46 protein-coding genes and 2 pseudogenes are annotated in these 48,609 nt (G+C 70.9%); 30 read left to right on the top strand and 18 right to left on the bottom strand.

The features are described 5' to 3' along the window. The first annotated feature begins 175 nt into the window (after positions 1–175). From ABT063_RS44880 to ABT063_RS44870, 3 genes and pseudogenes are all read left to right on the top strand, one after another. The gene (locus tag ABT063_RS44880; RefSeq protein WP_351066831.1) at positions 176–1,603 is read left to right on the top strand and encodes an FGGY family carbohydrate kinase; all 1,428 of its coding nucleotides are present in this window, start codon (positions 176–178) and stop codon (positions 1,601–1,603) included. A gap of 36 nt (positions 1,604–1,639) precedes the next feature. Next, positions 1,640–1,765: pseudogene (locus ABT063_RS44875) on the top strand (glycerophosphodiester phosphodiesterase); the annotation flags it as partial. Continuing rightward, the gene (locus ABT063_RS44870; protein WP_351066830.1) at positions 1,765–2,001 is read left to right on the top strand and encodes a hypothetical protein; all 237 of its coding nucleotides are present in this window, start codon (positions 1,765–1,767) and stop codon (positions 1,999–2,001) included. The pseudogene ABT063_RS44875 and the gene ABT063_RS44870, both read left to right, overlap by 1 nt. A gap of 17 nt (positions 2,002–2,018) precedes the next feature. Here ABT063_RS44870 and ABT063_RS44865 read toward each other — a convergent pair whose 3' ends face one another. Continuing rightward, positions 2,019–2,681 carry a mycothiol-dependent nitroreductase Rv2466c family protein gene (locus ABT063_RS44865; RefSeq protein ID WP_351066829.1) on the bottom strand — a complete coding sequence of 221 codons (663 nt, stop codon included), beginning with the start codon at positions 2,679–2,681 and terminating at the stop codon, positions 2,019–2,021. 136 nt (positions 2,682–2,817) lie between these two features. Between ABT063_RS44865 and pepN (ABT063_RS44860) the strand changes: the two genes are divergently transcribed. From pepN (ABT063_RS44860) to ABT063_RS44845, 4 genes are all read left to right on the top strand, one after another. Further along, positions 2,818–5,409 (top strand): aminopeptidase N, encoded by a 2,592-nt coding sequence (gene pepN, locus ABT063_RS44860; protein WP_351066828.1) that lies wholly within the window; start codon positions 2,818–2,820, stop codon positions 5,407–5,409. Between the two features lie 233 nt (positions 5,410–5,642). After that, positions 5,643–6,701: a hypothetical protein gene (locus ABT063_RS44855; RefSeq protein ID WP_351066827.1), complete on the top strand. Its 1,059-nt coding sequence runs from the start codon at positions 5,643–5,645 to the stop codon at positions 6,699–6,701. 194 nt (positions 6,702–6,895) lie between these two features. Next, positions 6,896–7,480 (top strand): ArsR/SmtB family transcription factor, encoded by a 585-nt coding sequence (locus ABT063_RS44850; RefSeq protein ID WP_351066826.1) that lies wholly within the window; start codon positions 6,896–6,898, stop codon positions 7,478–7,480. 11 nt (positions 7,481–7,491) lie between these two features. Continuing rightward, positions 7,492–7,680, top strand: a complete 189-nt coding sequence (locus ABT063_RS44845) for a hypothetical protein (RefSeq protein WP_351066824.1) — start codon at positions 7,492–7,494, stop codon at positions 7,678–7,680. 688 nt (positions 7,681–8,368) lie between these two features. On the opposite strand, the gene ABT063_RS44840 is transcribed toward ABT063_RS44845, so the two are convergent. After that, positions 8,369–8,740 carry an ATP-binding protein gene (locus tag ABT063_RS44840; protein WP_351066823.1) on the bottom strand — a complete coding sequence of 124 codons (372 nt, stop codon included), beginning with the start codon at positions 8,738–8,740 and terminating at the stop codon, positions 8,369–8,371. 325 nt (positions 8,741–9,065) lie between these two features. On the opposite strand from ABT063_RS44840, the gene ABT063_RS44835 reads away from it, so the two are divergent. The 3 genes and pseudogenes from ABT063_RS44835 to ABT063_RS52465 all read left to right on the top strand — a co-directional run bounded on the left by ABT063_RS44835 (position 9,066) and on the right by ABT063_RS52465 (position 10,113). Beyond that, complete coding sequence (locus ABT063_RS44835) at positions 9,066–9,887, top strand: helix-turn-helix domain-containing protein (RefSeq protein ID WP_351066822.1); 822 nt, start codon at positions 9,066–9,068, stop codon at positions 9,885–9,887. Between the two features lie 3 nt (positions 9,888–9,890). Continuing rightward, a pseudogene (locus tag ABT063_RS52470) lies at positions 9,891–9,998 on the top strand (DUF397 domain-containing protein); the annotation flags it as partial. Positions 9,999–10,008: 10 nt separating this feature from the next. After that, entirely contained in the window at positions 10,009–10,113 is a 105-nt protein-coding gene (locus ABT063_RS52465) for a DUF397 domain-containing protein (RefSeq protein WP_502991012.1), read from the top strand. Positions 10,114–10,206: 93 nt separating this feature from the next. Here ABT063_RS52465 and ABT063_RS44825 read toward each other — a convergent pair whose 3' ends face one another. Then, the gene (locus tag ABT063_RS44825) at positions 10,207–11,097 is read right to left on the bottom strand and encodes a serine hydrolase domain-containing protein (protein WP_502991011.1); all 891 of its coding nucleotides are present in this window, start codon (positions 11,095–11,097) and stop codon (positions 10,207–10,209) included. 427 nt (positions 11,098–11,524) lie between these two features. Between ABT063_RS44825 and ABT063_RS44820 the strand changes: the two genes are divergently transcribed. Further along, the gene (locus ABT063_RS44820) at positions 11,525–13,222 is read left to right on the top strand and encodes a hypothetical protein (RefSeq protein WP_351066821.1); all 1,698 of its coding nucleotides are present in this window, start codon (positions 11,525–11,527) and stop codon (positions 13,220–13,222) included. An 8-nt stretch (positions 13,223–13,230) separates the two neighbouring features. On the opposite strand, the gene ABT063_RS44815 is transcribed toward ABT063_RS44820, so the two are convergent. The 4 genes from ABT063_RS44815 to ABT063_RS44800 all read right to left on the bottom strand — a co-directional run bounded on the left by ABT063_RS44815 (position 13,231) and on the right by ABT063_RS44800 (position 17,055). Continuing rightward, positions 13,231–14,994, bottom strand: coding sequence for a TIGR03767 family metallophosphoesterase (locus tag ABT063_RS44815; protein WP_351066820.1), 1,764 nt, complete (start codon positions 14,992–14,994; stop codon positions 13,231–13,233). Positions 14,995–15,250: 256 nt separating this feature from the next. Next, positions 15,251–15,712, bottom strand: a complete 462-nt coding sequence (locus ABT063_RS44810; RefSeq protein ID WP_351066818.1) for an NUDIX hydrolase — start codon at positions 15,710–15,712, stop codon at positions 15,251–15,253. Between the two features lie 9 nt (positions 15,713–15,721). After that, complete coding sequence (locus ABT063_RS44805) at positions 15,722–16,609, bottom strand: pyridoxamine 5'-phosphate oxidase family protein (RefSeq protein ID WP_351066817.1); 888 nt, start codon at positions 16,607–16,609, stop codon at positions 15,722–15,724. 2 nt (positions 16,610–16,611) lie between these two features. Next, positions 16,612–17,055 carry a VOC family protein gene (locus ABT063_RS44800; protein ID WP_351066816.1) on the bottom strand — a complete coding sequence of 148 codons (444 nt, stop codon included), beginning with the start codon at positions 17,053–17,055 and terminating at the stop codon, positions 16,612–16,614. Between the two features lie 104 nt (positions 17,056–17,159). Here ABT063_RS44800 and ABT063_RS44795 point away from each other — a divergent pair, with 104 nt between their 5' ends. Continuing rightward, entirely contained in the window at positions 17,160–17,702 is a 543-nt protein-coding gene (locus ABT063_RS44795) for a CGNR zinc finger domain-containing protein (RefSeq protein ID WP_351066815.1), read from the top strand. Positions 17,703–17,939: 237 nt separating this feature from the next. Continuing rightward, positions 17,940–21,251, top strand: coding sequence for a S8 family serine peptidase (locus tag ABT063_RS44790; protein WP_351066813.1), 3,312 nt, complete (start codon positions 17,940–17,942; stop codon positions 21,249–21,251). 81 nt (positions 21,252–21,332) lie between these two features. Here the strand turns inward: ABT063_RS44790 and ABT063_RS44785 are convergent, their stop codons facing one another. After that, positions 21,333–22,058 (bottom strand): hypothetical protein, encoded by a 726-nt coding sequence (locus ABT063_RS44785; protein WP_351066812.1) that lies wholly within the window; start codon positions 22,056–22,058, stop codon positions 21,333–21,335. Between the two features lies 1 nt (position 22,059). Further along, positions 22,060–22,611: an RNA polymerase sigma factor gene (locus ABT063_RS44780; protein WP_351066811.1), complete on the bottom strand. Its 552-nt coding sequence runs from the start codon at positions 22,609–22,611 to the stop codon at positions 22,060–22,062. 341 nt (positions 22,612–22,952) lie between these two features. On the opposite strand from ABT063_RS44780, the gene ABT063_RS44775 reads away from it, so the two are divergent. Next, positions 22,953–23,969, top strand: a complete 1,017-nt coding sequence (locus ABT063_RS44775; protein WP_351066810.1) for an aspartate-semialdehyde dehydrogenase — start codon at positions 22,953–22,955, stop codon at positions 23,967–23,969. Positions 23,970–23,972: 3 nt separating this feature from the next. On the opposite strand, the gene ABT063_RS44770 is transcribed toward ABT063_RS44775, so the two are convergent. Next, a complete protein-coding gene (locus ABT063_RS44770) occupies positions 23,973–24,449 on the bottom strand; it encodes a DUF1203 domain-containing protein (RefSeq protein WP_351066809.1) in 477 nt (158 codons plus the stop codon). A 112-nt stretch (positions 24,450–24,561) separates the two neighbouring features. Between ABT063_RS44770 and pepN (ABT063_RS44765) the strand changes: the two genes are divergently transcribed. Further along, positions 24,562–27,150: an aminopeptidase N gene (gene pepN, locus ABT063_RS44765; RefSeq protein WP_351066807.1), complete on the top strand. Its 2,589-nt coding sequence runs from the start codon at positions 24,562–24,564 to the stop codon at positions 27,148–27,150. Positions 27,151–27,166: 16 nt separating this feature from the next. Here the strand turns inward: pepN (ABT063_RS44765) and ABT063_RS44760 are convergent, their stop codons facing one another. Further along, complete coding sequence (locus ABT063_RS44760; protein WP_351066806.1) at positions 27,167–28,081, bottom strand: EamA family transporter; 915 nt, start codon at positions 28,079–28,081, stop codon at positions 27,167–27,169. A 108-nt stretch (positions 28,082–28,189) separates the two neighbouring features. Between ABT063_RS44760 and ABT063_RS44755 the strand changes: the two genes are divergently transcribed. Next, a complete protein-coding gene (locus ABT063_RS44755) occupies positions 28,190–28,690 on the top strand; it encodes a MarR family winged helix-turn-helix transcriptional regulator (RefSeq protein ID WP_351066804.1) in 501 nt (166 codons plus the stop codon). A gap of 117 nt (positions 28,691–28,807) precedes the next feature. On the opposite strand, the gene ABT063_RS44750 is transcribed toward ABT063_RS44755, so the two are convergent. The 3 genes from ABT063_RS44750 to ABT063_RS44740 form a co-directional block, all read right to left on the bottom strand. Then, positions 28,808–29,089, bottom strand: a complete 282-nt coding sequence (locus tag ABT063_RS44750; RefSeq protein WP_351066803.1) for a hypothetical protein — start codon at positions 29,087–29,089, stop codon at positions 28,808–28,810. An 89-nt stretch (positions 29,090–29,178) separates the two neighbouring features. Next, entirely contained in the window at positions 29,179–31,260 is a 2,082-nt protein-coding gene (gene malQ / locus ABT063_RS44745; RefSeq protein ID WP_351066802.1) for a 4-alpha-glucanotransferase, read from the bottom strand. Continuing rightward, positions 31,261–31,527 carry a hypothetical protein gene (locus ABT063_RS44740; protein ID WP_351066800.1) on the bottom strand — a complete coding sequence of 89 codons (267 nt, stop codon included), beginning with the start codon at positions 31,525–31,527 and terminating at the stop codon, positions 31,261–31,263. It abuts the gene before it with no gap. 215 nt (positions 31,528–31,742) lie between these two features. Here ABT063_RS44740 and ABT063_RS44735 point away from each other — a divergent pair, with 215 nt between their 5' ends. The 5 genes from ABT063_RS44735 (at position 31,743) to ABT063_RS44715 (ending at position 36,079) form a co-directional block, all read left to right on the top strand. Then, positions 31,743–32,360 (top strand): RNA polymerase sigma factor, encoded by a 618-nt coding sequence (locus ABT063_RS44735; RefSeq protein WP_351066798.1) that lies wholly within the window; start codon positions 31,743–31,745, stop codon positions 32,358–32,360. Next, a complete protein-coding gene (locus ABT063_RS44730; protein WP_351066797.1) occupies positions 32,357–33,244 on the top strand; it encodes a zf-HC2 domain-containing protein in 888 nt (295 codons plus the stop codon). Before ABT063_RS44735 ends, ABT063_RS44730 begins: the two co-directional genes overlap by 4 nt. 56 nt (positions 33,245–33,300) lie before the next feature. Continuing rightward, positions 33,301–34,068, top strand: a complete 768-nt coding sequence (locus ABT063_RS44725) for an ABC transporter ATP-binding protein (protein ID WP_351066795.1) — start codon at positions 33,301–33,303, stop codon at positions 34,066–34,068. After that, positions 34,065–35,405, top strand: coding sequence for a hypothetical protein (locus ABT063_RS44720; protein ID WP_351066794.1), 1,341 nt, complete (start codon positions 34,065–34,067; stop codon positions 35,403–35,405). Before ABT063_RS44725 ends, ABT063_RS44720 begins: the two co-directional genes overlap by 4 nt. A gap of 80 nt (positions 35,406–35,485) precedes the next feature. Beyond that, positions 35,486–36,079: a hypothetical protein gene (locus ABT063_RS44715; protein ID WP_351066834.1), complete on the top strand. Its 594-nt coding sequence runs from the start codon at positions 35,486–35,488 to the stop codon at positions 36,077–36,079. A 153-nt stretch (positions 36,080–36,232) separates the two neighbouring features. On the opposite strand, the gene ABT063_RS44710 is transcribed toward ABT063_RS44715, so the two are convergent. After that, on the bottom strand, positions 36,233–36,769 hold the full coding sequence (locus ABT063_RS44710; RefSeq protein WP_095751270.1) for an HNH endonuclease: 537 nt from the start codon (positions 36,767–36,769) through the stop codon (positions 36,233–36,235). Between the two features lie 339 nt (positions 36,770–37,108). On the opposite strand from ABT063_RS44710, the gene ABT063_RS44705 reads away from it, so the two are divergent. After that, positions 37,109–38,206: a mechanosensitive ion channel family protein gene (locus ABT063_RS44705; protein WP_351066793.1), complete on the top strand. Its 1,098-nt coding sequence runs from the start codon at positions 37,109–37,111 to the stop codon at positions 38,204–38,206. Positions 38,207–38,326: 120 nt separating this feature from the next. Continuing rightward, on the top strand, positions 38,327–38,656 hold the full coding sequence (locus ABT063_RS44700; protein ID WP_351066792.1) for a hypothetical protein: 330 nt from the start codon (positions 38,327–38,329) through the stop codon (positions 38,654–38,656). On the opposite strand, the gene ABT063_RS44695 is transcribed toward ABT063_RS44700, so the two are convergent. Together ABT063_RS44695 and ABT063_RS44690 are read right to left on the bottom strand one after the other, a co-directional pair. Further along, positions 38,657–38,860, bottom strand: a complete 204-nt coding sequence (locus tag ABT063_RS44695; RefSeq protein WP_351066791.1) for a DUF397 domain-containing protein — start codon at positions 38,858–38,860, stop codon at positions 38,657–38,659. Further along, positions 38,857–39,690: a helix-turn-helix domain-containing protein gene (locus ABT063_RS44690; protein ID WP_351066789.1), complete on the bottom strand. Its 834-nt coding sequence runs from the start codon at positions 39,688–39,690 to the stop codon at positions 38,857–38,859. The genes ABT063_RS44695 and ABT063_RS44690 overlap by 4 nt, the downstream gene beginning before the upstream one ends. A gap of 318 nt (positions 39,691–40,008) precedes the next feature. Between ABT063_RS44690 and ABT063_RS44685 the strand changes: the two genes are divergently transcribed. Next, a complete protein-coding gene (locus tag ABT063_RS44685) occupies positions 40,009–40,320 on the top strand; it encodes a hypothetical protein (protein ID WP_351066788.1) in 312 nt (103 codons plus the stop codon). 354 nt (positions 40,321–40,674) lie between these two features. Here the strand turns inward: ABT063_RS44685 and ABT063_RS44680 are convergent, their stop codons facing one another. Continuing rightward, a complete protein-coding gene (locus tag ABT063_RS44680; protein WP_351066786.1) occupies positions 40,675–41,082 on the bottom strand; it encodes a PPOX class F420-dependent oxidoreductase in 408 nt (135 codons plus the stop codon). A gap of 341 nt (positions 41,083–41,423) precedes the next feature. Between ABT063_RS44680 and ABT063_RS44675 the strand changes: the two genes are divergently transcribed. The 6 genes from ABT063_RS44675 (at position 41,424) to ABT063_RS44650 (ending at position 48,232) form a co-directional block, all read left to right on the top strand. Continuing rightward, on the top strand, positions 41,424–42,641 hold the full coding sequence (locus tag ABT063_RS44675; protein WP_351066784.1) for an ROK family transcriptional regulator: 1,218 nt from the start codon (positions 41,424–41,426) through the stop codon (positions 42,639–42,641). A gap of 157 nt (positions 42,642–42,798) precedes the next feature. Beyond that, the gene (locus ABT063_RS44670; RefSeq protein ID WP_351066783.1) at positions 42,799–44,136 is read left to right on the top strand and encodes an ABC transporter substrate-binding protein; all 1,338 of its coding nucleotides are present in this window, start codon (positions 42,799–42,801) and stop codon (positions 44,134–44,136) included. A 27-nt stretch (positions 44,137–44,163) separates the two neighbouring features. Beyond that, positions 44,164–45,105 carry a carbohydrate ABC transporter permease gene (locus ABT063_RS44665; RefSeq protein WP_351066832.1) on the top strand — a complete coding sequence of 314 codons (942 nt, stop codon included), beginning with the start codon at positions 44,164–44,166 and terminating at the stop codon, positions 45,103–45,105. Between the two features lie 2 nt (positions 45,106–45,107). Continuing rightward, positions 45,108–45,998: a carbohydrate ABC transporter permease gene (locus tag ABT063_RS44660; RefSeq protein WP_351066781.1), complete on the top strand. Its 891-nt coding sequence runs from the start codon at positions 45,108–45,110 to the stop codon at positions 45,996–45,998. Positions 45,999–46,004: 6 nt separating this feature from the next. Beyond that, positions 46,005–47,270, top strand: a complete 1,266-nt coding sequence (locus ABT063_RS44655; RefSeq protein WP_351066780.1) for a 6-phospho-beta-glucosidase — start codon at positions 46,005–46,007, stop codon at positions 47,268–47,270. Further along, positions 47,261–48,232, top strand: a complete 972-nt coding sequence (locus ABT063_RS44650) for an N-acetylglucosamine kinase (RefSeq protein ID WP_351066779.1) — start codon at positions 47,261–47,263, stop codon at positions 48,230–48,232. The genes ABT063_RS44655 and ABT063_RS44650 overlap by 10 nt, the downstream gene beginning before the upstream one ends. Positions 48,233–48,609: the final 377 nt, after the last annotated feature.

Raw genomic sequence — 48,609 nt, 5'->3', positions numbered from 1 at the left:
GGGGGCCCCCCCCACCCCCCCCTCCCCCCCGGGCGGGCCCGCGGGGCCCCGGCGGGGCCCCCCGGGTGCCCCGCCGCCCCCGGCGGGGCGGCCCGAAGGGCTGAGCACGATCGCCGTCTCGACACCGGCATAGAGCGCCCCGTAGGCGACCGAGCCATCAAAGGAAGAGAGCCGCATGTACATCGGTATTGATGTGGGCACGTCCATGGTGAAGGCCGCCGCCTTCGACGGCACCGGTCGTGAACGGGCCGTCGAGGCCCGCCCGGTGGGCCTCGCCCTGCACGGCGGGGTCGTCGAGCAGGACATGGAGGAGGTGTACGGGGCGGTCGTCGCCGTACTCGAGGAGCTGACGGCTCGCGTGCCGGAACCGGTCGAGCTGGCCGGGCTCACCGGGCAGGGCGACGGGGTGTGGCTGGTCGACGCGGAGGGCCGTCCGGTGCGGGCCGCTGCCTCCTGGATGGACGGCCGGGCGCACGAGCTGCTCGACCAGTGGCTGGCCGACGGCACCTTCGAGGCGGTGTTCCGGCGCACGGGCGGCGCCATGTTCCCGGGCTGCCCGGGCCCGCTGCTGGCCTGGCTGGACCGTCACGAACCCGAGTCCCTGGACGCCGCGCGGGCCGCCGTCTACTGCAAGGACATGGTCTTCCAGCGGCTGACGGGGGCGGCGCGGGCGACGACGGACGTGTCGGACGCCTCGATGCCGTTCCTCGACCCGCGCTCGAGGACGTACGACAACGGGGTCGTGGAGCTGCTGGGCCTGGCCCACCGGCGCGGACTGCTCGCCCCGGTCGCCGACCCGATCACGACGGCCGAGACGCGGGGCGAGGGTCTGCCGTCCGGCACCCGGATCGCGAACGGCCCGTACGACCTCCCCGCCTGCGCGCTCGGCGCCGGTGTCACCGCCCCCGGCGACGGCCTGCTCATCGTCGGCACCTGCCTGGCCGCCCTGGTCGCGACCACCGACCTGGACCTGACCGGGGAACCGGCCGGCCTGTACATCTCCACCGACCGCCCCGGCCACCGGCTGCGCGCCATGCCCGCGATGGTCGGCACGGCCGCGCTGGACTGGGTGCTGTCGACGACGGGCGTGCGCCACGAGGAGGTGGACGGGCTGCTGGCGTCGACCCCGCCCGGCGCGCACGGGGTGCGGGTCCTGCCGTACTTCGCGCCCTCCGGCGAGCGCGCCCCCTTCGTCGAGCCGCGTCTGCGCGCCGAGCTCACCGGTGTCTCCCTGGAGTCGACCCGTGCCGATCTGGTGCGGGCGGTGTGCGAGGGCATCGGCTACGCGGCCCGCCACTGCCTGGAGGCGGCCGGCCTGACGGGCTCGCTGGCCGTCTGCGGCGGCGGCACCCGCAGCCCCGCCTGGATGCGGCTGCTGGCCGACGTTCTGGGCCGGCCCCTGCGGGTCGTCGAGGGCGAGGTGGGCGCGCGGGGTGCCGTACTGGCGGCGGCCGAGCGGTACGGCGTCGCGCTGGACACGGCCGCGTGGACCCGTCCGACGGCGATCGTCGAGCCGGACCCGGGCCGGGCCGCGTACTACGCGAAGGGATACCAGGAGTACCTGGCCCGGCTGACGGAGGCCCGGAGCCGGGCGCGTAAGTGAACAGCCGTATGACGAAAGAGGGTCCTGCCGACCTGACGACACGGCAGCGGAGCGAACGATTTCGGGGGCGGGTTCGCGCAGTACGCGCTGTACTACCGCTGGGGAGTCGACGCGGTGGTGAGCGACTTCCCGGACCTGGCGGTGACTGCGAGGAGGGCTTGATGGCGACGACGCGCACACTGGACTGCCCGAACTGCCGTGGCATGCAGGAGTTCCGGCTTCTCAACGACGAGGAGAAGGCCGCGATCCGTGCGCAGAAGGGGGACCGCCACCGCGTGGACAACCTCTGGCGCTGTACCGCCATGGGCTGCCTGACGTACTACCGGCACCTGAACAAGGGCGACCGCGACCTCCTCCCCGAGAGGTTCCGCGAGGAGGAGGGCGCCGCCGCCGAGTGAGACCTGCCGAGTGAGACCTACAGGTTGCTGAAGTCCGGCTCCTTGGTCCGCGTGCGCTTGATCTCGTAGAAGCCGGGGACCGAGGCCACGGCGAGGGTGCCGTCCCAGAGGCGGGCGGCTTCCTCGCCCTTGGGGGCGGGAGTGACGACCGGTCCGAAGAAGGCGATCTGCTCGCCGTCGGAGCCGGGCACGGCGATGACCGGGGTGCCGACGTCCTGGCCGACCTTGCCGATGCCCTCCTTGTGGGAGGCGCGCAGCTCGGCGTCGAACTCGAAGTCCTCCTGGTCGGCGTACTTGATCAGCTCGGCGGGCAGGCCGGCGTCGTCGAGCGCGGCGGCTATGGCCTCGACGGTCGGGCCCTCGCCGCGGTTGTGGAAGCGGGTGCCGAGGGCGGTGTAGAGGGGGCCGAGGACGTCGGCGCCGTGCTTCTGCCAGGCGGCGGTCGCCACCCGCACCGGCTTCCAGGCGTGGGTCTTGAGCATCTCCCGGTACTCCTCGGGGAGCTCGTCGATCTTGTCCTCGTTCAGCACGGCGAGGCTCATGATGTGCCAGCGCACCTCGATGTCGCGGACCTTCTCCACCTCCAGAACCCACCGGGAAGTCATCCAGGCCCAGGGGCACAGCGGGTCGAACCAGAAGTCGACGGGGGTCTTGCCGGAGGGGGTCGTGGTCTCGGACATGAGTCTCCTCGAAAAAGTGAGTTCCACGAGCTAACACCAACGCCCGCACGATCCATTCCCGACTGCCCGGTGTCAGGGGCGCATGGGAGGATCGGGCCTGTCCACATGCTGAACACCATCCGAGGGAGTACCGCCCGTGCCCGGTGAGAACCTGTCCCGCGACGAGGCCCGGGAGCGGGCCGCCCTGCTGTCCGTCGACGGCTACGACGTGTCCCTGGACCTGCGCTCGGCGGTCGGGGACGGAGCCGGGGACGGGGCGCGGACCTTCCGGTCCGTGACCACGATCCGCTTCCGCTGCGCCGAGCCGGGCGCGACGAGCTTCGCGGACCTGATCGCACCGAGCGTCACCGCCGTCTCCCTCAACGGCAGGGACCTCGACCCGGGCGAGGTCTTCGACGGCTCCCGGATCGTCCTGGAGGACCTCGCCGCGGACAACGAGCTGGTCGTCGACGCCCAGTGCGCCTACTCCCGCACGGGTGAGGGCCTGCACCGCTTCGTCGACCCCGAGGACGGCGAGGTGTACCTGTACACGCAGTACGAGCCGGCCGACTCCCGGCGTGTGTTCGCGAACTTCGAGCAGCCGGACCTGAAGGCGCCGTTCCGCTTCGAGGTGCGGGCGCCGGAGGGCTGGACGGTGTGGAGCAACGGCGTCGGTGAACTGACCGACGGGGTCTGGCGGTTCGCGGAGACGAAGCCGATCTCGACGTACATCACGTGCGTGGTGGCGGGGCCGTACCACTACGTGACGGACACGTACTCCCGCGATCTGGGTGACGGTACGACGCTGGAGATCCCCCTCGGTGCCCTGTGCCGCAAGGGCCTCGCGCCCTACTTCGACTCCGATGACGTGTTCCTGGTGACCAAGCAGGGCCTGGACTTCTTCCACGAGCACTTCGACTGTCCGTACCCCTTCGGGAAGTACGACCAGGCGTTCGTGCCCGAGTACAACCTCGGCGCGATGGAGAATCCGGGTCTGGTGACCTTCCGGGAGGAGTTCATCTTCCGGGGGAAGGTCACGCAGGCGTCGTACGAGGGCCGGGCGAACGTCATCCTGCACGAGATGGCGCACATGTGGTTCGGCGACCTGGTCACCATGGAGTGGTGGGACGACCTGTGGCTGAAGGAGTCCTTCGCCGACTTCATGGGCGCCTTCGCCCTGGTCGGCGCGACCCGCTTCAAGGACGGCTGGATCACCTTCGCCAACCGCCGCAAGGCCTGGGCGTACCGCGCCGACCAGCTGCCCTCCACCCACCCGATCACGGCGGACATCCGTGACCTCCAGGACGCCAAGCTGAACTTCGACGGCATCACGTACGCCAAGGGCGCCAGTGTGCTGAAGCAGCTGGTGGCGTACGTCGGTCAGGACGCGTTCCTGGAGGGCGCGCGACGCTACTTCAAGCGGCACGCCTACGGCAACACGCGCCTCGGCGACCTGCTGTCGGTGCTGGAGGAGACCAGCGGGCGGGACATGGGCGTGTGGGCGCGTTCCTGGCTCCAGACAGCCGGCGTGAACGCGTTGACCCCGCAGGTGCTGTTGAGCCCGGAGGGCCGGGTGGACGAGCTGGCGCTGGTGCAGGAGGCGGCCGAGTCGCATCCCGAGTTGCGGCCGCACCGGGTGGCGGTGGGGCTGTACCGGCGAGCTGACGGCGGTGCCCTGGAGCGGTACGCGCGAGCCGAGGTGGACGTCGAAGGCCCGCGGACCGTCGTGGCGGAGTCGGCCGGTGCGGAGGCTCCCGATCTGGTGCTGGTCAACGACGACGACCTGACGTACTGCAAGATCCGCTTCGACGCGACCTCGCTGGAGACGCTGAAGGGCGGGCTGGGTGACATCACCGACCCGCTGGCGCGTGCCCTGTGCTGGTCGGCGCTGTGGAACATGACGCGGGACGCGCTGCTGCCCGCGCGGGATTTCGTGGACCTGGTGCTGCGGTTCGCGGGGCGCGAGTCGCAGATCGGCGTGCTGCAGATGCTGCACGCGTGGGCCGAGTCGGCGCTGGTGAACTACGCGGCGCCGGAGTGGCGCGAGCGGGGCGGTGCACTGCTCTCCGAATGCGCCGAGCGCGAGCTGTTCCGCGCCGAGCCGGGCAGCGAGCACCAGCTGGCGTGGGCGCGGTTCTACGCCCGGACGGCCGAGGCCCCGGGCGACTTCGAGACGCTGCGGGGCCTGCTGGACGGCACGTCGGCCATCGAGGGGCTGGAGGTCGACCAGGAGCTGCGGTGGGCGTTCCTGGAGCCGCTGGTCGTGCACGGGTTCGCCGACGAGAAGGCGCTGGACGCGGAACTGGCCCGGGACGACACCGCGTCCGGCAAGCGGCACCAGGTCCGCTGCCTCGCCGCCCGCCCGTCGGCCGCGGTCAAGGCGCAGGCCTGGGCGCAGGTGGTGGAGTCGGACGCGCTGTCCAACGCCCTGGTCGAGGCGACCATCGCGGGCTTCGACCGGCCCTCGCAGCGGGAGCTGCTCGCGCCGTACGCGGAGAAGTACTTCGCCGTGATCGAGCGAGTGTGGTCGGAGCGGTCGATCCAGATCGCGATGCACATCGTCTCGGGCCTGTTCCCGTCGCTCCAGCAGTCGCAGGAGACGCTGGACGCGACGGACGCGTGGCTCGCGGCGCACGAGGACGCGGCCCCGGCGCTGCGGAGGCTGGTGCTGGAGGCGCGGGACGATCTGGCGCGGGGCCTGCGCGGGCAGGCGTGTGACGCGAGGGCGGCCGGTGAGGCCTCGCTGTGACCTGATGCCGATTGACCTGATGCCGAGCTTTGGCCTGAGATTCGGCGTCCGGTAGCCGTTACGGAATTCAGGCAATCAGTGCCGTAACCCCTGGTCCCCACCCGAACGGACCAGGGGTTTTCCGTGCCCTTTCGGCACCCGAACATCCGTCCTTTAGTGCCTGCTTGTCCGCATTTGTCGACAGACATGTAACAGCGGTTCAGAGCCGGATCAACCGCGGGAACCTCCGGGGCATGAACCACAACTCCCCGCTCCCCCCGCTCTCCCCCCGCCCCCTCCGGCACCTCTCCGAGGGGCACCGCGGCGTCATCACGGCCGCACAGCTGCGCGCGCACGGCGTCACGGCCGCCGACACCAACGAGCAGTGCCGCCCCGGCGGCCCCTGGCAGCAGATCCTCCCCGGCGTGTTCCTCCTCCACCCCGGCCCGCCGACCAGCGAGGAACGACTGCACGCGGTGCTGATGTACGCGGCACGGCAGCAGACCACCTCGGTCCCGGCCCAGCCCGGCGGCGAGGAGCCGCACCGGCCGGTGTACACGGAGGCGGTGATCACGGGCCTGACGGCGCTCACGCTGCACGGCTTCTCCTCGGCTCCCCCGCTGACGTCCCTGGACACGATCGACGTCCTGGTCCCCCGCCTGCGCCGGCTGCGCTCGACGGGCTGCGCCCGCATCATCCGTACGGCCGCCCTGCCGGCCCCGCGGCAGGTCACCGGCGTCCCGGTCGCCCCGGTGCCGCGCGCCCTGGCCGACGCGGTGGCCGAACTGGCGGACGCGGGCGCCGTACGCCGCCTGCTGACGGAGGCGGTGCGTGGCGGCCACTGCGAACCGTCGGCCGTCGTACGGGAGTTGAACCGGGCGAAACTGCTGAGCCGGCCGCATGTGGTGGACGCGGTGGACTCCCTGCTGGCCGAGGGCCGGGCGATCGCGGAGGACGGTCTGTACCGGATGGTCCGGGAGTACGGCCTGCCGGACCCGGTCTGGAACGTCGACCTGAGGCTCCCGGGCGGACCCCACCTCGGCGGCCTGGACGCGTACTGGCCGGAGCAGGCGGTCGCGGTGGAGCTGGACACCCGCGCGCCCCGCCACGGCCACCGGCAGGAGGACGACGCCCTCTGGTCCGAATACGCCCGCAAGCGCGAGCACTTGGAGCGACTGGGCATCACGGTCGTCCACATCACACCGAAGAAGCTGCGGGAGGCGCTGGAGCAGCAGGCGACGGTGGTCCGTACGGCACTGATGGCGTCCGGCGACCGCGAACCGGCCGCGTATGTCGTGGTGCTGCCCCGGTAGCGACGGACCGGAGCAGGACCAAGAGGGGAGGGGAGAGGAGGGGCCGCCGGGGTCGCCCGGCGGCCCCTCCTCGGGCGTGCGGGGTTGGCCAGGAGAACGCCCAGAAGGCGGAGCGGCCAGGCACGGCTTCCCGCAAAGGACCCGTTGCAAAGGAACCGTTGCAACGGGTCCTTTGCAACGCTATGTTTGTACGCATGAACGAGCCACAGGACCCGCAGGTCCACAGTCTCGACGCCCGCTCGCTGCGCGGACTCGCACATCCGCTGCGTATGCAGCTTCTGAACGCGCTGCGACGCGGCGGACCGGCCACCGCGTCGCAACTGGCCGCGAAACTGGGCGAGTCCAGCGGTGCCACCAGCTACCACCTGCGTCAGCTCGCCGCACACGGCTTCGTCGAGGACGCGCCGGAGCACGGCAAGGGGCGGGAGCGGTGGTGGAAGGCGGTGCACATGGGTGTGCGCTTCGACGAGACGCTGCTCAAGGACCGTGACCCCGATGTGCGCGGGGCCGCCGACCTGTTCATGCACGAGGTCGCCAACCAGCACACCCGGGAGCTGGCGACCTGGCTCGGCACCCGCGACGACTGGTCCGAGGCGTGGCAGCGCGCCTCGGACATGAGCGACTGGACACTGAGCCTCACGCCCGAGCTCGCCCTCGAACTCACCCACAAGATGCACGAGCTCGTGGAGAGCTACCGCGCGCCGGCCCTCGACGACAGCACCCCGGACACCGAGCAGGTCCGCGTCCACACCCACATCATCCCCATCCACACGGACTGAAAGGCCGCCCGATGCACCCCGAGACCCACCTCGCCCTGCACCACACCCGCGCCGCCGAACTCCGTGCCGAAGCCGACGCGTACCGCCTCGCCGCCGTAGCCAGACGCCCACGGGAGCTCCGCACTCGTCTTGGCTGGACCCTCGTGGAGGTGGGCCTGCGACTGGCCACCGCCCCCAGGACAGCACCCGCAGTTCCCTAGCGCGGCGGCCGGTGGGTGAGGGATGGCGCGGCGAGTGGCCGCTGACGGCAGATCGCGGCGTCGAACAAATCGGGCACTCACCCCGTGATTGGCAGATCTGTTCCACCGACGCAGCTAGGTGACCTGGTGTTTTTCCTTCACCAGGGTGGAACAGATCTGCCAATTACCGCTCCAGGGCCATCCTTCTCCGGCCGCCGTGGTTCGCCCCCCACTCCCTTTGCTGCCCGTCCGCCGTCCTGCCACGTATCCGCCGCTCTCCCCACTCCGCACCGTCAAGCCGCCGAACCGGCACGGCGTGCCACCACCCAACCGATGCGCGCCGCCACCGCCGCAAGCCGCTTAGCCAGCCCGGCCTGTCCCCACCTGGCCGGTGCGACCCCAGCCACGCACTCACCGACAGCCGCTAAGTCGCCCCGGCGTGCCGGCGTGCCGACGTGCCGGCGTGCCAGCGAGGCGCGACCGCGCCCCGAACCCCGGCCCACCCCTCAACCAACCCCGTGAGCACCCACCTGGCCCCCACTCTTCCGGGCCGCTCGCTCGCTTCTCACCCGTGCTGGAGTGAGCCGAGTCAAGGGTCGGCCGCAGGCCGATCGCCGAAGGCGACGCGGAACGCAGCGCAGCGGAGTGGAGCGCCCTTTACTCGGGTCGCGGAAGCACGACACTGGCAAAGAAGCGAGTGGCCCCACGGTCACCTCGTTACTGGCGGTGACACAACAAGGCATGCCCGTACCGTCTTGCCGACGTCCGCTCGTAGGAACCAGTCCAACTCGGCACCGAGTTGAGTGACGACCAGGAGTCCTCGCCCGCTCTCACCCTCCGGTTCCGTTCTGACCTCAGGGAACACCCGTACCGGATCCGACACGTCGATGTTCAGTGCGCGATCCTTTAGCTCCGTGACCCGCAGCCACAGTTCATGCCCCGGCAGTCGGCCGTGTCGTACGGCATTGGCGACCAGCTCGGACGTGACGAGCAGAGCGTCGTCGATGTCGCCGGGCCACAGCCACATGGTGAGCCGGCGGCGGATGTGGAGGCGGGCGAGGCGGACACTGCGGGGTGTCATCGGGTAGCCCATGGACCAGCCGTGGGTGAGGAGGGTGGGGGGCTGGGGGGGACATGGAGAGGGTCCCCTTTCGTGCGCTCAGACTGTCCAACCACGGTGACGAGAGCTCATATCGAGCTGCAACCGAAACTCCCCTGAAATTTCTGAGAAGTTGGGATTGGACTATGCCCGTATCTGCACAAGCAGCCGCACGGACCGTACACGCCGTGTCACACTCGGCACGCGGGATCAAGTGACACGTACAGCGGCACACGGACGGTTCACATGGCGGCAAAACGCGGGCGGGACCGGCCAGCGACTCGAACTCGGACTCCAGCTACGACAGTTGCGCGAGGGATGCGGCCTCGGCGATCGCGGTGGCGGGCTCACCCGGAAGCAGGCAGTGCAGGGGCTGCGGATCTCCGAGGCGACGCTGCTCAGGATCGAGACCGGAGCCCTGAACTTCCGCAATGTCGGCGATCTGCGCAAGCTGCTGGACAAGTACGGCGTCACCGATGAGCACGTGATCGAGTCGATGATCAACCTCAACCGGGAGTCTGGCCACCAGGACTGGCTGACTCAGTTCCGGGGCCTCGTTCCGACCGGGATGCCGGCGTTCGTGGGACTCGAACCGGAGGCTCGCAGCATGCGGGCATACCACCCGACTCTGGTGTACGGCCTGCTTCAGACTGAGCGCTATGCCAGCGCTCTCCTCGAAGCGCACAAGCCGGTCGAGGAGCACACCTCCGAGTTCGTCCGCAGTAGCGTGGAGCTACGGATGAAACGCCAGGAAGTGCTCACCAGGAAGGACCCCGTCAAGCTCCGCGTGATCCTGGGCGAGGCGGCGCTCCGGTACCCGGTCGGAGGCGCCGAGGTGATGCACAAGCAGTTCGAGAAACTCGTGATGATGTCGTCCTGGGACCACATCACCATCCAGGTGCTGCCCTTCCGATCCGGCTACCGCTCCACCAACGACTTCGCGATCCTCGATCTCGGCGACGATCTCCCGCCGCGAGTCCAGATCGACAGCGCCTGGGGAGCGACCCACACCTCTGACAAGCGCCGCGAAGTCGACCGGTTCATCCGCCGGTTCGACACCATGACAGCATCAGCGCTGCCCCCTGAGGACACGCCCGGCTTTCTTCACCGACTACAACGAGAGCTGTAGCCCATGCCTACGCACTCCACCGCATCCGAACTCGCTCAGGACTACGCCTGGTTCAAGTCGTCGTACAGCGACGGCACCGGCCAGAACTGCCTAGAAGCCGCAACCCTCCCCCCCGGCCGCCATAGCCATCCGCGACTCCAAGACTCCCACCGGCCCCGCCCTCCTCCTTCCCTCCACGGCGTGGTCCGCCTTCGTCACCCACCTCCGCCGGACGACGACCCCGTGACGCAAGGTCACTTGCCGCAGTACTCCGCCTCGCTGTCCCCCGACCAGTCGCCGTTGAAGTTGAAGGCGAGGGCGTGGCGGCCGTTCGCGGTTGTCACCGCCTCCGACGACGAGCCGTGGATGCCGCCGCCGTGGCCCAGATGTGGACGCCGCAGCTGAGTTCGCGGTGGATCAGGCCGAGGCCATATCCGGCGTTCGGGATGTCGCCGGGGCGGACCGTGGTCTTCATCTCCTTGAGCTGCTTCGCCGGGAGCAGGTCGCCGCGGAGCAGGTCCGTGTAGAAGCGGTTCAGGTCGGAGGAGTTGGAGATCATGTCGCCCGAGCCGAAGGCCAGCGCGGGGTTCAGTGTCGTGACGTCGTACGTCGGGCCCATCGTCGACTCCGCCAGCTTGGAGTAGGCGCGGCTGCTGGGCTGAGGGAGAGTGGCCCCGGTGCCGGGCACCGACGTGGCGTGCAGGTGCAGGGGCTCGACGATGCGGTGGTGGACCTCCGCGCCGTACGGGCGGCCCATGGCCTTCTCGATCACCAGCGGGGCCAGGGTGTAGTTGGTGTTGGAGTAGCTCCAGGACGTGCCCGGCGCGAAGTTCGGCTTGTGTGACATGGCGATCGTGATCAGGTCGCCGGGGGCCAGGCGGTCGTAGCGGTGCTTGAGGAAGCCATCCTTCAGGAAGTACGTCCTGACGAACGTCTCGTCCTCCGTGTAGTCGAAGATGCCGCTGGTGTGGTTGAGCAGCTGACGGATCGTGATCTTGCGGCCGTCGTGTCCGTTGCCACTGACCAGGCCCGGCAGCCACTCGTCCACCGTGTCGTCCAACGACAGGCGCCACTCCTCCTCCAGCTGGAGGAGGACCGTGGCGACGAAGGTCTTGGTGATGCTGCCGACCCGGTAGCGGTCCTCCGCCGAACGCGGCTGCCCCGTCTTGAGGTTGCCCACGCCCGCCGTCGCCGACCACCTGCCGTGCTTGTCCTGCGCCGTGGCCGTCACCCCGGGCACGCCGTCCTCGACCGCCGCCTCGATGGCCTTGCCGGTCGCGTCGTGGTGGCCGGTGTTCCCGGCGGGCGCAGCCGCGATCGCCGGGCCCGCCAGCGCGGCCGTCAGCGCCACGGCCGTCGCCGCCACCAGGGTCGTACGCACCTTCATCATCATGTGTCTCTCCCCGTTGCCGTTCCGCTCGTCGTCTCGTCGTCGAGCGGAGTCGCGGGAACAGACCCGGCGCGGTGCGCGGAGGTTGACGCGCGCCGCGCCGGTTGAGCGGGTGAGTAGCTGTTGATCGGGTTATAGGTCGCGGTTGGCCGTTGCGTCCCTCATTCGGGTGAACGGGCTTGGTTCTTGGGATCGCGTGATCAGGTGGAACGCATGATCGGTGGTGGCAGCTGAGTTCGGCGTGACCGGGGAGAGAGAGGGGTGGCCGGTGGCGCGTAAACGTGGGGACAGGCGGGAACTGCGTGTCCTGGCGGCTCCTTTCACCGTGGCTGCGCCGTCGGGGGCGCGGATCAGGGACCGGCTGCGTCTGGCGTCGGCGGATGAGAAGGTCCTGCGTCTGGTGGGCGAGCATCTGGGACGTCATCAGAGGGCCGATCTGGCCGAGCGGGTCAGGATCGGCCAGGTCGCGGGGAAGGACACGCGGCGGGCGGAGCGGAAGAAGAAGCTGACGGCGGTGTCGTCGTCGCGCTGGGCGGGGGCGATGACCCGTGCCGGCGAGGACCAGTACCAACTGTCGATGCGCTGCCTGTACGACGAGCGCGCGGGCCTGCGCCGGGCCATCCACACGATCGGCCGTCGCCTGGCCGCCCCGTGCGGCAAGCGGTCCAAGGGCGGTGTGCGTGGCTATGCCGATCAGAACGAGCGGGTGCACAAGCAGCGCCGGATGCAGGTACTTGGGGCCCGGCTGGCCGTGGTGGAGCGCAAGATCGCCGCCGGGCGGCCGTCGGTCACGGTAGGCGGGCGGCGCCTGGCACGCGTGCGGCATCATCTCGCCGACGCACAGCTGAGCGACGCCCAGTGGCGTGAGCGGTGGGAGGCGACGCGGCTGTTCCTCACCGCCGACGGTGAGTCCAGTGCCCCGCACGGCAACTACACCATCACCGTCGACCCGGCCGACGGCACAGTGACCCTGGTGCTGCCCGAGCCTTTGCGGCACCTGGCCAACGCACCCCGGGGCCGCTACCGGCTGAGCTGCACCGTACGGTTCTCACACCGCCGAGGCGAGTGGCTTGACCGCATCACCGCCCACCGCGCCGTGCGCTACGACATCGTCTGCGATGCCGCCCGCGGCCGCTGGTACCTGGACGCGTCGTGGGCGGCCGAAAAAACCGTGCCGCCCACCCCAAACGAGGTCAAAGCACGCGGTGCGCGGCTGCTCGGGGTCGACCTCAACGCCGACCACCTGGCCGCCTGCGTGCTCGATACCCACGGCAACCCCATCGGCGAACCCCTCACTATCCCGCTGGACCTGACCGGTCCCACGGCCACACGGGACGGACGGCTGCGTGCTGCGATCAGCCGACTGATCGCCCTCGCCAAGGAGCATGGCTGTGTGGGAGTCGCCATCGAGGACCTGGGCTTCGCTGAGGCCCGTCAAGCCGGCCGGGAGACCATGGGCCGCGGCAGGCGCGGAAAGAGGTTCCGGCGTACAGTGGCAGGCATTCCCACCGCCCGCTTCCGCGAACGCCTGCGCGGCATGACCCACCACGACTTGGTCGTCATCGCTGTCGACCCGGCGTACACCAGCCGCTGGGGCGGGCAGCACTGGACCAAGCCCCTCAAAGATCAGTCCACGAAGAAGACCAGGGTCACCCGGCACCACGGTGCCTCGGTGGCCATCGCACGGCGCGCCCTCGGGCACGGGATCCGGCGTCGGCCAGGTGTGACCGCCCACCACCGGAGGATGGTGGAGCGGAGAGCTACCGGCCAGACCGCATCCCTCCCACGGGCGTGCGGGACCCCGAGCCCACCCAGGACAGCGGGCACGCCCAACCAGGGCGACGAGACCCGACTGCGCCAAGGTGACCAGCTCATGCTGTTCCCCGACCCTCAAGACCGTTCGGAGGGTCACCGGACCACCTGTCCGGATTACGGCGAGTCGGCCAACACTGGCCAACAACCCTAGGAACGGTTTCAGCCCTTCTTCAGGACCAGCTCCGTGTTGCGGTCCTGGGAGTCGCCCGCCAGGTCCGTCCGCGCGCCCGGCGCGTTGAAGGACAGCTCGCGGTAGAGGGCCGCCAGGCCGGTCTGGGAGAGGTCGGCGAAGTCCGTGCGGTGCGGGGCCGAGGACTCGACGCAGGTGGTGAAGAGCGAGAGCGTGCCGTCCTTGTTGTCCACCAGCTCGATGACGCGGGCGAGTTGGGGGAAGTCGACGTGGGAGGCGGTGGAGATCTCCCAGAAGGAGCGGCCGTCGGGGGCGGAGTGCGGGGTGATGTCGTTGCGGTGGATGTGGCCGTTCACCCAGGCGAGGACATTGGCGTGGCCGGCGAGGAGGGCGATGACCTCCTGGCCGTTGTGGCGGCGCTCGCCGGGGCGGGCCGGGTCGGGGCGGGTGTTCCCCATCGTCTTGCTGGTGTGGTGGCTGAAGACGATCGCGTACGAGTCCTTGTTGTCCCGCAGCGTCTTGTCCAGCCACCTCAACTGCGCCGTCCCGATCGAGCCGTTGTAGTGGCCGCCGGGGTCGGTGGTGTCGAGGCTGATGCCGATGACGTCGTCGGCGATGCGGAAGCTGTAGTACTGGGTGCCCGCGTCGAGGTTCGCGGTGGAGTAGCCGTGGCCGACCGGGCCGGGCCCGCGGTGGGCCGGGTCCAGGTGTGCCTTGAGGTACTCGGCGGCGGTGTAGGGGGCGCGCCGCTCGTCCGGCGTGACCGAGCGCATGTCCCGGGTGTGCGCCTTGAGCAGGTCGCGGAAGGCGGTCCCCTTCGGGTCCTTGTCGTTCTTGATGGTGTCCTGGAGCTTCTTCGCCTCGGACGCGGACAGGCTCATCAGCTTCTTGCCGCCGACCGCGTACTCGGCGAGCCAGGAGTCGCCGAGGCCGTAGCAGCCCAGCGGCATGGAGTCGTGGTTGCCGACCGTGGAGTACCAGGGCAGGTTGAGGCCGGGGCTGTTCAACTCCCGCACGGCGGCGGCCAGGAAGCCCTGAAGATGCGGGAAGCCGAGCTGCTTGTCGGCGTCGCGGACGGTGGTGTCGGGCTGCCAGTACTGCTTGAGGCCGCTGTTCTGGACGCCCTCGTAGCGGCGCGGATCCCCGGTGTTGGGGGTGACGCGGCCACCGCTCATGACCGTCAGGAACCACTCCAGCTCGGACTTGGCGTTGTTGTCCGTGTTGTCGCCGGTGGTCATGGCGAAGTGCAGCGGGGCGCCGGTGACGGGCGCGCCGCGCAGCGCGTTGACGCGCTCGACGAGCGAGATCGCGCCGTGCACGGTCAGCGCCTCGTGCGGCCGCCAGGCGTGCACGTCGGTGGAGCGCAGGTACTCAAGACGCATCGGGTGCTGAGCGTCCATGAGGTGCAGGTCGGTGAGCTGCACGAAGGCGGCGAGCGTGGTGCGGCGGCCGGCCCGGCCGGTCTTCGGCGCGGCCAGCTCGCTGCGGACCCGGCGGTTCCAGCCGGGGCCGTCGCCGAGGCGGCGGTAGCCGGAGCTCGTGCGCGGGGCGGCAACACCGGAGAGCGTGGTGCCGCGGGTGTACGGCGCCAGGGGCGCGGCCGGCGCCTGGCGGGACTGTGCCACGGGTGCCCCGGCCGGGCGGGCGCCCGTGTCCGTGGTGGCGGCCCGGCTGTCGGTGGGCCGCAGGGCGTAGCCGACGCCTGCGGAGACGGACACCGCCGCGGTGGCGGCGAGGACGGTACGGCGGTGGACACCCAGCGCGGAGCTGGCGACAGAGCGTGTGCGCGACATGGCGCGATCTCCCCGAGTGCGAACGCGTCGGCAGTGGTCGCGGGCGATCGCTGTCGCGAACTTCCCGCTCACTCTGGATCGTTGGCACCGGGGATGACCTGCGCGTGAACGAGACGGCAACGCGCAACGCCGATCACCGTACGTGGATCTTGGGCTACCCTGCGCGCCCATGGCCCGCTCCCGGACGGCCGGGAAGCGGTCACTCCGTGTTCATCTTCCCGGGTAGGGGAGCAGTTCCCCGCTCGTTCCGGAGGCGTTACTCGTCCACGAGTGCGACCCGCCCCGAGGCCGGCCGCTCGCGCCACAGCCTGAGTCCGATGTCCACCATCCGGACGTGGTTGAGGCCGGGTACGGCGTCCAGGTCGTGCCAGGCGGCCATGTCCGTGGAGCCGCCGATCTCGTAGCGGAGTTCGCCGCCGGTGACCCGGGCCTCGTAGACGAGCTGTACGCCGTGGTGGTCGACGGCGCGGCCGAAGCGGCGGGGGAAGGTGTGGCGGCGGGAGTTCACGCCGAGCAGACCGGTGACCTCGATGCGGTAACCGGTCTCCTCGGCCACCTCCCGCACGACGGTGTCATGCGGGTCCTCGCCGTGCTCCATGCCGCCGCCGGGCAGGACCCACTCGGGCGGGCCGCCGTCGGGTGCCGGGGAGCGGGAGAGCAGAAGCTGTCCGTCCCGGACACAAATGGCGTAGGCCGCCACCCTCAACTTCCTTCGCACGCGAGGACATTATCCGGCCGGCTCCGGATTGGCAGGCGAGTATTCGGGTGCCGACCAGCGCAACGGCACGGCACCTTCGGTCTCGACAGCCTCAGTGAGCGTGAAGCGCACCCGGCGCTCCCCGTCCGCGTCGAACTCCGTCCGTGCCTCGCCGGTGAGTTGCAGGGCCGTGCCCGCCGTCCAGTCGAGGAAGAGCAGGCCCGCGCGCGGGTCCGTCGCCAGGTTGCCGAGGGTGAGGAACATGGCGTTGCCGGGGTAGTCGGGCCAGCTCAGTGCGCGTGGGGAATCGACGCGTACGAAGCCGGGGTTGCCGCCGCGGTGGCTGGCGTCGGCTCCGTCCGGGTGCACGGTGGCCAGGAAGAAGGTGTCGGCCGCCGCCACCAACGCCCCTTGCCGCGAGGTCAGTTCGCCGCCGTGCCGGGGCGTTCCCGGCCTGCGGTCCTCGACCGTCTGGTACGACTCCCTCTTCTGCAGGTACTTGGGGCAGTTGGCGAACACCTGCTCGGCCTCGACGGCGAATCCCCGTGCCGTGGGCCGCAGTCGGCCGTTGAGGCGCATACGGCGGCGGGTGCGGGGGTCGAGGGCGATGGTGCCGACGGGGGTGCCCGGTGCGGTCAGCGCCGTCGCGAGCGGGTCGGTCGCAGGTGGCCCGCCCGCGACGGAGATCTGGTGCGGCCCTGTCGCCCGCACGAACCCGGGCGGGCCGGTCACCACCGTCGACCACACTCTGCCCGTCTCCGGGGCGGCGGCACCCAGCACCAGGAAGGGCTGGAGTTCCAGGAAGGCCGCGGCCACCGGCTTGACGCCCTGCCCGACGGCCCGGCCGACGTGGTCGGCGAGGTCCCGTACGCCGACCCGGTCCTGCACCGCGCGCGAGCCCGCGTGATACACGCCCATGACTAGAAGAACCCGCAGGTCGGAGCCGCGTCGTGGGGCACGGGCGCCCCTTCCGCGCCCTCCGGCACCGAGATCTCCAGGCGGGTGCCGTCCGGGTCGTGGAAGAAGATGCCACCGGACGCCGCGCCCTCACCGTGGGCGACCACGCCGTCGTGTGCGAAGTCGACGCCGTAGGCGCGCAGCGCCTCCTCGTACCGCCTGACCTGCTCGATCGACTGCGCCTCGAAGGCGAGGTGGTGCAGGCCGGCGCGGCCGGTGTCGTACGGCTGCCCCGCCTGCTGCCAGAGGGTGAGCACGAGGCTCTCGCCGTCGCCGAGGAACGCGTACCGCCGGTCCTCCTCCTTGCCCTCGGCGATCACGGAGAACTCCAGGACGTCCCGGTAGAAGGCGAGTGAGCGGTCGAGGTCGGTGACGTTCAGGCCGAGGTGGCCGGTGTGCAGGGTCATGGCAGTCCCCTTCGTTTAACCGTTGTAATCGAGATTAGCGGTTAGAAGCAACGGTCGTCAACCAGTGACGTACCCTTGACTGGTTAGTACGGAAGGAGCCCTCCATGCCCGCCGCTCGCGACCCGCGCCCGCTCACCGGTGAGCCGCTCGCGCTCGACCTGCTCAACACGCGGTGGATGCGGGAGGGGGAGGTCCAGGACCTCCTCGCCGACCTCGACGGGCTCGCGGTGTGGCTCGACACGAACGGGCTGAGCGGCGGGTACGCCCCCGACGCCAAGGTCCTGCGCCACACCCTTCAGGCCCGCGACGCGCTGCAGGCGGCCATGGACGGATCACTGGAGGAGGGAGCGCGTCTCGTCGACGCCGTTCTCGCGCACGGGCGGATCCGGGCCACGCTCACCACAGAAGGGCCCGGCGAGCTGCCCGAGTTCCCCGACCCCTCGTGGGGCCCCGCCTGGCTCGCCGCCCGCAACTACCTGGAGCTGCTCGCCACGGCGCCCGACCGGATCCGCAGCTGCGCCCACGAGGCGTGCATCCTGCACTTCTTCGACACCTCGCGGAACGGCACGCGCCGCTGGTGCTCGATGGCCGCGTGCGGGAACCGGGCGAAGGCGTCCCGCCACTACGCGCGCACGAAGGGCGCCTGAGACGGGTCCGGCCCAGGTGCGGCACCCCTGGGCGACTTGTCCCCTTCAAGGCTCATCTCCCCACATGGGATAGCGGGTTTTCCCCATACATCTCTTGAGATTCGGCCAACTCTCACCAAACTTTCACCCCTTGAGTAAGGCTGGGCGGTCGTCCGGGAGCACCTTCCGGACGACCGCGGCCAAGGCTGATCGGCCTCGGTCGCTCACCGCTCGTTCCTTTACCTGCAAGGGATGCCGATGACCCTCACCCCCCAGCGGGAACCCATACCGGGCGCCAGACGCGTGGCCCGGATAGCCGTGGCCGCCGGACTGGTGGCCGCACTCTCCGCGGCCGGGCCGATACCCCTGGCCTTCGCCGCCGACGAAACGCCCGTCGCCGCCGACCCGAGCGTGAAGTCCGCCCAGGACAAGCTCGGTTCCGACGACGCCGACGCCCTCGCCGAGGCCAAGGCCGACGGCGACAAGAGCGTCACGATGATGGTCGCGACCGCGCCCGGGCAGACCGAGAAGGTCGCCGACCAGCTCGACTCGGTCAAGGGCGGCCTGGTCGGCCGTACTTACGACAAGCTCGGTTACGTCCGCGCCACCGTTCCCACTTCGAAGGCCGACGCGGCCATCGCCGCCGCCGCGAAGCTCTCCTCCGTGCACGGCATAGACCTGCGGCAGGAGATTCCGCTGGACGACCCGACGCCGAGCGCGGACGCCGCCAAGGGCGCCACGGCCAAGGGCACGGCCACCTACGCGGCGCCGAACAAGAAGACCCCCGCCGAGAACCCGTACAACCCGTCCTTCGAGACGGGCGCCGTCGACTTCGTGGAGGACCACCCGAAGGCGGACGGCCGCGGCATCACCATCGGCGTCCTCGACTCGGGCGTGGATCTCGCCCACCCGGCGCTGCGGAAGACCACCACCGGCGAACGGAAGATCGTCGACTGGGTGACGGCGACCGACCCGGTCTCCGACGGCGACGGCTCATGGCGGCGGATGCTCGCCTCGGTGGCCGGTCCGGCGTTCTCCGCGACCCCTCGGGACACGGGCGTGTCCGAGACGTTCAAGGCCCCGGCCGGCTCGTACAAGTTCAACTACTTCTACGAGGCCGACACCGCCGGCGGCGACCAGCTCGGCGACGTCAACCGCGACGGCGACAAGACCGACGCCTGGGGCGTGCTGTTCGACGCCGCGTCCGGCACCGTGCGCGTCGACCTCGACGACGACCTCGACTTCGGTGACGAAGAGCCGATGAAGCCGTACAAGGACGGCTACCAGATCGGCTACTTCGGCACGGACAACCCGGCGACCGAGGTCGCCGAGCGCATCCCGTTCGTCGTGGAGATCCGCAAGGACGTCGTCTACAACTCCGCCGGAGCCAAGGCCGACTACGTCAACATCGGCATGATCTCCAGCGAGCACGGCACCCACGTCGCCGGTATCACCGCCGCGAACGGCCTGTTCGGCGGCAAGATGAACGGTGCCGCCCCGGGCGCGAAGCTCGTCTCGTCCCGCGCCTGCCTGTTCGGCCCGAGCTGCACCAACGTGGCGCTCACCGAGGGCATGATCGACCTGGTCGTCAACCGTGGCGTCGACATCGTCAACATGTCGATCGGCGGCCTGCCCGCGCTGAACGACGGCAACAACGCGCGCGCCGAGCTGTACACCCGCCTGATCGACACCTACGGCGTCCAGTTGGTGATCTCGGCCGGCAACTCCGGCCCGGGCGCCAACACGATCGGCGACCCGACCCTGGCCGACAAGGTCATCTCCGTCGGCGCGTCCATCTCCAAGAAGACCTGGGCCGCCAACTACGGCTCGGTCGTGGAGAAGAAGTACGCGATGATGCCGTTCTCCTCGCGCGGTCCACGTGAGGACGGTGGCTTCACGCCGACGCTGGTCGCCCCCGGCGCGGCGATCAACACCATCCAGACCTGGCTGCCGGGCGCCCCGGTCGCCGAGGCGGGCTACACGCTGCCGGCCGGTTACGGCATGCTCCAGGGCACGTCGATGGCGTCGCCGCAGGCCGCGGGTGCTTCGGCGCTCCTGCTGTCGGCCGCCAAGGCGAAGGGCATCGACCTCACCCCCGCCACCCTGCGCACCGCGCTGACCTCCACCGCCGACCACATCAAGGGTGTGCAGGCGTACGAGGAGGGCGCGGGCCTCATCAACATCGAGGACGCCTGGGACTCCATCCGGGACGGCGCCACCGCGCACACGTACGCGGTCAAGGCGCCGGTCGACACCGCGCTCGACCAGTTCCTCAAGACGCCGGGCTTCGGTACGGGTCTGTACGACCGTGAGGGCGGCCTGAAGGCCGGTCAGAAGAAGACGTACGAGATCACGCTGACCCGTACGTCCGGCGCCGACAAGGCGATCCGGCACGAGCTGCACTTCGAGAACAACGCCGCGAAGACCTTCAAGATCGTCGGCTCCGACGAGGTCAAGCTGCCGCTGAACCAGCCGGTGACCGTCAAGGTCCAGGCCGCGCCGACGTCCGCGGGCCTCAAGAGCGCGATCCTGGAGGTCGACGACCCGAAGACCGAGGGCATCGACCGGCAGGTCATGACGACGGCCGTGGTCTCGACGCCGCTGAACTACACCTACTCCGCGTCGACTTCGGTGCAGCGCAACAGCACGCAGTCGTACTTCGTGACCGTGCCGGAGGGTGCGAAGACCCTGGAGGTCGCGATCGGCGGGCTGAAGGGCAAGAGCCAGACCCGGTTCATCGCCATCCACCCGTACGGCGTTCCGGTCGACTCGACGTCGACGATCAACTGCTACCCGAACTACGACAATCCGGCCAACACCTGTCGGCCCGACGTGCGTTCGTACGCCAACCCGGTGCCGGGCGTCTGGGAGATCGAGGTCGAGTCGCGCCGTACGTCGCCGCTGCTGGACAACCCCTACAAGCTGGACGTCACCGTCCTCGGCGCGGCCTTCGACCCGGAGACCGTGACCGTGCCCGAGGCCAAGGTCGGCACCCCGGCCACCGCCTCCTGGAAGGTGACGAACAAGCTCGCCGCCATCGACGGCAAGCTGGTGGGCGGCCCGCTCGGCTCCTCCAAGTCGGCCCGGCCGACGATCGCCAAGGGCGAGACCCACACCACCACGGTCGAGGTGCCCGAGGGCGCCAAGTCCCTGGACGTGGCCATCGGCAACGTCTCGGACGCGGCGGCCGACCTGGACCTGTACGTGTACGACGCCAACGGCGAGGAGCTCGACAGCTCCGCCGACGGTGACTCGGAGGAGTCGGTCTCCATCCCGTCGCCCGCCGCCGGCACGTACACCATCAAGGTCGTCGGCTACGCGGTCCCGGCCGGGTCCACCGCGTACGACTACCGGGACGTGTTCTTCTCCTCCGCGCTCGGCACCGTCACGGTCGACGGGTCGGCGCCGGTGAAGCTGGGCACGGGCGACTCGGCGAACGTCTCCGGCAGCGTCACGGCCCTGGCCGCCGCGCCGGAGGGCCGTGCGTTCTTCGGCCAGCTCCAGCTGGTCAACGCGCGCGGCACGGTCGCGGGCGTCGGCAGCGTGAAGATCGAGAAGGTCACGCCGTAATCGACACGCCGTGATCGCGCCGTAGCCGATACGGCCATGAGGGCGGGCGTCCGTACTGGGCGCCCGCCCTTTCTCATGCGCTCATTCGCAGGTCAGCTCGCGCGACTCGGCCAACGAGCCGGTGATCCAGGCCCGTTCGCGGGCGACGTTCTCCGCCCCGACGACCCAGTGGTCGGGCACGGCGGCGTCCTGCGGGATGCCCAGCAGCACCGGGTCGCCCTGCTCGACGCGGGTGACGTCGTACCGGTCGATCACGAAGACCAGTTCCTCCTCGCCCTTGGCCGGCTTGTAGTGGCGGGTCACGTGCACGGCGACGCGCAGGGTGTCGGTGCCGGGGAGCCGTTCGACACCGGTGACCGTGCCCTCGACGACGGTGCGGGCGCAGGCCAGATAGCGGGGGCTGCCGAAGCGGGTGCCGGCCTCCTGCTTGGACGCCGCGCTGTCGCCGCTGTCCGACGTGGCGCCGATGCCGCCCCCGGCCTGTGCCAGCAGCCACCCCATGCCCGCCACCACGGCCGCCGCGGCGGCCACGGCGAGGGTGCCGAAAGCGAGGTTGAGCGCGCGGCGCCGGGACCGGTACGGCCGTACCGGAACGGGCTCGGGGGCCTTCGGCGGCTCGCCGAGGGTCCGGCCGATGATCCCCAACTGCTCCCGCAGGAGCGCCACATCGGCGGTCGCCGACCGGTGCTCGGCCATGAAGGCGGCGTCCGCGCGCGCCTCGTCCGTGAGCGGCTCGTCGGTGATCGCGGCCATCAACGCGTCCGGGCCGGCGTGTCCACCGGCGTGTCCTTCGTGTTCGGCGGTCACGTCACACCACCTCGTCCTCGTGCAGGCGGGCGCGCAGGGCCCGTACCGCCGTGTGCAGCCGACTCTTGACCGTGCCCTCGGGGATGCCGAGCTCCTCGGCGATCCCGCGCACCGGCAGGTCGGCGTAGAAACGCAGGACGAGGACCTGGCGCTGGGCGTCGGGCAGTTCGTCCAGGCCCTGCGCGACGGCGAGGGAAAGCACGCTGGTGTCCTCGCCGGAGGGGTGCTCCGACTGGCGGAGCGCGGCCAGCCGCTCCCCGAGGCGTTCCTGGCGGCGCTTGGCCCGGTGCCAGTCCATGGCGAGGTTCGAGGCGACGACGGCCGCCCACGCCGACACGTCCCGCGGCGCCTCACGGCCGCTCGCGGCCCGCTCCAGCAGCCGCAGGCGGACCTGCTGCACCCCGTCCGGCAGGTCCGCCTGCGGCACGCCACCGAGCGCGAGCACCGCTCGCACCCGGCGTTCCTGAGCCGCGTCCAGCGGGTCGTCCGCGGCGCGGTCCATGGCGCGGTCCACCCCTTGGCCGCGGCGGGCCTTTCTGCGCAGCACAGCCACCCCTCTCCTCGCCGCGTTTCCCCTATGACGCCGGGGGGGGCGGAAACGTTCGAAGACGGTCGGCACCGGTTTTCCGCAGTTCGGCAGAGGCGTACGTCACACCCAGGCGTGGGTCGGAGGCCGAGGGGCAGGCGAGCTTGCGGTGCGGGGTCGTCGTAGGGCGAATTTCTCCAGCTCAGTCGGGGTGGGAGCCGGAGAACCGGATCCGGCCTCGGGGTCCGTCGTGCCCCATGGGTTGAGCGTCCTGTCCAAACGATTGGACAGGTGGACCAGGGCTGACCGCATGATGGAAACGCCTCGGCCATGCAGCAGACACACATTTGCCACGTAAAGGAGTCGCCGTGAGGGTCGGAATCGTCGGAGCCACCGGTCAGGTCGGCACGGTCATGCGCAGGATTCTCACGGAGCGCGACTTCCCTGTGACGGAGCTGCGCCTGTTCGCCTCGGCCCGCTCGGCGGGGACGGTCCTGGACGGCGTGACGGTGGAGGACGCCTCCACGGCCGACTACACCGGCCTGGACATCGTGCTGTTCTCCGCGGGCGGCTCGACCTCGAAGGCGCTGGCCGAGAAGGTCGCCTCACAGGGCGCGGTCGTGATCGACAACTCGTCGGCGTGGCGGCGCGACCCGGACGTACCGCTCGTGGTCTCCGAGGTGAACCCGCACGCGATCGCCAACCGCCCCAAGGGCATCATCGCCAACCCGAACTGCACGACGATGGCCGCGATGCCGGTGCTGAAGCCGCTGCACGCGGAGGCGGGGCTCGAGGCCCTGGTCGTCGCCACCTACCAGGCGGTGTCCGGTTCCGGCCTGGCCGGCGTGGACGAGCTGTTCGAGCAGGTCAAGAAGGTCGGCGAGGACGCGCCGAAGCTGACGCACGACGGCTCGGCTGCGGAGTTCCCCGCGCCGAACAAGTACGTCGCCCCGATCGCGTACAACGTGCTCCCGCTGGCCGGCTCGATCGTCGACGACGGTCTGAACGAGACCGACGAGGAGCAGAAGCTCCGCCACGAGTCCCGCAAGATCCTGGAGATCCCCGAGCTGAAGGTCTCCGGCACCTGCGTCCGCGTCCCCGTCTTCACGGGCCACTCCCTCCAGGTCAACGCCCGGTTCGCCCGTCCGATCAGCGTGGAGCGCGCGAAGGAGCTGCTGGGCGGGGCCCCCGGCGTCGCCGTCACCGACGTCCCGACCCCGCTGCAGGCGGCCGGCCAGGACCCGTCGTACGTCGGCCGCATCCGCAAGGACGAGACCGTCGACAACGGCCTCGCCCTGTTCGTCTCCAACGACAACCTCCGCAAGGGCGCCGCGCTGAACGCGGTGCAGATCGCGGAGCTGGTGGCGGCGGAGCTGAAGGGCTGACCTTCAGGGCCTGCGCACCTCGTAGAGGAAGCATCCGTACTCGACGGCCCGGACGTGGACGAGCGCCACGGCCGGGTCGTCGAACGCTTCCCGGAAGGCGGCGTCGAATCCGCCCGGCTCCTCGACGAGCCGCCCGCCCAGGATGTGCCCCTCGCCCGAGTACCGGCGGACTGTGCGGTGAGCGTTCGCGAAGGGCAGCCCGTCGAGGTCCGGTCCCGCGCACTCCTCCGCGTGAATGAAGACGGGCCCCTGCTCGTCGTAGGCCCCCGGCTCGGCACCCGTCTCGGCCGCCCAGCGGCGCAGGGGCGCGTAGGAGACCAGGGCGATTCGCTCCCCCGGGACGCTGCGGCGCAGACAGCAGCGCAGCGGGGCACCGCCCTCCTCGTCCGTCACGGGAACCATCCCGCGTCCCCCGTCGTCAGCAGAGCGCAGCTCCTTCAGGGCCGTCGGGGAGACGGGTCGTGCGGCGTACGTCGTCATGGCTTCAGGCTCGCGCGCATCCGACCTGCCCACCGGCGGGAAACGGACATCGCTTTCCCTGTGCGTCCCGTGGAAGGATGGCCGAACCGACACATAACGAGGAGATGACCGCGTGCCTGGCACAAACCTGACTCGCGAAGAGGCGCAGCAGCGGGCGAAGCTGCTCACCGTTGACTCGTACGAGATCGATCTCGACCTCTCCGGCGCGCAGGAGGGCGGTACCTACCGGTCCGTGACGACGGTGCGCTTCGACGTCGCAGAGAAAGGCGCCGCGTCCTTCATCGACCTGGTGGCCCCGACCGTCCACGAGGTGACCCTCAACGGCGACCAGCTCGACCCGGCCGAGGTCTTCGAGGACTCCCGGATCGCGCTGACCGGGCTGCTGGAGGGCCGCAACATCCTCCGGGTCGTCGCCGACTGCGCGTACACCAACACCGGCGAGGGTCTGCACCGGTTCGTCGACCCCGTCGACAACCAGGCCTACCTCTACACCCAGTTCGAGGTGCCGGACGCGCGAAGGGTCTTCGCGAGCTTCGAGCAGCCGGACCTCAAGGCCACCTTCCAGTTCACCGTGAAGGCTCCCGACGGCTGGACGGTCATCTCCAACTCCCCGACCCCGGAGCCCAAGGACAGCGTCTGGGAGTTCGAGCCGACGCCGCGCATCTCGACGTACATCACCGCGCTGATCGTCGGCCCGTACCACTCCGTCCACAGCGTGTACGAGAAGAACGGCCAGTCCGTCCCGCTCGGCATCTACTGCCGCCCCTCGCTCGCCGAGCACCTCGACTCGGACGCGATCTTCGAGGTGACCCGGCAGGGCTTCGACTGGTTCCAGGAGAAGTTCGACTACGCGTACCCGTTCAAGAAGTACGACCAGCTGTTCGTGCCGGAGTTCAACGCGGGCGCGATGGAGAACGCCGGTGCCGTGACCATCCGGGACCAGTACGTGTTCCGGTCGAAGGTGACGGACGCGGCGTACGAGGTGCGCGCCGAGACCATCCTGCACGAGCTGGCCCACATGTGGTTCGGCGACCTGGTCACCATGGAGTGGTGGAACGACCTGTGGCTGAACGAGTCGTTCGCCACCTACACCTCCATCGCCTGCCAGGCGTACGCCCCTCAGTCCCGCTGGCCGCACTCCTGGACCACGTTCGCCAACTCCATGAAGACGTGGGCCTACCGCCAGGACCAGCTGCCGTCCACGCACCCGATCATGGCCGAGATCCGCGACCTGGACGACGTGCTGGTCAACTTCGACGGCATCACGTACGCGAAGGGCGCTTCCGTCCTGAAGCAGCTCGTCGCGTACGTCGGCATGGACGAGTTCTTCCAGGGCGTACAGGCCTACTTCAAGCGCCACGCCTACGGCAACACCCGTCTCTCCGACCTCCTCGGCGCCCTGGAGGAGACCTCCGGGCGTGATCTGAAGGCCTGGTCGAAGTCGTGGCTGGAGACCGCCGGCATCAACATCCTGCGCCCGCAGATCGAGACGGACGCCGACGGTGTCATCACGTCCTTCGGGATCCGTCAGGAGGCCCCGGCGCTGCCCACCGGCGCCAAGGGCGAGCCGACTCTGCGCCCGCACCGCATCGCGGTCGGCCTTTACGAGCTGGACAGTTCAGAAGGCGACAGCGGCAAGCTGGTGCGCGACGAGCGCCTCGAGCTGGACGTCGACGGCGAGCTGACGGCCGTACCGCAGCTGGTCGGCAAGCGTCGTCCGGCCGTGGTCCTGCTGAACGACGACGACCTGTCGTACGCGAAGGTCCGCCTGGACGAGCAGTCGCTTGCCTTCGTCACGGAGCACCTCGGCGACTTCGAGGCATCCCTGCCCCGTGCCCTGTGCTGGGCGTCGGCGTGGGACATGACGAGGGACGCGGAACTCGCCACCCGCGACTACCTCTCCCTCGTCCTGTCCGGCATCGGCAAGGAGTCCGACATCGGCGTCGTGCAGTCGCTGCACCGCCAGGTGAAGATGGCGATCGAGTTCTACTCCGAGCCGACCGCCCGCGAGGCCCTGCTGACCCGCTGGACGGACGCCACGCTGGCCCACCTGCGTTCGGCCGCCGCGGGCAGCGACCACCAGCTGGCGTGGGCGCGCGCGTTCACGGCGACCGCCCGTACGCCGGAGCAGCTGGACCTGCTGGAGGGGCTGCTGGACGGCTCCCAGACGATCGAGGGCCTGGCCGTCGACACGGAGCTGCGCTGGGCGCTGGTGCAGCGGCTGGCCGCGGTGGGCCGCTTCGACGAGGCGGAGATCGCGGGCGAGTACGAGCGCGACAAGACGGCCGCCGGCGAACGGCACGCGGCCACCGCCCGGGCCGCCCGCCCGACCCAGAGCGCCAAGGCGGAGGCGTGGGCGTCGGTCGTGGAGTCGGACAAGCTCCCGAACGCCGTCCAGGAGGCCGTGATCTCCGGCTTCGTCCAGACGGACCAGCGAGAGCTCCTGGCCCCCTACACGGACAAGTACTTCGAGGTGGTCAAGGACATCTGGGAGTCCCGCTCGCACGAGATGGCCCAGCAGATCGCGGTCGGCCTCTACCCGTCCATCCAGGTCTCCGAGGAGACCCTGCGCAAGACGGACGAGTGGCTGGCCTCCGCCGAGCCCAACGCGGCCCTGCGGCGGCTCGTCTCCGAGTCGCGGGCGGGCGTGGAGCGCGCGCTGAAGGCGCAGGCGGCGGACGCGGCGGCGGCTGCGCAGTAGGAGTACCAGTAGTCGGTCAGACGGCTGTGAGGGCGCCCGGCTTTGTGCCGGGCGCCCTCTTGCCGTCGGTGATCGGGAGGGTGGCTCCCGGCCGTATCTGGCCCGCCACCGTCGCCCCGAACGCCAGCGCCATCCCCGCCAGCTGCACCGGCGTCAACGCCTGCCCGAGCGCCGCCCAGCCGACCACCGCGGCGGTCAGCGGCGACAGCGGGCCGAGGAAGGTGACCTGTGTGGCGGTGAGCCGGCCGATGCCGCGGAACCACAGCCAGTACGCGACCGCCGTGTTCGCCAGCGCGAGGTAGAGGTAGCCGCCGACCGCCCGGCCGTCCAGCGCGGGCGGCGCGCCCTCGATCAGGAGGGCGAGGGGGGCGATGAGCAGGCCGCCGGCGGTCAGTTGCCAGGCGGTGAGCGCGAGGGGGCCGACGCCGTCGGGGCGGCCCCAGCGCTTGGTCAGTACGGTGCCGGCGGACATCGAGGCGGTCGAGGCGAGGGCCGCCAGCGCCCCGACCGGGTCGAGCGCCCCGGCCGCCCGCAGGACGACCAGACTGACGCCGAACGCGGCCACGGCCCCGGTGATCACACTGCGGGCCGTCGGCCGCTGCCCCAGCAGCAGCGCCGACAGGCCCACGACGAACAGCGGCCCGACCGACGAGACGACCGCCGCCAGCCCGCCCGGCATCCGGTACGCGGACAGGAACAGCAGCGGGAAGAAGGCGCCGATGTTCAGCGCCCCGAGCACGGCCGCCTTCCCCCACCAGGCGCCGCGCGGCAGCACCCGGGCGAGGGCCAGCAGGACCAGTCCCGCGGGCAGGGCGCGCATGAGGCCGGTGAACAGGGGGCGGTCGGCCGGGAGGAACTCGGTCGTGACGGCGTAGGTGGTGCCCCAGGAGATGGGGGCGAGGGCGGTGAGCAGGACGGTGGTGGGCCGCATGACCGGCACCCTTCTCGGAAGGTAGCTTGGCGGGAAGTAGCTTAGCGCTAAGCTACTTATAGTCAAGCCACTTTCTTGCGGGTGACCGGAATCGGGGATACTCACCGCATGAGTGCAGAGGACAAGGACCCCGTCGACGCGATCATCGGGCAGTGGGCGGCCGTGCGACCCGACCTCGACACGAGGGCCATGGAGGTCTTCGGGCGGATCTACCGCCTCTCGCGCGCGATGAGCGACCGCACGGACAAGGCGTACGCGGCCTGCGGGATCGCACGCGGCGAGTTCGACGTGCTGGCCACCCTGCGCCGCTCCGGCGAGCCGTACACCCTCTCGCCCCGCCAGCTGTCGGCGACGCTCATGCTCACCAGCGGCGGGATGACCGGTCGCCTCGACAAGCTGGAACGGGCCGGCCTGCTGCGCCGCTCCCCCGACCCGCACGACCGCCGGGGCCTGCAGGTGACGCTGACCGAACAGGGGCTGGACCTGGTCGACCGGGCGGTCGGCGCGGGCCTCGCCGTCCAGACGGAGGCCCTGTCCGCCCTCGACGCCGAACGGGCGGACCAGCTGGCCGACCTGCTGCGGGAACTGCTGCTCGCGACGGAGAAGTGACGGGCGCCTGGCCGTGGCGAGCCGGACGGAAGACACGCCGAAGGCGCCGGCCCCGCCCACGTACGGCGGATGCGCGTACGTACGGCGGGGTCGGCGCCCTCGGTGAAGAAGTGGGCGTCAGGCCTTCGACTCGGCCTTGTTCCTGGTCTTGATGTTGCGGGTGGTCACCCGGTGCGCCTCCTGCGACTTGTCGAGGACCATCACCAGGCCCGCGATGACCGCGAACAGGGCGAGCGGGGCCACGACGAAGAGCCCCAGCGTCTCGATGACGCTCAGGCCCGGACCGGGGTCGTCGCCGTCGTCGCGGGTCAGCGCGAGCGCGGGGGACGACATGAGCAGCATCATCAGCGTCGTACCGGCCGCCAGGGTGCCGGCGCGCAGGGCGTTCTTCTTGTCCACGGTGCAAAAGTAGCGAACGCCGATCGGGCACGCGCGTCCGGGGTGCCGTAATGAGGTGCCCGGTGTTGCGGCATCGGCTGCCCGCGGGTTCACGGCGAACCCCTCAACACCTCCACCAACGCGTGCAACCTCCCCGTCCCCGCCAGGTCCTCCAGCGTCACCGGCCTGCCTTCCGCGTCCGCGATCGGCAACCGCCAGTTCGGGTACTGGTCCCACGTTCCCGGCAGGTTCTGCGGGCGGCGGTCGCCGATGGTGTCGGGGAGCCAGACGCCGACCATGCGGGCCGGGGTGCGCAGCAGGTAGCGGTGGACGGCCTGGATCTCGGCCTCCTCCGAAGACGTGTCGGCGCCGCCGCCCGTGCCCCGCAGCAGGCCGAGCCGGGTGAGCAGACCCAGCCACTCCCCCGTGTCCGCCGCGGCCTCCGCGCGTTCCTCCTCCAAGGGACGCGTCAACAGGCCGAGGCTGTCACGGAGTTCGACGTGTTCGCCGGTGAGGCGGGCGGCGGTGGGCGGCAGGTCGTGGGTGGTGGCGGTGGCGAGGCAGTCGGCGCGCCAGCGGTCCGGGGGCAGGGGACGGCCGTCACCCTCCCAGTCACGCTCGAACCACAGCACCGACGTGCCGAGCACCCCGCGCTCGCGCAGCGTCTCGCGCATGCCGGGCTCCACCGTGCCCAGGTCCTCGCCGATCACCACCGCGCCGGCCCGCGAAGCCTCCAGTACCAGTACGGCGAGCATGGCCTCGGCGTCGTAGCGGACGTACGTGCCCTCGGTGGGCGCCTCCCCCTGCGGGACCCACCACAGGCGGAACAGGCCCATGACGTGGTCGATGCGCAGGGCGCCCGCGTAGCGGAAGAGGGCGCGCAGGAGGTGACGGAAGGGGGCGTAGCCGGACGCGGCGAGTCGGTCCGGTCTCCAGGGCGGCAGACCCCAGTCCTGGCCGCGGGCGTTGAAGGCGTCCGGGGGCGCGCCCACGGACATCCCGGCCGCGAAGTACTCCTGCTGCGCCCAGGCGTCGGCGCCCCCGGGGTGCACCCCCACCGCCAGGTCGTGGACGACCCCCACCGGCATGCCCGCCTCGCGCGCGGTGCGCTGGGCGGCGGTGAGCTGGGCGTCGGTGAGCCAGGCGAGGCGGGACCAGAAATCGACCCGGTCCATCAGCTCGGAACGGGCGCGGGCGGTTTCGGCGGAACGGGGGTCGCGCAGACCGGCCGGCCACCGGTGCCAGTCGGAGCCGTGCGCCTCGGCGAGCGCGCACCAGGTGGCGTGGTCCTCCAGGGCCTCGCCCTGCTCGGCGAGGTAGTCGCAGTAGGCGGCGCGCCGGCCCGGCCCGAGCGGCACCTCCCGCACCAGCTCCAGCGCCTCCCGCTTGAGCTCCCACACGGCGTCCCGGTCGATCAGCGCGCCCTTCTCCAGCACCGATGCCCGCAACCGGTCGGCCCGCTCCTGAAGCGCCCCCGTGCGCTCCCGGTCCCCGGCATGGACGAATTCGGGGATGTCCTCGATCCGCAGGTACACCGGGTCGGGAAAGCGCCGCGAGGAGGGCCGGTAGGGCGAGGGATCGGTGGGCGTGCCGGGCACAGCCACGTGCAGCGGGTTGACCTGGACGAATCCGGCGCCGAGCGCGCGGCCGGCCCAGGAGGTCAGTTCGGCGAGGTCACCGAGGTCACCCATGCCCCAGGAACGCCGTGAGAGGAGGGAGTAGAGCTGGACGAGGAGTCCGTACGAGCGTCCGGGCGGCGTGGGCAGCCGGGCCGGGGCGGCGATCAGGTGGGCGTCGGCGGTGCGGCCGTCGGGTGCCGTGGCCGTCAACCGGTGGACGCCGGGCGGGAGTTGGTCGGCGGCGGCGCGGGTCTCGCCCTGTTCGGTCGTGATGCGCAGGCGGGTGCCGGCCGGCAGGGCGTCGAGAGCGGCGGCCGTACCGCCGCTCCAGCACACCACGGTCGGCGGCAGCAGCCGCTCGCGCAGCTCGCGCTCGCGGGCGGCGAGCGCGGCGCGCACGGCCCCCGGGGTGTCGGCGACGACCCCGAGGGCGGCCAGGACCCGGGTGACGGCGGTGGCGGAGGCCGCGACCGTGCGGTCCGGGGACGGGCTGTAAGAAGTGGCGACGCCATACAGCTCGGCGAGCCGCGCGAGGTCCTCGGCGGGCGGCTCGGCCGACTGGGGCGCGGTCATCTACAACTCCGCGAGGGCATCGGACTCGCTGGTCAGCGGGGCGGCGTCGGCGAGCGGCGGCTCGCTGGTGAGGGGTTCGGCGTCGGGCAGGGGCGGTTCGCTGGTGAGGGGCGCCTCGGCGCAGGCTCCCTCCGCGCTGAACACGCACGCGTGGAGATCGGGTGCGGCGGAGGGTCCCGCCTCGGGATAGGCGGACGGTCCCGCCTGGAAGTAGGCGGACGGCTCCGCCTCGGGTTTGGAGTGGGCCGAGAGCAGAAGGTGTGCCACGAGGGCCTCCTTGTCGAGTACGACGTGCGGATACCGCAGCCCTACCCAGCGGTCGCGGCGACAGACGTACAGAAGGAAAGAACGTGCGTCTAGTCACATTCTCTTCCGGTTCTCTTCCGGCTTTTCCGGTTCTCTGCCGCTTCTCTTCCGGCGCGGTACGGCGAACCGGTCGCCCCCGGCCCGTCGATAGACCGGGTGTGAGACTGTTCCGCCCCATGGGGGGCCACCGGGAGAAGGACGAGGGGGACTCGGACGCGGCGCTGCTGCGCGCCGTCGCGGCCGGGGACTCGGCGGCGATGGCCGCGTTGTACGACCGGCACGCGGGCTGGCTGCACGCACGGCTGACCCGGCGCTGCGCCGACGCCGAGGTCGTGCGGGAGGTGCTCCAGGACACGTTCGTCACGGTGTGGCGGTCGGCGCACGGGCATCGCGGCGAGGAGGCCGGCGGCTGGCTGTGGACCATCGCCGCGCGCCGCCTGGTGGACGCGCGGCGGGCGCACCAGCGGGCGGCACGGCTGGAGACGACCCCGATGAACTCGCCGACGGACGAGACGCGGGTCGGGTGGGCCCAGGCCGCTGCCGCGCCGTCCGCGGAGGACCGGGTGCTGGCGGGGCTGGAGTACGGCGACGTGGGCACCGCCCTCGACCGGATCTCGCCCGAGCTGCGCGAGGTGCTGCGCGCCACGGTCGTCGACGGGCTGACCACCCGCGAGGCCGCCCGGCTGCTCGGCATCCCCGAGGGCACCGTCAAGTCCCGCGCGCTGCGCGCCCGCGCCGAACTGCGCGCCGCCCTCGCCCAGTTGAACCCGTCGCCGATGGGAGGCCCGGCATGACCGGCTGGCACGCGTCCGACGACCTCGTGACCCGTTACGGCGACGGCTCCCTGCCGGAGCCCGACGCCTGGTCGCTGGAGAAACACCTGGAGACGTGCGGCGGGTGCGCGGCCCGGGTCTCGCGGGCGGTGCGGGAGACGGCGGCGGGGGTGGTGCTGGCGGAGGTGCGGGAGGCGGTGCTGGACGTGCCGCGGACGGCACCCGCGGCTCCGAAACTGGCACCGGCACCGGCGCAAACCTCGGTTCCCTCCGTCCGTCCTCGGCTCGCCCGGGTGCTGTGGGCCGCCGGGCCCGCCGTGCGCGGGGCCTGGCTGCCGGCCGTGCTGCTCGTGGCGTTCGGCGCGGTCGCCCTCGCGTACGGGGCCGACTTCACGGGCGCGCGGCCCCTGCTGCTGGCCGTCGCCCCCGTCGTCCCGGTCGCGGGAGTCGCCCTCTCCTACGGCGCGCACGCCGACCCGCTGCACGAGATCGCCGCGGCCACACCGTCCGCCGGGCTGCGCCTGCTGCTGACCCGGACGGCCGCCGTACTGGCGGTGAGTCTGCCGCTGCTGACCCTCGCCGGTGTGCTGCTGCCGTCCTCGGACGCCCCGGGCGCCGCCGCCTGGCTGCTGCCGGGGCTCACCCTGACGCTGGCCTCGCTGACGCTGGCCGGCTTCGTCGGCTGCCGTACGGCGACGGCCGTGACCGGCGGCGGCTGGCTGTGCGCCGTACTCGCCCCGGCGCTCGCCGCCCCGGGCGGCCGGCTGACGGCCCGCCTGTCCGAGCAGCTCTCGTACTGCCTCGACGGCGCCGCGGCGCAGGGCGGCTGGGCGGCTGCGGCCGTCCTGTGCGCCGTACTGCTGGCCGCCCGTCGTCCCGCCTACGACCACCTGGAGCAGCGTTGAGCACGCCCGGAGGGACACCGGCCGCGCCCGCCTCCCACCTCACCTCTGGAGAACCGTTGAGCACGATACGAGTGACCGGCCTGCACGTCCGGCACCGCAGAACCGTCGCCCTCGACTCGGTGGACCTCGCCTTCGGCCCCGGTGTGCACGGGCTGCTCGGTCCGAACGGCGCCGGCAAGACCTCGCTGATCCGGGTCCTCGCCACGGTCGCCGCACCGAACGGCGGCCGGGTGGAGCTGCTCGGGGACGACGTCCGTGACCACCGGCGGCGGGCCGCGGTGCGGCGGCGGCTGGGATATCTGCCGCAGGAGTTCGGCTACTACCCGGGATTCACCGTGCGGGAGTTCGTCGCGTACGTGGCCTGGCTGAAGGAGATGCCCGCCGCCGGGACCCCGGCCGCGGTCGAACGCGCCGTCGGCCGCGTCGGGCTCGCCGACCGTATCGACGCGAAGGTCAAGACGCTGTCCGGTGGCATGGTCCGCCGCGTCGGCATCGCGCAGGCCATCGTCAACGAGCCCGACGTGCTGCTGCTCGACGAGCCGACCGCCGGCCTCGATCCGGAGCAGCGCGTGGAGTTCCGCGACCTGCTGCGCGAGCTGGGCACCTCGTCCACCGTCATCGTCTCCACGCACCTGGTGGAGGACGTGGCGGCGGCCTGCACGGAGGTCACCCTCGTGGAGTCGGGCCGGGTCGCCTACCGGGGCACACCCGAGTCGCTCGCCGAGCTCGGCGAGTCGGCGGGCGGCGCCGGCGACAACCCGATCGAGCGCGGTTACACGGCGGCGCTGCGCGCCCACCGGGCCCTGGAAGGGGCGGCGCGATGACCCTCGTAGCGGAGAAAGAAGCCCCAGCGCAGCGCCATTCGCCCCACCCCTTGCGCGCTGAGGTCGTCCGCGGCTTCGCTCCCTGGGCGGGCGCCGCCGTCCTGCTGACCTTCGCGGTCGCACTGGCCGTCAACTCGGCACGGTGGCAGGGCGGCTGGGCCGAGACCCGCGACGAACTGCACGTCACGTCCGTGATGCTCGGCGTCCCGCTGGCCCTGGCCGCGGGCTGCTGGCACGGCGGACGCGAGCGCAGACGCCGTACCGGAGAACTGTTGACGACGGCCGCGCGCGGCCCGCTCGCCCGGCTGCTGGCATCGGCGCTGCCCCTGGTGCTCTGGGTGGTCGCCGGGTACGCGGCCGCGGCCGGCCTCGCGCTGCTCGCCACCTGGTACTGCGCCACGGGCGACAGCCCGTACCTGATCGCGCTGCTCACGGACGCGGTCGTCCTTGCGGCGGCCACCGTCGCGGGCCAGGTCGTGGGACGGGTGATGGCCTGGCGGCTGACGGCGCCGCTGCTGGCGGCGGGCGCGTACGTCGTTCTCGCCTTCCCTCTCTACAACGACAGCCGACGCGGTGTGCGGTACCTGTCCCCCGTCGTCGACGGCGGGGCCGACGCGGTCCCCGTGTGGTGGCAGCCCGTGACGCTGATGGTGTGGACGGGCGGTCTCGCGACCGCCGCGGTCCTGGCCTACGCGGCCCGCCGCCGCTGGACGGCGCTGCTCCCGCTGGCCGCCGCGACCGCGGCGGGCGCGCTGCTGGTGCAGACCGGGGACGGCCTGTGGCACACCAGCCCGCTCGCCCGTCGCCAGGTGTGCGACACCTCCACGACCCCGCAGATCTGTGTGAACGCGCGCTACGAGGGCCTTCTGCCGCAGGTCACGGACGCCCTGTCCGGTCTCACGGACCGCTTGGAGGGCGTACGGAACCTGCCGGTGCGGTACGAGGACCTGCCGGGCGAGCCGGCGCGGGACGAGGCGCGGCTGCCGATCGTCACGCCGATCGGCTGGAGCGTCGTACGGGGACGGCTCACCGATCCGGAGCAGTACGCGTGGGAGGCCGGGATGATGCTGATCGGCCGGAGCTGGTGCGATGAGCCGGACCCACGTCTGGACCCGGTCGACGACGCCGTGGAGCACTATCTGGCGCCCAAGCCGGTGGAGAAGTACTTCGACGAGCTGCTCGCCGAGGGGAGCGAAGCAGACCGCGCCAGGCTCGACGCCCAGCTCGCCGCCCGCGCCCGCCTGAAGGCGATGGGCGAGGAGGAGCGCCGCTCCTGGCTGTCGGCGTATTTCGCGACGGTGGACGAGTGCGACCCGAGCGAGGTGCCGACGCTGTGACCGAGGACCGCCTCCTGCATGCGCGCTCCGGCGCCCTTCTCCCGTACGCCCGCTCGTGCTCCGGCACCGCGCTCGACGGTCTGCTCCTGTACGCCCGCTCGCGCACCGTCCCGCGCGCCCTTGCCGTGCTCCTCGCGACGACCGGCCTCGCCCTATGGGCGGTACACGGTCTGGACGCCTACCTCGGTCCGGACCGACGGGTGCCGGTCGTGGCGCTGGCCCCGCTGTTCGCGTCCGCGGTGATCGGGTCGAGCCTGCACACCGCGTCCGACGAGCTGGACCGTACGGCCGCACGCCCCTGGTGGCAGCGGCGGCTGGTCCATCTCCTGGCCCTCACCGCGCTCGCCGCGGCCCTGCTGTCGGTGGCGGTGCTCGGGCACGCGTCCGTGTTCGGCCCGTCCGCCATGATCCGCAACACGCTCGGCTGCACGGGCGTCACCGCGGCCGCGGCCACCGTGCTCGGCGCCCGGCTGAGCTGGCTGCCGGCCTTCGGCTACGTCAGCGCCGTGTACCTGGGGTCGGCCGGGACGCACGGGCGCGCGGTCACGGTCTTGGCGTGGCCGGTGCAGCCGGGCGGCGAGACGGGCGCCTGGGCGATGGCGCTGGGGGCGTTCGTGGTGGGCGGAGCGCTGTACGTCGTACGGGGGGCGCGGGCGGAGGGGACGGGCGCCTGACCCCATGGGGGCGGGCACCCCGAGGGGCCCCGCGTCGCGGTGGACGTGGGGCCCCTCGGGGTCACCGAATGCCGGTCACCGCATGCCGTCACCGGCTCTCAGTCACCAACTGCCGGTCACCGAATGTCACCGGGTATGCAAAAGCCCGGATCCTCAGGCGGAAATGCCGTCGATCCGGGCCAAGGCGTCGTCCGCGCCGTACGGCTGCAAGTACGGCAGCCAGCGCGGGTCCCTATGGCCGGTCCCGATGATGCGCCAGGCCAGGCCGGTGGGCGGAGCGGGTTTGTGGCGCAGGCGCCAGCCGATCTCGAAGAGATGGCGGTCGGCCTTGACGTGGTTGCAGCGACGGCAGGACGCGACGACGTTGTCCCAGACGTGCTTGCCCCCGCGACTGCGCGGGATGACGTGGTCGACGCTGGTTGCGACGCCACCGCAGTACATGCACCGGCCCCCGTCGCGGGCGAACAGCGCCCGACGGGTCAGAGGAACGGGCCCCCGGTAGGGAACCCGCACGAATCGCTTGAGCCGGACCACGCTGGGTGCGGGGACTGTGACGGTTGCACTGTGCAGATAGGCGCCGGATTCCTCGAGGCACACGGCCTTGTTCTCCAGGACGAGGACGAGCGCGCGGCGGAGCGGTACGACGCCGAGCGGCTCGTACGACGCGTTCAGGACCAGGACTTGCGGCACGGATGGCCTCCTTGGACGCCGGCGGCGCGTGGCTCGCGCCGGGACGATTCGTAAGTCAGTCTCCCCTCATGCCTGGTGGAAGCGCCACCATGTGCCGGTAACGGGCTGGGAGTGTTTTCAACCACATCCCATTCATCCCCAGGATCATGAGCAGTTCATCCCACCTGTTCATCCCCAGATGAGCGCGCTCCCTCCCCCGAACATCACACCGATCCACACACGATGCCCCGATAGTGTGGTGGACCTGCCCTACCGGTGACCTTTTCGTGACCTTGATCGGCCGCGGACGACCTTGACCACTGCCGGTGGGGCGGACCGCTGCACCTGGAGGTTCCTGCCGTGTCCTTGTCCGCCGCCCTACTGGCCGCCGGTCCGTCGCCGTCGCCGTCCCCCTCCGATACGCCGACCGCCCCGGCGGTGCCGACGCTCCAGGACGCCCAGGAGAGCGCGACGAACGCCGCCGGCTGGGTCGAGCAGAACTGGTCCACGTGGCTCGCGATCGGCCTGAGGGTTCTGCTGATCCTGGTGATCGCGGCGGTGCTGAGAGTGGTGGTACGGCGGGCGATCACCAAGCTGATAGACCGCATGAACCGCACGGTGCAGGCGGTGGACGGCACGGCGCTCGGCGGCCTCCTGGTCAACGTCGAACGCCGCCGCCAGCGCTCGCAGGCGATCGGCTCGGTGCTGCGCTCGGTGGCGAGCTTCACCATCGTCAGCACCGCGGCCCTGATGATCCTCGGCACGTTCGAGATCAACCTGGCCCCGCTCCTCGCCTCCGCCGGTGTCGCGGGCGTGGCGATCGGTTTCGGCGCGCGCAACCTGGTGACGGACTTCCTCTCCGGCGTCTTCATGATCCTTGAGGACCAGTACGGCGTCGGTGATTCGATCGACGCGGGCGTGGCCTGCGGCGAGGTCATCGAGGTCGGCCTGCGCGTGACCAAGCTGCGCGGCGAGAACGGCGCCATCTGGTACGTCCGCAACGGCGAGGTCAAGCGCGTCGGCAACCTCTCCCAGGGCTGGTCGACGGCCAACGTGGACGTGACCGTCCGCCCGGACGAGGACCTCGACAAGGTGAAGCGCACCATCGGCGAGGTCGCCGAGACGATGAGCAAGGAAGAGCCCTGGAACGAACTCCTGTGGGGCCCGATCGAGGTCCTGGGCCTGGACAGCGTGCTCCTGGACTCGATGGTGATACGGGTGTCCGCGAAGACGATGCCCGGCAAGTCCCTCACGGTCGAACGCGAACTCCGCTGGCGCATCAAACGCGCCTTCGACGCGGCGAACATCCCGATCGTGGGCGGCCCGCCGGTCCCGGTGGACGGCGACTCGGACGCGGACCCGACGGCGGGGATGGCGGCCCCGTCGGCGTACTCCAACACGGCGTCGCCGCAGGCGCAGGCGGCTACGCCGTTGGTGCCGCCTAGTACGACGAAGTAGCGAGCGGAACGTCAGCACACTCGTTCGAGTGAACGTACGGCAAAGGTCGCACACGACGTCGGTGACTGTTCCAGGGTTCTTCCGAGCCCGCTCCTCGATCCGACCCCTGGAACAGCACCGATGAACGCCGACCCCACAGCCGAACCGGATCTCCTCTCGCGACTGGAGGCGGGCGACCTGCTGGCCAAGTACGAGGCGGTCGCACCCATGCCCGTCCGACCCGAGTACATCGAGGGCAGGGCCTACGTCCCGCTCTCCCCTCCGGACCGCTGGCACAGCGACACGGCCGGCGAGCTGGCCTTTCAGCTCCACTCGGCGGGAATCGCACATGCCGGCAAGGGCAACGGATTCCGGTTCGCCGACGAGGCAGGGGGCACGACCGCCTTAGCACGGACACCGAGGTGGACCTCGGCGAGCCCCTCCCCCTCCCAGGGCCGTACCCCACCCTGATCACAATTCACTCTTGGCCTGCGCCAGGAATGACGTCCACGCTGTCGCCCCGAAAACGATCATCCCGCCGTCCGGCGCCTTGCTGTCGCGTACAGGCATGAGACCGGCGTAACCGTCGGCGACCTCGACGCAGTTCGTGCCGCCCCCGTCGCTGTAGGACGACTTGCGCCACACAGCGGTGGTCAGGTCGGGGTTTCGGTTCATGATCTGCACTCCTCCAGAAGGCGTTTGATGAACGCCGTCGACTCCACGGGAGTCAGAGCCGCGTCCCTGACGAGATCGTAGGACAAGCGGAAGGACAAGACCTTGTCCGGATCGTCGATCAGTTCGCCGAATCCGTTGCCTTCCACGTAGGCAACGGGGTCGCCGACTCGCTGCCAGAGGAGCCAGAGATGGCTGTCCATGAGGTCGTGCACACCGGCCGTGTAGGGCAGCACTTGTAGCGCGACATTGGGAAGTTCCGCCGCGTCCACCAGATGCGACAACTGGTCCGTCCACACCTTCGCGTCGGGGACCGGGCGCCGCAGCGCTCCCTCATCCAGGATCACACGCACGCTCGGCGCCGGATCGCGGTACAGCAGCTCCTTCCGCCCCATGCGCAAGGCCACCTGCTCTTCGACTTCCTCGCCGTTGCCAGCCGTTGTCTGCGCTCCGGACAACCCTGACAACACCGCACGGGCATAGTCCTCGGTCTGTAGCACTCCCGGCACCCGCAGCTGGAACAACCACATGACCCGAGCCGTCGCCTCCACGTCCATGAATGCCTTGTACTTGTCCTTGATCACCTCCTTACGTGCATCCCGCCACAGGCGAACCAGCAGGTCACCGGAGCCGTGATACCTGTCCAGGTCCTCCATGACAGCCCGCTTGGAGAGCCGCTCCCCCTTCTCCAGGCGGTACAGATAGCTCTTGTCGTACGCCGTCTCCTCGGCCAGCTGCCCCAGCGACTTACCCGCCTTCTCCCGCAGGAACCGCAGCGTCCGCCCGAGAGCCGCGCGCCTCGACTCCCCTTCTGCGACCGGGTGTTCGGTCATGTCACCCCTCACCGTTGCCTGGCGCCCGGACAACGCCAGCCCTCTTCCGCAACGTACGCGCAAGCAGTGACGATCGAGACACGAACGGTAATCACCGCTCGTCACGCACCGATCGACCACGACGAGGAGCGCAAGGGATGGGCGAACGCATGGCGGGACTCGGGAAGTTGCTGCTCATGGCAGCGGCTGCGCACTGCTGCCGACCACGGACGTCCGTCGCAAACGCAGACTCCAACGACAGCGCCGTCGCGCCCTGTGGCTCGCCACATACGGCATCGACGTCGGTCCCCGGCGGATCCACGGCGTGGAGGTGACGCGGTGAGCACCCACAACGCGGCCCCACCGACCGACACCCTCCGCCTCCTGCCCTGGACCACCCCCGACGGCAAGCCCTGCTACCTCAGCACCGACAACGACCACAGCAGGCTCTCCCTGCTCGCCGACGACGTGGAAGCCGCCCAACTGGACTCGGGCGAGCAGGTGCTCGCGGGAGCCAGAGCCGTACTCGCCGACCCCAAGGCCGGCGAACGAGCGGTGCGCTTCGCGCTCACCCGGGCGACGGAGTCCCTGTCCGACACCCTCCGCATCGCAGTCAGCCGCGGCGAACGCATCCCCCGGAGCCACACGTGATGTTCAAGCACAGGATCTGGGGGCATCCGGAAGACCCTGGCCCCCGCCCCGCCTACGTGCCTACGGCGCTGTAGTCACTGGCCCCGCCCCATGGCGCCTCAGCCCGTCGGACCGGCCCCCGTCGTGGGTCTCCGCCGGCACCCGGCCGGGGCTTCCACATATTGTCTGACCTGGTGTCCCTCCAGAACTGCTGGTCAGGGCCCGGACGGCGCAGGGGAAGCCCAGGCCGCGGATGGTGGCGGCCTTGGGCCGGAGGACTCGTCGCGTCCGTGCGCGATTGCCCCGAGCCCTGGGTTCCAAGGCCGTGAAGCCCCCGCGCCAGCCCTGGTCATGGATATGGAGCGGGGGCTCAGCTCAGAGTCGGCCAGTGATCTTGGTCGGAGTGACACGGACGACGATGCGTTCCCCATCGCTCTTCGAGGCCGGGTTGAACGTGGCGTAGTCCTGGCCCGTGTACTTGCGGGACAACTCGTCCGGCAGCTCCCGGGCGGGGTCTGGGGTCACCGTTGCCGTGCCGCGGATCTCTGCGTAGGTGTACGGGTTTTCGGGCGGGTTGATCATCACGGTGACGCGCGAGTCGCGGGCGACGTTCTTCCCCTGCAGCCTGTTCACGGTGGTGGAGAACAGCAGGTCGTCGCCGTCGCGCTTGATCCAGACCACGGTCAGGTGCGGCTGCCCGTCGGGCGACACCGTCGCCACGGTTGCGAAGACCCGGGAGTCGTCGAGGTACTTCTTCAGTTCGTCGGATAACTCGGCTGCCACGGTCAGAGTCCTTTGTGTGATGTCCATGGGGATGCGATCCCCCGGGAAGGATCGCGCGCCTTGCAACCCTGGCGCAGCCACCGAAATTCCCGCGGGACAGGGCGTGTTGCCTGCATCCCCGCTGCTACGGGTCCTGTACGCGGATTGCCCGACCCGGCCGTGTCCCACGGGCGTCGGGTAACAAGTCGGTCGCCTCCCGACCGGCCCCCATTGACGCCTCTCCCCCCTCGGCTCTATGGTCCAGACCACCAGACAGGAAACCTTCCTAACAATCATCTTCAGATGGACTTCCCCACCACCCCCCTGGAAAGCTGGGCACCCGAAAGGCAGGTGTAAACCCCATGGCAGGAACCGCAGGTACCCCGGGCACCCCGCGCGTCCTGCGCGCCATGAACGACCGGGCTGCCCTCGACCTCCTCCTGGAGCACGGGCCCCTGTCCCGCACGCGGATCGGCAAGCTCACCGGCCTTTCGAAGCCGACCGCATCCCAGCTCCTGGCTCGCCTGGAGGCCTCGGGGCTGGTTCTCGCGACCGGTACCAGTGAGGGCCGACCCGGCCCCAACGCCCAGTTGTACGAGGTCAACCCGGCTGCCGCCTACGCCGCCGGGCTCGATGTCAGCCCCGAGCGCATCCTCGCCGCCGTCGCCGACGCCACCGGCCGCACGGTGGGGTCGTACGAACTCCCGACCCCGGAGAAACGTCCCACCCAGCCCGTCGTACGGCAGGTCACCGACGCCCTCGACGGCGCGGTCAAGGCGGCGGGGCTCGCGCGTGACGACGTCCACCGGCTCGTCATCGGCACCCCCGGCGCCTTCGACCCCAACACCGGCCGCCTGCGCTACGCCTCCCACCTCCCTGGCTGGCACTCCCCCACGCTCCTCGACGAACTCGCCGCCGCTCTACCCATGCCGGTCGAGTACGAGAACGACGTCAACCTCGTCGCCGTCGCCGAGCAGCGACTGGGGGCGGCCCGCGGGCACGGGGACTTCGTGCTGCTGTGGAACGAAGGGGGCCTCGGCGCCGCCCTGGTCCTCGGCAGCCGCCTGCACCGCGGCTGGACCGGTGGCGCCGGTGAGGTCGGCTTCCTGCCGGTGCCCGGTGCGCCCCTGGTCCGCCAGGTGAGCAAGGCCGGCAGCGGCGGCTTCCAGGAGCTCGCCGGTTCGCAGGCCCTGCCCGCACTGGCCCGTGAACTCGGCGTCGACGACATCCCGTCGGGGCCGTACGCCGAGGTCGCCGCCGCCCTCGTCGCCCGCGCCACGGAGGCCGACGACGGTCCCCACCGGCGCCTGCTGGAGACCTACGCGACGAACCTCGCCACCGGTCTCGCCTCCCTCGTCTCCGTCCTCGATCCCGAACTCGTCGTCCTCAGCGGAGCCTCGCTCACCTCGGGCGGCGAAACCCTGCGCGCCCTCGTCCAGGCGGAACTGGCGGAGCTGGCCGCACCCCGACCCCGGCTCGTCATCGGCGACGTCCGTGAACACCCCGTGCTGCGCGGCGCGCTGGAGAGCGCGCTCGCGACCACCCGCGACGAGGTCTTCGACACGTTGACGCTCCGCTGAAAAGGCCGGCTGAAAGGCCGTCCGAAAACCGCGGGCCGTTCGTGGCTGGTCGTGCCCATGCGGCGGAGCCGCATATCGACACAGCCCCGCGCCCCTTACGGGGCGCGGTCCGCACCGTCCCGTCCCCACCTCACCCCTGCCCTCAGGAGACCCTGCCATGCCCGGAATATCCAAGAACGCGGCGATCGCGCTCGCCGCCACCGCCGCCCTCGCGCTCCTCGCCACGGCCTGTACCGGCCAGGCGGACACCACGGCCTCCGACGACCCCGACGCCAAGACGACGATCACCTTCTGGCACGGCTGGAGCGCACCCGCCGAAGCCAAGGCGATCCAGGCGAACGTCGACCGCTTCGAGAAGGCCCACCCGAACATCACGGTGAAGGTCGTCGGCAACATCAACGACGACAAGCTCAACCAGGCGCTGCGCGCGGGCGGTTCGAACGGGCCGGACGTGGTGTCGTCGTTCTCGACGTCCAACGTCGGCAAGTTCTGTTCCTCCGGCGCCTTCCTCGACCTGAAGCCCTTCATCGAGAAGTCGAAGCTCGACCTCGACGAGATCATCCCGAAGCCGATGCTGGACTACACGCAGTTCGAGGGCACGCGCTGCGCCCTGCCGCTGCTGGGCGACGCCTACGGCCTCTACTACAACAAGGACGCCTTCGAGAAAGCGGGCATCAAGTCCCCGCCGAAGACGTGGTCGGAGTTGGCGAAGGTCGCCAAGAAGCTCACCGTCGCCAAGGGCGACAGCTACGAGCAGCTCGGCTTCATGCCGAACTACCACGGCTACGAGACGGTCGTGGACCACTACATGTCCCAGTGGGACCACGCCTACTTCGACTCCGACGGCAAGTCCAACATCGCCAAGGACCCGGCGTTCGCGGAGATGTTCACGTACCAGAAGAAGCTGGTGAACGACCTCGGCGGCTTCGCGAAGCTGGAGAAGTACCGCAACACCTTCGGTGACGAGTGGGGCGCCAAGCACCCGTTCCAGACCGGCCAGGTGGCCATGCAGCTCGACGGCGAGTGGCGCCTCGGCATGGCGCAGTCCGCCGGGGTCGACTTCGAGATCGGCACCGCCCCGCTGCCCGTGGCCGACGACGAGGTCGACGAGTACGGCAAGGGCTTCCTCTCCGGCACCATCATCGGCATCGCCCCGCAGAGCAAGAAGCAGAACGCGGCCTGGGAGCTGGTGAAGTACCTGACGACCGACACCGAGGCCGTCGTCTCCTTCGCCAACGCCATCCACAATGTGCCGTCCACGTTCGCGGCCCTGAAGTCGCCCGACCTCGAGGTGGACCCGGGCTTCCAGACGTTCCTGGACATCGCGCAGCACCCGGAGTCGAACACCCCGCCGGCGTCCGTCAACGGCTCCACGTACCAGACGACGCTGCAGGACTTCGGCTACCAGTACGAGTCCGGCAAGGTGAAGGACCTGAAGGCCGGTCTGGAGAAGACCGCCGAGCAGATCGACACCGACATCGAGCAGGCGAAGTAGCGTTCGATGTCCACGCACTCCCCGCGCGTGTCCACCCGCACGCTCCGCGCGAAGCGCCGCACGTCGGCGCTTCGAACGGTGGCCTTCCTGTCACCGTGGCTCATCGGGTTCGGCGTCTTCTTCGCCTATCCGCTGGTGTCCACCGTGTACTTCTCACTGATGAAGTACGACGGCTTCGGCACACCGGTCTTCCGCGGCCTGGGCAACTGGGCCTACGTCTTCAGCGACTACCCGCTGTTCTGGCCGGCCCTGCGCAACACGCTCTGGCTGGTGCTCGTGATGGTGACGTGCCGGGTGGTGTTCGGGCTCGGCGTCGGCCTGCTGATCACGAAGATCAGGACGGGCACGGGCGTCTTCCGCACCCTGTTCTACCTGCCCTACCTCGCCCCTCCGGTCGCCGCGACCCTGGCCTTCGTCTTCCTCCTCAACCCCGGTACCGGGCCGGTCAACTCCATCCTCGGCGACCTCGGGCTGCCGACGCCCGGCTGGTTCACGGACCCCACCTGGTCCAAGCCGGCCCTCACCGCGCTCGCGCTGTGGGGCGTGGGCGACCTCATGGTCATCTTCATGGCCGCGCTGCTCGACGTACCGAAGGAGCAGTACGAGGCCGCCGAGCTGGACGGGGCGTCGGCCTGGCAGCGGTTCCGGTTCGTCACACTGCCGAACATCTCGCCGATCGTGATGTTCGCCGTCGTCACGGGCGTGATCCAGACGATGCAGTACTACACGCAGCCGCTGGTGGCCGGGAAGGTGGCCTCCGGGATCATCGGCGGCTCCGGCCAGCAGTTCGAGCCGGGCTACCCGGACAAGTCGACCCTGACGCTGCCCCAGCTCGTCTACAACCTCGGCTTCCAGCGCTTCGACTACGGCTCCGCCTGCGTGGTGGCGCTGGTGCTGTTCGCCCTCGCCATGGCGTTCACGGCGCTGCTGATGCGGCGCCGGGGCGGACTGATCCAGGCAGGTGACTGACCATGATCCAAGTACTCGACCGGCCGGTGGAGTCGATCGCGGCCCCGGCGAGTGAGCGCACCGCCCGCCGCCGGGCGCTCCTGGAGTGGATCGCCGTCCACTCCCTCGGCATCGCCGCCGCGCTCTTCTTCACCCTGCCCTTCGTGTTCGTCTTCCTGACCTCGCTGATGAGCGACCAGCAGGCACTCACCCGCGACCTCGTCCCGGACACCTGGGAGTGGAGCAACTACCGGCAGGTCCTCGACACGCCCGGCTTCCTGACCTGGTGGAAGAACACGCTGATCTACGCGGGACTGGGCACGGCCCTCACCGTCGTGTCATCGATCCCGGTGGCGTACGCGCTCGCCAAGTTCCGCTTCCGCGGCCGGAATCTGGCGCTGATGCTGGTCATCTCGATGATGATGCTGCCGCCGCAAGTGGTTGTCATCCCGATGTACCTGTTCTGGGCGAAGCAGCTCGACCTGTCGGGAAGCCTGTGGCCGCTGATCATCCCGATGGCGTTCGGCGACGCGTTCTCGATCTTCCTCCTCCGTCAGTTCCTGATGACGATCCCGAACGAGTACCTGGACGCGGCCCGGGTCGACGGCTGCGGCGAGCTGCGCACTCTGCTGAGAGTGGTGCTGCCCATGGCCCGGCCGGGCATCGCCGCCGTCGCCCTCTTCCAGTTCTTCTACGCCTGGAACGACTACTTCGGCCCACAGATCTACGCCTCGGAGAACCCCGGCGCCTGGACCCTCTCCTACGGCCTGGAGTCGTTCAAGGGCGCACACCACACCGACTGGAACCTCACCATGGCCGCCACCGTTCTGGTCATGGCCCCCGTGATCCTCGTGTTCTTCTTCGCCCAGAAGGCGTTCGTCGAGGGCGTCACGCTCACCGGAGTGAAGGGTTAAGCACGTATGAAACTCACTGTGGTCGGCGGAGGCTCGACCTACACGCCGGAACTCATCGACGGCTTCGCCCGCCTGCGGGACACCCTTCCCATCGAGGAACTCGTCCTGGTGGACCCGGCCACCGAACGCCTGAACCTGGTCGGCGGCCTGGCCCGCCGCATCTTCGCCCGCCAGGGCCACGACGGCCGGATCGTCACGACAGACGACCTCGACGCGGGCGTCGAAGGGGCAGACGCCGTGCTGCTCCAACTCCGCGTCGGCGGCCAGGCGGCCCGCGAGCAGGACGAGACCTGGCCCCTGGACTGCGGCTGCGTCGGCCAGGAGACGACCGGCGCGGGCGGCCTGGCCAAGGCCCTGCGCACCGTCCCCGTCGTCCTGGACATCGCCGAACGGGTCCGCCGTACGAACCCCGACGCATGGATCATCGACTTCACCAACCCGGTCGGCATCGTCACCCGAGCCCTGCTCCAGGCCGGCCACAAGGCGGTCGGCCTGTGCAACGTGGCGATCGGCCTCCAGCGGAAGTTCGCGGCGCTGCTCGGCGTCACGCCCGCGGAGGTCCACCTGGACCACGTCGGCCTCAACCACCTCACCTGGGAGACGGGGGTACGCCTGAGCGGCCCGGAGGGCGAGGACGTCCTGCCGAAGCTCCTCTCCGACCACGGCGACAAGATCGCCGCGGACCTGCACCTCCCCCGCCCCCTCCTCGACCGCCTGGGAGTGGTCCCGTCCTACTACCTGCGCTACTACTACGCGCACGACGAGGTCGTACGAGAATTGCGCACAAAGCCCTCCCGGGCCGCCGAAGTGGCCGAAATGGAACGCCAGTTGCTGAAGATGTACGCGGACCCCGCCCTCGACTCGAAGCCGGAGCTGCTCGCCAAGCGGGGCGGCGCCTACTACTCGGAGGCGGCGGTGGACCTGGCGGCCGGGCTGCTGGGCGGGGGCGGAAGCCCGTACCAGGTCGTCAACACGTACAACCGGGGCACGCTCCCCTTCCTCCCCTCCGACGCGGTGATCGAGGTGCAGGCGACGGTCGGCCACATGGGCGCGACGCCGCTGCCCGTGCCGACGGTGGACCCGCTGTACGCGGGCCTGATGGCGAGCGTGACGACGTACGAGGACCTGGCCCTGGAGGCGGCCCTGCACGGCGGCCGCGACCGGGTCTTCCGAGCCCTCCTCGCCCATCCCCTCATCGCCCAGTACGAGTACGCCGAATCGCTCACCGACCGACTGCTCGCACACAACCGGGAGCACCTCGCGTGGGCCTGACCGCAAGTGTCCTCGCTGTCGACGCGGGCAACAGCAAGACCGACGTCGCGGTCGTGGGGGCCGACGGGACCGTCCTCGCCACGGCCCGCGGCGGCGGGTTCCGGCCGCCTGCGGTGGGCGTCGAGGCGGCGGTGGACCAGATCGCCGAGGCCGTGACGCGGGCCTTCACCGCCTCCGACGTCACCTCCGTCGACCACGTCTCCGCCTGCCTGGCCAACGCCGACTTCCCGGTGGAGGAGGAACAACTGGCGGCCGCGCTGCACGCGCGCGCGTGGGGCGCGAGTGTGCAGGTCCGCAACGACACGTTCGCGGTCCTGCGCGCCGGAGTCACCGAACCGCGCGGGGTCGCGGTCGTCTGCGGCGCGGGCATCAACTGCGTCGGCATGCACCCCGACGGGCGCACCGCCCGTTTCCCCGCGCTCGGCCGTATCTCGGGCGACTGGGGCGGCGGCTGGGGCCTGGCGGAGGAGGCCCTGTGGCACGCGGCCCGCGCGGAGGACGGCCGCGGCGCCTCTACGGCCCTCGCGCGCACCCTCCCCGCCCACTTCGGCCTGCCGTCCATGTACGCCCTGATCGAGGCGCTGCACCTGGCACACGTCGAGCCGACCCGCCGCCACGAACTGACGCCGGTCCTCTTCGCCACGGCGGCCTCCGGAGACGGGGTGGCCCGTGCCCTCGTGGACCGCTTGGCCGACGAGGTGACGACCATGGCGACGGTGGCGCTGACCCGCCTGGACCTGCTGGACGAGGAGACGCCGGTCCTGCTCGGGGGTGGGGTCCTGGCCGCCCGGCACCCCCAACTGGACGACGGCGTACGGGACCTGCTGGCGGCGCGGGCGCCCAAGGCCGTACCGCGGGTGGTGACGGCGGGTCCGGTGCTGGGGGCGGCGCTGTTGGGGTTGGACAGGGTGGAGGCGTCTGCGGAGGTGCAGGCGCGGGTGCGGGCGTACTACGAGCAGTGAACCGGCGTGGGGGCTGGGCGGGGGTGGGTCGCGCAGCCCGGCGCTTACGGGGTGCCGCCCTCTGTGGGTCGGGAGCCGCCCCAGGCGGCACGACTGCCCGCAGCCCGACGGACGGGCAGGGGCAGCGCGGCAGGCTGACGCCGCCGGCTGACCGCAGCGGACGGGATCGGCTGCCCGCAGCTCGTGGGCGCGCGCCGGCGCGCTCTCGCAGCCTGACGGGGGGCGACGGATCGCCGTACCCGCAGTCGCGTACGGCGGCAAGGGGACGTGTCGGGGGGTGTCCTCCTTGACGCGGGCGGCCAGTTCTGCCGACACGCTCTCCCCGGTCGCGGTCTGCCCGGTCCCGCCGGCAAGGCGCACCCGCTCCACGTCCTCCT

It is taken from the genome of Streptomyces sp. NPDC002838 (genome assembly GCF_040295365.1).
Lineage (GTDB): Bacteria > Actinomycetota > Actinomycetes > Streptomycetales > Streptomycetaceae > Streptomyces.
This window is presented reverse-complemented; position numbering and strand designations above follow the sequence as displayed.

Coding starts and splice junctions, on each gene's coding strand:
- ABT063_RS44880 (WP_351066831.1), top strand. CDS start 176: ATGTACATCGGTATTGATGTGGGCACGTCCATGGTGAAGGCCGCCGCC.
- ABT063_RS44870 (WP_351066830.1), top strand. CDS start 1,765: ATGGCGACGACGCGCACACTGGACTGCCCGAACTGCCGTGGCATGCAG.
- ABT063_RS44865 (WP_351066829.1), bottom strand. CDS start 2,681: ATGTCCGAGACCACGACCCCCTCCGGCAAGACCCCCGTCGACTTCTGG.
- ABT063_RS44855 (WP_351066827.1), top strand. CDS start 5,643: ATGAACCACAACTCCCCGCTCCCCCCGCTCTCCCCCCGCCCCCTCCGG.
- ABT063_RS44850 (WP_351066826.1), top strand. CDS start 6,896: ATGAACGAGCCACAGGACCCGCAGGTCCACAGTCTCGACGCCCGCTCG.
- ABT063_RS44845 (WP_351066824.1), top strand. CDS start 7,492: ATGCACCCCGAGACCCACCTCGCCCTGCACCACACCCGCGCCGCCGAA.
- ABT063_RS44840 (WP_351066823.1), bottom strand. CDS start 8,740: ATGACACCCCGCAGTGTCCGCCTCGCCCGCCTCCACATCCGCCGCCGG.
- ABT063_RS44815 (WP_351066820.1), bottom strand. CDS start 14,994: ATGTCGCGCACACGCTCTGTCGCCAGCTCCGCGCTGGGTGTCCACCGC.
- ABT063_RS44805 (WP_351066817.1), bottom strand. CDS start 16,609: ATGGGCGTGTATCACGCGGGCTCGCGCGCGGTGCAGGACCGGGTCGGC.
- ABT063_RS44800 (WP_351066816.1), bottom strand. CDS start 17,055: ATGACCCTGCACACCGGCCACCTCGGCCTGAACGTCACCGACCTCGAC.
- ABT063_RS44795 (WP_351066815.1), top strand. CDS start 17,160: ATGCCCGCCGCTCGCGACCCGCGCCCGCTCACCGGTGAGCCGCTCGCG.
- ABT063_RS44790 (WP_351066813.1), top strand. CDS start 17,940: ATGACCCTCACCCCCCAGCGGGAACCCATACCGGGCGCCAGACGCGTG.
- ABT063_RS44770 (WP_351066809.1), bottom strand. CDS start 24,449: ATGACGACGTACGCCGCACGACCCGTCTCCCCGACGGCCCTGAAGGAG.
- ABT063_RS44760 (WP_351066806.1), bottom strand. CDS start 28,081: ATGCGGCCCACCACCGTCCTGCTCACCGCCCTCGCCCCCATCTCCTGG.
- ABT063_RS44755 (WP_351066804.1), top strand. CDS start 28,190: ATGAGTGCAGAGGACAAGGACCCCGTCGACGCGATCATCGGGCAGTGG.
- malQ (WP_351066802.1), bottom strand. CDS start 31,260: ATGACCGCGCCCCAGTCGGCCGAGCCGCCCGCCGAGGACCTCGCGCGG.
- ABT063_RS44735 (WP_351066798.1), top strand. CDS start 31,743: ATGGGGGGCCACCGGGAGAAGGACGAGGGGGACTCGGACGCGGCGCTG.
- ABT063_RS44730 (WP_351066797.1), top strand. CDS start 32,357: ATGACCGGCTGGCACGCGTCCGACGACCTCGTGACCCGTTACGGCGAC.
- ABT063_RS44720 (WP_351066794.1), top strand. CDS start 34,065: ATGACCCTCGTAGCGGAGAAAGAAGCCCCAGCGCAGCGCCATTCGCCC.
- ABT063_RS44700 (WP_351066792.1), top strand. CDS start 38,327: ATGAACGCCGACCCCACAGCCGAACCGGATCTCCTCTCGCGACTGGAG.
- ABT063_RS44695 (WP_351066791.1), bottom strand. CDS start 38,860: ATGAACCGAAACCCCGACCTGACCACCGCTGTGTGGCGCAAGTCGTCC.
- ABT063_RS44690 (WP_351066789.1), bottom strand. CDS start 39,690: ATGACCGAACACCCGGTCGCAGAAGGGGAGTCGAGGCGCGCGGCTCTC.
- ABT063_RS44675 (WP_351066784.1), top strand. CDS start 41,424: ATGGCAGGAACCGCAGGTACCCCGGGCACCCCGCGCGTCCTGCGCGCC.
- ABT063_RS44670 (WP_351066783.1), top strand. CDS start 42,799: ATGCCCGGAATATCCAAGAACGCGGCGATCGCGCTCGCCGCCACCGCC.
- ABT063_RS44660 (WP_351066781.1), top strand. CDS start 45,108: ATGATCCAAGTACTCGACCGGCCGGTGGAGTCGATCGCGGCCCCGGCG.
- ABT063_RS44655 (WP_351066780.1), top strand. CDS start 46,005: ATGAAACTCACTGTGGTCGGCGGAGGCTCGACCTACACGCCGGAACTC.